This is a genomic window from Ruegeria sp. AD5 (assembly GCF_056542345.1).
On record NZ_JBQFZR010000002.1, the window covers coordinates 846,066 to 900,306 of the forward strand.

Annotated in this window: 64 protein-coding genes (2 of these 64 only partly in view); 25 read left to right on the forward strand and 39 right to left on the reverse strand. The window is 58.4% G+C overall.

From position 1 onward, the window contains the following. From ACR0JG_RS12755 to ACR0JG_RS12780, 6 genes are all read left to right on the forward strand, one after another. Positions 1 to 1,014: the 3' portion of a phosphoglycerate kinase gene (locus ACR0JG_RS12755; protein ID WP_480570192.1), read on the forward strand. 177 nt of this gene lie to the left of the window's left edge; 1,014 of the gene's 1,191 nt are visible here — the last part of the coding sequence; the start codon falls outside the window, past its left edge; the stop codon is at positions 1,012 to 1,014. Positions 1,015 to 1,144: 130 nt separating this feature from the next. Continuing rightward, complete coding sequence (locus ACR0JG_RS12760) at positions 1,145 to 1,444, forward strand: FtsB family cell division protein (protein ID WP_170626672.1); 300 nt, start codon at positions 1,145 to 1,147, stop codon at positions 1,442 to 1,444. 172 nt (positions 1,445 to 1,616) lie between these two features. Beyond that, positions 1,617 to 2,606, forward strand: coding sequence for a pyruvate dehydrogenase (acetyl-transferring) E1 component subunit alpha (gene pdhA, locus ACR0JG_RS12765; protein ID WP_170396516.1), 990 nt, complete (start codon positions 1,617 to 1,619; stop codon positions 2,604 to 2,606). A gap of 15 nt (positions 2,607 to 2,621) precedes the next feature. Next, complete coding sequence (locus ACR0JG_RS12770) at positions 2,622 to 3,995, forward strand: pyruvate dehydrogenase complex E1 component subunit beta (protein WP_480570195.1); 1,374 nt, start codon at positions 2,622 to 2,624, stop codon at positions 3,993 to 3,995. Further along, positions 3,995 to 4,255 (forward strand): hypothetical protein, encoded by a 261-nt coding sequence (locus ACR0JG_RS12775; RefSeq protein WP_170403080.1) that lies wholly within the window; start codon positions 3,995 to 3,997, stop codon positions 4,253 to 4,255. The genes ACR0JG_RS12770 and ACR0JG_RS12775 overlap by 1 nt, the downstream gene beginning before the upstream one ends. A gap of 1 nt (position 4,256) precedes the next feature. Then, positions 4,257 to 5,558 (forward strand): pyruvate dehydrogenase complex dihydrolipoamide acetyltransferase, encoded by a 1,302-nt coding sequence (locus ACR0JG_RS12780; protein ID WP_170817908.1) that lies wholly within the window; start codon positions 4,257 to 4,259, stop codon positions 5,556 to 5,558. Between the two features lie 71 nt (positions 5,559 to 5,629). On the opposite strand, the gene cysE is transcribed toward ACR0JG_RS12780, so the two are convergent. Continuing rightward, positions 5,630 to 6,439, reverse strand: a complete 810-nt coding sequence (cysE, locus tag ACR0JG_RS12785) for a serine O-acetyltransferase (protein WP_170396508.1) — start codon at positions 6,437 to 6,439, stop codon at positions 5,630 to 5,632. A gap of 86 nt (positions 6,440 to 6,525) precedes the next feature. Here cysE and ACR0JG_RS12790 point away from each other — a divergent pair, with 86 nt between their 5' ends. Then, positions 6,526 to 6,864 (forward strand): TraR/DksA C4-type zinc finger protein, encoded by a 339-nt coding sequence (locus ACR0JG_RS12790; RefSeq protein WP_170626669.1) that lies wholly within the window; start codon positions 6,526 to 6,528, stop codon positions 6,862 to 6,864. Here ACR0JG_RS12790 and ACR0JG_RS12795 read toward each other — a convergent pair. The 16 genes from ACR0JG_RS12795 to ACR0JG_RS12870 all read right to left on the reverse strand — a co-directional run bounded on the left by ACR0JG_RS12795 (position 6,845) and on the right by ACR0JG_RS12870 (position 19,369). Continuing rightward, positions 6,845 to 7,141, reverse strand: a complete 297-nt coding sequence (locus ACR0JG_RS12795) for a DUF7742 family protein (protein WP_480570199.1) — start codon at positions 7,139 to 7,141, stop codon at positions 6,845 to 6,847. The genes ACR0JG_RS12790 and ACR0JG_RS12795 overlap by 20 nt on opposite strands. A gap of 2 nt (positions 7,142 to 7,143) precedes the next feature. Beyond that, positions 7,144 to 11,124, reverse strand: coding sequence for a baseplate multidomain protein megatron (locus ACR0JG_RS12800; protein WP_480570202.1), 3,981 nt, complete (start codon positions 11,122 to 11,124; stop codon positions 7,144 to 7,146). After that, positions 11,124 to 11,564 (reverse strand): NlpC/P60 family protein, encoded by a 441-nt coding sequence (locus ACR0JG_RS12805; RefSeq protein WP_480570205.1) that lies wholly within the window; start codon positions 11,562 to 11,564, stop codon positions 11,124 to 11,126. The genes ACR0JG_RS12800 and ACR0JG_RS12805 overlap by 1 nt, the downstream gene beginning before the upstream one ends. Further along, positions 11,564 to 12,448 (reverse strand): DUF2163 domain-containing protein, encoded by an 885-nt coding sequence (locus tag ACR0JG_RS12810; RefSeq protein ID WP_480570208.1) that lies wholly within the window; start codon positions 12,446 to 12,448, stop codon positions 11,564 to 11,566. The genes ACR0JG_RS12805 and ACR0JG_RS12810 overlap by 1 nt, the downstream gene beginning before the upstream one ends. Further along, positions 12,448 to 13,080: a DUF2460 domain-containing protein gene (locus tag ACR0JG_RS12815; RefSeq protein ID WP_170686152.1), complete on the reverse strand. Its 633-nt coding sequence runs from the start codon at positions 13,078 to 13,080 to the stop codon at positions 12,448 to 12,450. The genes ACR0JG_RS12810 and ACR0JG_RS12815 overlap by 1 nt, the downstream gene beginning before the upstream one ends. 12 nt (positions 13,081 to 13,092) lie before the next feature. Then, positions 13,093 to 13,755: a phage tail tape measure protein gene (locus ACR0JG_RS12820; RefSeq protein WP_480570211.1), complete on the reverse strand. Its 663-nt coding sequence runs from the start codon at positions 13,753 to 13,755 to the stop codon at positions 13,093 to 13,095. Continuing rightward, positions 13,742 to 13,951, reverse strand: coding sequence for a rcc01693 family protein (locus tag ACR0JG_RS12825; RefSeq protein ID WP_480570214.1), 210 nt, complete (start codon positions 13,949 to 13,951; stop codon positions 13,742 to 13,744). The genes ACR0JG_RS12820 and ACR0JG_RS12825 overlap by 14 nt, the downstream gene beginning before the upstream one ends. Next, positions 13,948 to 14,262 carry a gene transfer agent family protein gene (locus tag ACR0JG_RS12830; protein ID WP_480570217.1) on the reverse strand — a complete coding sequence of 105 codons (315 nt, stop codon included), beginning with the start codon at positions 14,260 to 14,262 and terminating at the stop codon, positions 13,948 to 13,950. Before ACR0JG_RS12830 ends, ACR0JG_RS12825 begins: the two co-directional genes overlap by 4 nt. Further along, positions 14,262 to 14,675, reverse strand: a complete 414-nt coding sequence (locus tag ACR0JG_RS12835; RefSeq protein WP_170396490.1) for a phage major tail protein, TP901-1 family — start codon at positions 14,673 to 14,675, stop codon at positions 14,262 to 14,264. The genes ACR0JG_RS12830 and ACR0JG_RS12835 overlap by 1 nt, the downstream gene beginning before the upstream one ends. Before the next feature lie 20 nt (positions 14,676 to 14,695). After that, the gene (locus ACR0JG_RS12840) at positions 14,696 to 15,109 is read right to left on the reverse strand and encodes a DUF3168 domain-containing protein (protein WP_480570220.1); all 414 of its coding nucleotides are present in this window, start codon (positions 15,107 to 15,109) and stop codon (positions 14,696 to 14,698) included. Beyond that, entirely contained in the window at positions 15,106 to 15,444 is a 339-nt protein-coding gene (locus tag ACR0JG_RS12845) for a head-tail adaptor protein (protein WP_480570223.1), read from the reverse strand. The genes ACR0JG_RS12840 and ACR0JG_RS12845 overlap by 4 nt, the downstream gene beginning before the upstream one ends. Further along, entirely contained in the window at positions 15,441 to 16,040 is a 600-nt protein-coding gene (locus tag ACR0JG_RS12850) for a head-tail connector protein (RefSeq protein WP_170800421.1), read from the reverse strand. Before ACR0JG_RS12850 ends, ACR0JG_RS12845 begins: the two co-directional genes overlap by 4 nt. A 172-nt stretch (positions 16,041 to 16,212) precedes the next feature. Further along, positions 16,213 to 17,391: a phage major capsid protein gene (locus ACR0JG_RS12855; protein WP_480570226.1), complete on the reverse strand. Its 1,179-nt coding sequence runs from the start codon at positions 17,389 to 17,391 to the stop codon at positions 16,213 to 16,215. A 34-nt stretch (positions 17,392 to 17,425) separates the two neighbouring features. After that, positions 17,426 to 17,971, reverse strand: coding sequence for an HK97 family phage prohead protease (locus ACR0JG_RS12860; protein ID WP_480570228.1), 546 nt, complete (start codon positions 17,969 to 17,971; stop codon positions 17,426 to 17,428). Positions 17,972 to 17,997: 26 nt separating this feature from the next. After that, entirely contained in the window at positions 17,998 to 18,216 is a 219-nt protein-coding gene (locus ACR0JG_RS12865; protein ID WP_010442100.1) for a GTA head formation protein, RCAP_rcc01685 family, read from the reverse strand. Beyond that, complete coding sequence (locus ACR0JG_RS12870) at positions 18,209 to 19,369, reverse strand: phage portal protein (RefSeq protein ID WP_480570231.1); 1,161 nt, start codon at positions 19,367 to 19,369, stop codon at positions 18,209 to 18,211. The genes ACR0JG_RS12865 and ACR0JG_RS12870 overlap by 8 nt, the downstream gene beginning before the upstream one ends. A 247-nt stretch (positions 19,370 to 19,616) precedes the next feature. On the opposite strand from ACR0JG_RS12870, the gene ACR0JG_RS12875 reads away from it, so the two are divergent. Together ACR0JG_RS12875 and ACR0JG_RS12880 are read left to right on the forward strand one after the other, a co-directional pair. Beyond that, positions 19,617 to 19,949, forward strand: coding sequence for a hypothetical protein (locus tag ACR0JG_RS12875; RefSeq protein WP_480561349.1), 333 nt, complete (start codon positions 19,617 to 19,619; stop codon positions 19,947 to 19,949). A 308-nt stretch (positions 19,950 to 20,257) separates the two neighbouring features. Further along, on the forward strand, positions 20,258 to 20,512 hold the full coding sequence (locus ACR0JG_RS12880) for a hypothetical protein (RefSeq protein ID WP_170598023.1): 255 nt from the start codon (positions 20,258 to 20,260) through the stop codon (positions 20,510 to 20,512). A 73-nt stretch (positions 20,513 to 20,585) separates the two neighbouring features. Here ACR0JG_RS12880 and ACR0JG_RS12885 read toward each other — a convergent pair whose 3' ends face one another. From ACR0JG_RS12885 to ACR0JG_RS12895, 3 genes are all read right to left on the reverse strand, one after another. Next, positions 20,586 to 21,956 carry a DNA-packaging protein gene (locus ACR0JG_RS12885; protein WP_480570234.1) on the reverse strand — a complete coding sequence of 457 codons (1,371 nt, stop codon included), beginning with the start codon at positions 21,954 to 21,956 and terminating at the stop codon, positions 20,586 to 20,588. Next, positions 21,865 to 22,305, reverse strand: a complete 441-nt coding sequence (locus tag ACR0JG_RS12890; protein WP_480570237.1) for a hypothetical protein — start codon at positions 22,303 to 22,305, stop codon at positions 21,865 to 21,867. Before ACR0JG_RS12890 ends, ACR0JG_RS12885 begins: the two co-directional genes overlap by 92 nt. A gap of 84 nt (positions 22,306 to 22,389) precedes the next feature. Then, on the reverse strand, positions 22,390 to 23,277 hold the full coding sequence (locus ACR0JG_RS12895; RefSeq protein WP_170663694.1) for a DMT family transporter: 888 nt from the start codon (positions 23,275 to 23,277) through the stop codon (positions 22,390 to 22,392). Between the two features lie 325 nt (positions 23,278 to 23,602). Here ACR0JG_RS12895 and ACR0JG_RS12900 point away from each other — a divergent pair, with 325 nt between their 5' ends. Then, positions 23,603 to 24,862: a DEAD/DEAH box helicase gene (locus ACR0JG_RS12900; RefSeq protein ID WP_170512921.1), complete on the forward strand. Its 1,260-nt coding sequence runs from the start codon at positions 23,603 to 23,605 to the stop codon at positions 24,860 to 24,862. Positions 24,863 to 24,975: 113 nt separating this feature from the next. Here ACR0JG_RS12900 and mltG read toward each other — a convergent pair whose 3' ends face one another. The 7 genes from mltG to fabD all read right to left on the reverse strand — a co-directional run bounded on the left by mltG (position 24,976) and on the right by fabD (position 31,315). Beyond that, positions 24,976 to 26,133, reverse strand: coding sequence for an endolytic transglycosylase MltG (gene mltG, locus ACR0JG_RS12905; protein ID WP_170512919.1), 1,158 nt, complete (start codon positions 26,131 to 26,133; stop codon positions 24,976 to 24,978). After that, on the reverse strand, positions 26,134 to 27,399 hold the full coding sequence (fabF, locus tag ACR0JG_RS12910) for a beta-ketoacyl-ACP synthase II (RefSeq protein WP_170403139.1): 1,266 nt from the start codon (positions 27,397 to 27,399) through the stop codon (positions 26,134 to 26,136). Between the two features lie 203 nt (positions 27,400 to 27,602). Continuing rightward, on the reverse strand, positions 27,603 to 28,346 hold the full coding sequence (locus tag ACR0JG_RS12915; RefSeq protein WP_480570240.1) for a 1-(5-phosphoribosyl)-5-[(5-phosphoribosylamino)methylideneamino]imidazole-4-carboxamide isomerase: 744 nt from the start codon (positions 28,344 to 28,346) through the stop codon (positions 27,603 to 27,605). 123 nt (positions 28,347 to 28,469) lie between these two features. Beyond that, complete coding sequence (locus ACR0JG_RS12920) at positions 28,470 to 29,009, reverse strand: GNAT family N-acetyltransferase (RefSeq protein WP_170403143.1); 540 nt, start codon at positions 29,007 to 29,009, stop codon at positions 28,470 to 28,472. Between the two features lie 141 nt (positions 29,010 to 29,150). Next, a complete protein-coding gene (locus ACR0JG_RS12925) occupies positions 29,151 to 29,384 on the reverse strand; it encodes an acyl carrier protein (RefSeq protein WP_008756330.1) in 234 nt (77 codons plus the stop codon). A 210-nt stretch (positions 29,385 to 29,594) separates the two neighbouring features. After that, entirely contained in the window at positions 29,595 to 30,332 is a 738-nt protein-coding gene (gene fabG / locus ACR0JG_RS12930) for a 3-oxoacyl-[acyl-carrier-protein] reductase (protein ID WP_170396459.1), read from the reverse strand. 44 nt (positions 30,333 to 30,376) lie between these two features. After that, positions 30,377 to 31,315 carry an ACP S-malonyltransferase gene (fabD, locus tag ACR0JG_RS12935; protein ID WP_170734832.1) on the reverse strand — a complete coding sequence of 313 codons (939 nt, stop codon included), beginning with the start codon at positions 31,313 to 31,315 and terminating at the stop codon, positions 30,377 to 30,379. 172 nt (positions 31,316 to 31,487) lie between these two features. Here fabD and ACR0JG_RS12940 point away from each other — a divergent pair, with 172 nt between their 5' ends. Further along, a complete protein-coding gene (locus ACR0JG_RS12940; RefSeq protein ID WP_480570245.1) occupies positions 31,488 to 32,717 on the forward strand; it encodes a cytochrome b/b6 domain-containing protein in 1,230 nt (409 codons plus the stop codon). Positions 32,718 to 32,771: 54 nt separating this feature from the next. Here the strand turns inward: ACR0JG_RS12940 and ACR0JG_RS12945 are convergent, their stop codons facing one another. After that, positions 32,772 to 33,344, reverse strand: a complete 573-nt coding sequence (locus ACR0JG_RS12945; protein ID WP_480570248.1) for a YceI family protein — start codon at positions 33,342 to 33,344, stop codon at positions 32,772 to 32,774. A gap of 126 nt (positions 33,345 to 33,470) precedes the next feature. Next, a complete protein-coding gene (locus tag ACR0JG_RS12950; protein ID WP_255612061.1) occupies positions 33,471 to 33,980 on the reverse strand; it encodes a hypothetical protein in 510 nt (169 codons plus the stop codon). A 278-nt stretch (positions 33,981 to 34,258) separates the two neighbouring features. Here ACR0JG_RS12950 and rpsF point away from each other — a divergent pair, with 278 nt between their 5' ends. The 6 genes from rpsF (at position 34,259) to ACR0JG_RS12980 (ending at position 38,093) form a co-directional block, all read left to right on the forward strand. After that, entirely contained in the window at positions 34,259 to 34,612 is a 354-nt protein-coding gene (rpsF, locus tag ACR0JG_RS12955) for a 30S ribosomal protein S6 (protein WP_068332653.1), read from the forward strand. 27 nt (positions 34,613 to 34,639) lie between these two features. After that, positions 34,640 to 34,867 (forward strand): 30S ribosomal protein S18, encoded by a 228-nt coding sequence (rpsR, locus tag ACR0JG_RS12960; RefSeq protein WP_005608650.1) that lies wholly within the window; start codon positions 34,640 to 34,642, stop codon positions 34,865 to 34,867. 12 nt (positions 34,868 to 34,879) lie between these two features. Beyond that, a complete protein-coding gene (gene rplI, locus ACR0JG_RS12965) occupies positions 34,880 to 35,500 on the forward strand; it encodes a 50S ribosomal protein L9 (protein ID WP_170396450.1) in 621 nt (206 codons plus the stop codon). Between the two features lie 153 nt (positions 35,501 to 35,653). Then, complete coding sequence (locus ACR0JG_RS12970) at positions 35,654 to 36,139, forward strand: lytic transglycosylase domain-containing protein (RefSeq protein WP_170511990.1); 486 nt, start codon at positions 35,654 to 35,656, stop codon at positions 36,137 to 36,139. A 278-nt stretch (positions 36,140 to 36,417) separates the two neighbouring features. After that, positions 36,418 to 37,119, forward strand: a complete 702-nt coding sequence (locus ACR0JG_RS12975) for an autoinducer binding domain-containing protein (protein WP_170396446.1) — start codon at positions 36,418 to 36,420, stop codon at positions 37,117 to 37,119. Positions 37,120 to 37,238: 119 nt separating this feature from the next. After that, the gene (locus ACR0JG_RS12980) at positions 37,239 to 38,093 is read left to right on the forward strand and encodes an acyl-homoserine-lactone synthase (RefSeq protein ID WP_170396444.1); all 855 of its coding nucleotides are present in this window, start codon (positions 37,239 to 37,241) and stop codon (positions 38,091 to 38,093) included. Positions 38,094 to 38,187: 94 nt separating this feature from the next. Here ACR0JG_RS12980 and tig read toward each other — a convergent pair whose 3' ends face one another. The 3 genes from tig to ACR0JG_RS12995 form a co-directional block, all read right to left on the reverse strand. Next, positions 38,188 to 39,519 carry a trigger factor gene (gene tig / locus ACR0JG_RS12985; RefSeq protein WP_480571119.1) on the reverse strand — a complete coding sequence of 444 codons (1,332 nt, stop codon included), beginning with the start codon at positions 39,517 to 39,519 and terminating at the stop codon, positions 38,188 to 38,190. Positions 39,520 to 39,703: 184 nt separating this feature from the next. Continuing rightward, positions 39,704 to 40,828 (reverse strand): porin, encoded by a 1,125-nt coding sequence (locus tag ACR0JG_RS12990; RefSeq protein ID WP_170422244.1) that lies wholly within the window; start codon positions 40,826 to 40,828, stop codon positions 39,704 to 39,706. Positions 40,829 to 41,128: 300 nt separating this feature from the next. Then, positions 41,129 to 42,712 (reverse strand): NAD(P)H-hydrate dehydratase, encoded by a 1,584-nt coding sequence (locus tag ACR0JG_RS12995; RefSeq protein WP_480570252.1) that lies wholly within the window; start codon positions 42,710 to 42,712, stop codon positions 41,129 to 41,131. 169 nt (positions 42,713 to 42,881) lie between these two features. On the opposite strand from ACR0JG_RS12995, the gene ACR0JG_RS13000 reads away from it, so the two are divergent. From ACR0JG_RS13000 to ACR0JG_RS13020, 5 genes are all read left to right on the forward strand, one after another. Next, a complete protein-coding gene (locus ACR0JG_RS13000; RefSeq protein WP_170396438.1) occupies positions 42,882 to 43,220 on the forward strand; it encodes a P-II family nitrogen regulator in 339 nt (112 codons plus the stop codon). A gap of 33 nt (positions 43,221 to 43,253) precedes the next feature. Next, a complete protein-coding gene (gene glnA, locus ACR0JG_RS13005; protein WP_170396436.1) occupies positions 43,254 to 44,660 on the forward strand; it encodes a type I glutamate--ammonia ligase in 1,407 nt (468 codons plus the stop codon). Between the two features lie 128 nt (positions 44,661 to 44,788). After that, positions 44,789 to 45,436 (forward strand): MSMEG_1061 family FMN-dependent PPOX-type flavoprotein, encoded by a 648-nt coding sequence (locus ACR0JG_RS13010; RefSeq protein WP_480570255.1) that lies wholly within the window; start codon positions 44,789 to 44,791, stop codon positions 45,434 to 45,436. 67 nt (positions 45,437 to 45,503) lie between these two features. Beyond that, a complete protein-coding gene (locus tag ACR0JG_RS13015; protein WP_480570258.1) occupies positions 45,504 to 46,298 on the forward strand; it encodes a lytic murein transglycosylase in 795 nt (264 codons plus the stop codon). A 176-nt stretch (positions 46,299 to 46,474) separates the two neighbouring features. Continuing rightward, the gene (locus tag ACR0JG_RS13020; protein WP_480444140.1) at positions 46,475 to 47,404 is read left to right on the forward strand and encodes a hypothetical protein; all 930 of its coding nucleotides are present in this window, start codon (positions 46,475 to 46,477) and stop codon (positions 47,402 to 47,404) included. A gap of 36 nt (positions 47,405 to 47,440) precedes the next feature. On the opposite strand, the gene ACR0JG_RS13025 is transcribed toward ACR0JG_RS13020, so the two are convergent. After that, on the reverse strand, positions 47,441 to 48,184 hold the full coding sequence (locus ACR0JG_RS13025) for a heme-dependent oxidative N-demethylase family protein (RefSeq protein WP_170598002.1): 744 nt from the start codon (positions 48,182 to 48,184) through the stop codon (positions 47,441 to 47,443). Between the two features lie 124 nt (positions 48,185 to 48,308). Here ACR0JG_RS13025 and dddP point away from each other — a divergent pair, with 124 nt between their 5' ends. Further along, the gene (dddP, locus tag ACR0JG_RS13030; RefSeq protein ID WP_480570261.1) at positions 48,309 to 49,652 is read left to right on the forward strand and encodes a dimethylsulfonioproprionate lyase DddP; all 1,344 of its coding nucleotides are present in this window, start codon (positions 48,309 to 48,311) and stop codon (positions 49,650 to 49,652) included. Between the two features lie 10 nt (positions 49,653 to 49,662). On the opposite strand, the gene ACR0JG_RS13035 is transcribed toward dddP, so the two are convergent. After that, positions 49,663 to 49,857, reverse strand: a complete 195-nt coding sequence (locus ACR0JG_RS13035) for a hypothetical protein (RefSeq protein WP_170396424.1) — start codon at positions 49,855 to 49,857, stop codon at positions 49,663 to 49,665. A 255-nt stretch (positions 49,858 to 50,112) separates the two neighbouring features. Here ACR0JG_RS13035 and ACR0JG_RS13040 point away from each other — a divergent pair, with 255 nt between their 5' ends. Further along, positions 50,113 to 51,327, forward strand: a complete 1,215-nt coding sequence (locus tag ACR0JG_RS13040) for a bifunctional alpha/beta hydrolase/OsmC family protein (RefSeq protein ID WP_480570264.1) — start codon at positions 50,113 to 50,115, stop codon at positions 51,325 to 51,327. A gap of 55 nt (positions 51,328 to 51,382) precedes the next feature. Here ACR0JG_RS13040 and ACR0JG_RS13045 read toward each other — a convergent pair whose 3' ends face one another. The 5 genes from ACR0JG_RS13045 to ACR0JG_RS13065 form a co-directional block, all read right to left on the reverse strand. Further along, positions 51,383 to 51,733 carry a hypothetical protein gene (locus ACR0JG_RS13045; RefSeq protein ID WP_170403183.1) on the reverse strand — a complete coding sequence of 117 codons (351 nt, stop codon included), beginning with the start codon at positions 51,731 to 51,733 and terminating at the stop codon, positions 51,383 to 51,385. Between the two features lie 10 nt (positions 51,734 to 51,743). Beyond that, entirely contained in the window at positions 51,744 to 52,301 is a 558-nt protein-coding gene (locus ACR0JG_RS13050; protein ID WP_480570267.1) for a hypothetical protein, read from the reverse strand. A gap of 139 nt (positions 52,302 to 52,440) precedes the next feature. Next, positions 52,441 to 53,028 carry a biotin transporter BioY gene (locus ACR0JG_RS13055; RefSeq protein WP_480570270.1) on the reverse strand — a complete coding sequence of 196 codons (588 nt, stop codon included), beginning with the start codon at positions 53,026 to 53,028 and terminating at the stop codon, positions 52,441 to 52,443. 75 nt (positions 53,029 to 53,103) lie between these two features. Continuing rightward, positions 53,104 to 53,526: a DUF6314 family protein gene (locus ACR0JG_RS13060; protein WP_170422260.1), complete on the reverse strand. Its 423-nt coding sequence runs from the start codon at positions 53,524 to 53,526 to the stop codon at positions 53,104 to 53,106. Then, entirely contained in the window at positions 53,523 to 53,855 is a 333-nt protein-coding gene (locus ACR0JG_RS13065; protein ID WP_170396412.1) for a hypothetical protein, read from the reverse strand. The genes ACR0JG_RS13060 and ACR0JG_RS13065 overlap by 4 nt, the downstream gene beginning before the upstream one ends. Positions 53,856 to 53,943: 88 nt before the next feature. Here ACR0JG_RS13065 and purB point away from each other — a divergent pair, with 88 nt between their 5' ends. Continuing rightward, a protein-coding gene (gene purB, locus ACR0JG_RS13070) for an adenylosuccinate lyase (protein WP_480570273.1) crosses the window boundary here: on the forward strand, positions 53,944 to 54,241 show its beginning. The gene runs 1,007 nt beyond the window's last position; only the first 298 of its 1,305 coding nucleotides appear in the window; the start codon lies at positions 53,944 to 53,946; its stop codon lies beyond the right edge, outside the window.

Consider the following 54,241-nt stretch of genomic DNA (forward strand, 5'->3'; position numbering starts at 1 on the left):
TTCGGACGCCCCGGTGGTCAGCATGTACCCGAGCTGTCATTGAAGCAGCTTGTGCCAGCACTTGAATACGCTTTCGGGGTTCCCGTGCGCTTTGCCGATGATTGCGTAGGCTATGAGGCTGAAACCGCAGCCTCCGCCCTGGTGGAAGGTGAGGTTCTGCTGCTGGAAAACACCCGCTTCCATGCCGAGGAGACCAAGAACAGCGTCCCACTTGCCCAAGGCATGGCAAAGCTGGGCGACATCTATTGCAACGATGCCTTCTCGGCCGCGCACCGCGCCCACAGCTCGACCGAGGCGCTGGCCCGTCTGCTGCCCGCCTGTGCCGGACGCCTGATGCAGCAGGAACTGAGCGCACTTGAGGCCGCCCTGGGCGCGCCCAAGCGGCCTGTGACAGCGGTTGTCGGGGGCGCCAAAGTGTCGACCAAGCTGGACCTGCTGGGCAACCTGATCGAGAAGGTTGACTATCTGGTCATCGGTGGCGGCATGGCGAATACATTCCTACTGGCGCAGGGGATCGATGTCGGCAAATCACTGGCCGAGCACGCCATGACCGGTACCGCCGCCGAAATCCTCGGCAAGGCCGAAGCCGCTGGCTGTACGATCGTCCTGCCGCGCGACATCGTCGTGGCCGAAGTGTTCGAGGCCAACGCGCCGCATCAGGTGCTGCCCGCTGATCAGTGCCCTTCTGACTCGATGATCCTAGACGCCGGTCCCGAAAGCGTCGCAGCCGTGTCCGAAGTGCTGGAAAAAAGCCAGACCCTGATTTGGAACGGCCCACTGGGGGCGTTTGAGCTGACCCCGTTCGATGCCGCAACCAATGCGGCGGCGCTGAAGGCCGCAGCACTAACCCGCGATGGCAAGCTGACCTCGGTCGCGGGCGGGGGCGACACGGTGGCCGCACTGAACGCCTCGGGCGCGGCAACGGATTTCGCATATATCTCTACTGCTGGTGGTGCCTTCCTTGAATGGATGGAAGGCAAGACCTTGCCGGGTGTGGCTGCGCTGGAACTATAAGCGCTCAAACCTCAGGTCTCAGCTTTTTCTACTCAGGGGATTCACAACCCGAATCACCTGTGACATAGTGCGTCGAGACATCCAAAAAGGGTGCGTTTCTGAGGCAGTATTTCACACGGCGGTTAACACAGTGTCCCGTTCCAATCGGCCCGGTTTAGGGGCTTTCATTTTCTTCACGATCGCCTTCATGCTGGGGGTGTATTTCACCTTTGCCGCCGTTCAAGGGGATTACGGTCTGTTTCGCCGGGTCGAGATTGCCGCCGAACGCGATGTTTTGTCTCGCGATCTGGCGCAGCTGAACGCCGAAATCGAGCAGATGGAGAACCTGACCCGCCGACTGTCAGACACCTATCTGGATCTCGATCTGCTGGATCAACAGGCCCGCTCAGTGCTCGGCATGATCCGCGCGGATGAGATCGTCATCCGCTGACGAAATTTTTGACTAAGAATCTCTGTACCTTAACGCACGGAAGATAAGCTGTGGCAGGCCGCAACTCGCGTATCCTGCCCTCACGTAACATTAGTACTCGCCAGAACGTGTGAAATGCTCTATGAGATAGTTTAACGCTAAACTATCTTGCCGAAAGGGGGAGATCGCCACTATGGCTGCGCGAAAAACCACAAAGAAACCAAATGTTTCTGCGGAAGAACTGACCACATATTACCGCGAGATGCTGCTGATCCGCCGATTCGAGGAAAAGGCAGGTCAACTCTACGGCATGGGTCTGATCGGGGGTTTCTGCCACCTCTACATCGGTCAGGAAGCGGTTGTTGTCGGCCTTGAGGCCGCGGCCAAAGAAGGCGACAAGCGCATCACGTCCTATCGCGATCACGGCCACATGCTGGCCTGTGGAATGGACCCGGGCGGCGTAATGGCCGAATTGACCGGTCGCGAAGGCGGGCTGTCCAAAGGCAAAGGCGGCTCGATGCACATGTTCTCGAAAGAGAAGAATTTCTATGGCGGCCATGGCATCGTCGGCGCACAGGTTCCGCTGGGTGCGGGTTTGGCCTTTGCTGACAAGTATAAAGAGAACGGCGGCGTCACCTTCACCTATTTCGGTGACGGCGCGGCCAACCAGGGTCAGGTCTATGAGACCTTCAATATGGCTGCTCTTTGGGAACTGCCGGTGGTATTCGTGATCGAGAACAACCAGTATGCCATGGGCACCGCGCAAGCACGCTCGACCTCTTCGGCCGACATATACCACCGCGGCCAAGCCTTTGGAATACCGGGCGAAATGGTGAACGGCATGGATGTGCTGGCCGTCAAAGCCGCAGGTGAAAAAGCGGTCGCCCACTGCCGTGCGGGCAAAGGTCCCTACATCCTCGAGGTGAAAACCTACCGCTATCGCGGCCACTCGATGTCTGACCCGGCCAAGTACCGTACACGCGAAGAGGTTCAGAAGGTCCGCGAACAAAGCGATCCGATCGAACATGTACGCGAGCTGCTGCTAACCGGCAAACACGCGACCGAGGATGACCTGAAGGCGATCGACAAAGAGATCAAAGAGGTCGTCAATCAGGCCGCCGAATTCTCGAAAGAAAGCCCCGAGCCGTCGCTGGACGAGCTCTGGACTGATATCTACGCCTGAGAGGACGAATAAGACATGGCAACCGAAATTCTCATGCCCGCCCTTTCGCCCACGATGGAAGAGGGCACATTGGCCAAGTGGCTGGTCAAGGAAGGCGACACCGTATCCTCGGGCGACATCATGGCCGAGATCGAAACCGACAAGGCTACGATGGAGTTCGAAGCCGTCGATGAAGGCATCGTCGGTAAGATTCTGATCAGCGAGGGCACCGAAGGGGTCAAAGTAAACACCCCTATCGCGATCCTGGTCGAAGATGGTGAAGACGCCTCCGCCCTGCCCGTGGCTGCGCCCGCAGCCGCAGCGGAGGCCGAAGCCGCCCCTGCGGCGGTTGAGGCCCCCGCTCCTGCCGCAGCAGCCCCCGCTGCTCCGGTTGTGGACCTGTCGCCCGATTGGCCTGCCGACGCCGAGATGGCGCAGCAAACCGTCCGCGAAGCCTTGCGCGACGCGATGGCCGAAGAAATGCGCGGCGACGAAGATGTCTATCTGATGGGCGAAGAAGTCGCTGAATATCAGGGCGCCTATAAAATCTCTCAAGGCCTGCTCGATGAATTCGGTGCCAAACGTGTCATCGACACCCCGATCACTGAACACGGCTTCACCGGCATCGCCGTCGGCTCGGCCTTTGGCGGGCTGAAACCGATTGTCGAGTTCATGACCTTCAACTTCGCCATGCAGGCGATTGATCAGATCATCAACTCTGCCGCCAAAACGCTTTATATGTCTGGCGGTCAGATGGGCTGTCCGATCGTATTCCGTGGCCCTAACGGTGCCGCTGCCCGCGTGGCCGCGCAACACTCGCAGGACTACGCCGCATGGTACATGCAGGTGCCCGGTCTCAAAGTGGTGATGCCCTATTCCGCAGCCGATGCTAAAGGTCTGCTGAAATCAGCCATCCGCGACCCGAACCCGGTGGTCTTCCTGGAAAACGAAATCCTCTACGGCCGGTCCTTCGACGTGCCGCAAGTGGATGACCTGACCATCCCGCTGGGCAAGGCCCGCATCTGGCGCGAAGGCTCGGATGTGACCATCGTCAGCTTCGGCATCGGCATGCAATATGCGCTGGAAGCCGCAGACAAACTGGCCGAAGACGGCATCAGCGCCGAAGTGATCGACCTGCGCACCATCCGCCCGATGGACACCGGTGCGATCATCAACTCGGTGATGAAAACCAACCGTCTTGTGACCGTCGAAGAAGGCTGGCCGCAAGGTTCCGTTGGTTGCTACATCAGCTCGGTCGTCATGCAGGAAGCGTTCGATTATCTCGACGCCCCGGTCATCACCCTCACCGGCAAAGATGTTCCGATGCCATATGCGGCGAACCTCGAAAAGCTGGCGCTGATCACCACTGATGAGGTGATCGCTGCGGTGAAACAGGTGACCTACCGGTAATGGAGATCAGGGGCCGCGATCCAGCAACCGAATGCTACCGTGTCGAGATTGACATCGACAACCGCATCGTGCGGGCGCTTGTACCCGAGCGACTGGCGGCGGATATGCGGTTGATCGGCGCGCGCCCCTCACACCAGACCGCCTATGTCTGGATGGCGGAGAACAAAGACAAAATCGAGGCTGCGATTGCGACACTCGCACGCGGCACCGGGCGCCCCAAGGCGCCCTTTGACCAAATTACTCTGATTGAGGAGCGCTGAAATGCCCACCGAAATCCTGATGCCTGCCCTGTCCCCGACGATGGAGGAAGGCACACTTGCAAAATGGCTCGTCAAGGAAGGCGACACCGTCTCCTCGGGCGATCTGCTGGCCGAAATTGAAACCGACAAGGCAACAATGGAGTTCGAGGCCGTTGACGAAGGCACCGTCGGCAAGATCCTTATTCCTGAGGGAACCGAAGGCGTTAAAGTCAACACCGCCATCGCAGTCCTGCTGGAAGATGGGGAAAGCGCTGATGATATCGGTGCAACGCCAACCGCTGCTCCCGCGGCTGCGCCAGCTGCCGCAGCGGGCAACGAGGCTGCCGCACCGGCGGCACCCGAGGCGCCCGCCCCTGCCCCAGCGGCACCGGCCAAAGCGGATGGCGGTCGTATTTTTGCCTCCCCCCTTGCTCGTCGGATTGCCGCGCAAAAGGGTCTAGATCTGGCTCAAATCTCAGGTTCTGGCCCTCATGGCCGTATCGTCAAAGCCGATGTGGAAAGCGCCACAGCCGCACCTGCAGCGGCACCTGCGCCTGCTGCTGCAGCCGCCCCAACCGCCGCCGCTCCCGCAGGTCCATCGGCGGACGCCGTGGCCAAGATGTACGAAGGCCGCGAATACGATGAGATCAAACTCGATGGCATGCGCAAGACCATCGCCGCGCGTCTGTCTGAGGCCAAACAGACCATCCCGCATTTCTACCTGCGTCGCGACATTAAGCTGGATGCGCTACTCAAGTTCCGCAGCCAGTTGAACAAGCAGCTCGAAGGCCGGGGTGTGAAGCTCAGCGTCAACGACTTCATCATCAAGGCCGTCGCCAACGCGCTGCAACAGGTGCCCGAGTGCAATGCTGTCTGGGCGGGTGACCGGGTTCTGCAACTGAAACCTTCGGATGTGGCTGTTGCCGTCGCCATCGAGGGCGGTCTGTTCACTCCGGTCCTGCAAGATGCCGACACCAAATCGCTGTCGGCGCTGTCGACCGAGATGAAAGACCTCGCTGGACGCGCCCGCGAGCGCAAGCTGGCCCCGCACGAGTACCAAGGCGGTACTTTCGCAGTCTCGAACCTCGGCATGTTCGGCATCGACAATTTCGATGCCATCGTGAACCCGCCGCATGCAGGTATCCTCGCAGTTGGTACCGGCCTCAAGAAACCCATCGTGGGCGATGACGGAGAACTGACGGTCGCAACCGTCATGTCCGTCACCATGTCGGTCGATCACCGGGTCATCGACGGCGCGCTTGGCGCTCAGCTGCTGCAAGCCATCGTCGACAACCTGGAAAATCCGATGGTCATGTTGGCCTAAGCCCAGAAGATCATGCACAAAAAAGGCCGCCTCGAACCCCGAGGCGGCCTTTTTCGTCTATTCACTCCGAATTACTGGTCTTTCCCCAGCATATGATCCATCGAGATTGACGGCTGATCGCACCCGGCCTCGCCCACGATCTTGGCGGGAATGCCAGCGACCGTCGTGCACGGTGGCACTTCCTGCAGCACCACTGATCCGGCGGCGATACGGCTGCAATGGCCAACCTCAATATTGCCCAGAACCTTAGCACCCGCGCCGATCAGAACGCCGTCACCAATGGTTGGATGGCGCTGTTCTTCTTCCTTGCCGGTTCCGCCCAGCGTCACCGAATGCAACATCGAAACATTGTCCCCGACCACAGCGGTTTCACCGATCACGATAGAATGGGCATGGTCGATCATGATGCCTTTACCGATGCGGGCAGCTGGATGGATATCAATGCCGAATATCTCGGAAGATCGCATCTGGAAGAAATACGCCAGATCATGGCGCCCCTTGTTCCAAAGCCAGTGGGCTACGCGATAAGCCTGCATCGCCTGATACCCCTTGAAATAAAGGATCGGTTGCAGCAGGCGGTGGCAGGCCGGATCGCGTTCATAAACGGCCATCAGGTCCGCGCGCGCGGCTTCAATCAACGCTTTGTCGTCAGCATAGGCCTCATCCACGATCTCACGCAGTACCATCATCGACATCTCATTCGAGCATAGCTTGGCCGAGATGCGATAGGACAATGCCCTCTCAAGACTGCGGTGATGCAAGATACAGGCGTGTACCAACCCGCCCATCAGCGGCTCTTTCTCGACGGCTGCATGGGCTTCCGAGGTGATGCGGTCCCAAACCGGGTCCACAGGTGTCACTTGGCTGCGCGTTTCGAACATGGCTTTTCATCCTTTGCTGCGCTTAGAATAGCCATCTAGTCGTAAAATTACCAAACGCAAACCCTTGATATGCACTACAACAAAAAATGAACTCAGCCGATCTGGACCATTTTCGGAAGCTTATTCACCAGCGCCTTCGCGATCTGGCCGCGCAATCCGCCGCCGGTCAGGATGCGCAATCAGTTGTGGAGCTGGATCAACAGGCAGTGGGTCGGCTCAGCCGGATGGATGCGTTGCAAAATCAAGCAATGGCCAAGGCGCAACAGGCCCGGCGCGACACCGAAACGCATCGGCTTCGGGCCGCTCTAAACCGGATGGACGAAGACGATTTCGGCTATTGCGAAGATTGCGGCGAGGAAATAGCGCACGGAAGGCTAGAGCTGGACCTAGCCGCCTCAAAATGTGTCAGTTGCGCATCTGGCTGATTTGAAACCGGATCAGTTTGCGCAGAACCATCTCGAAACATTGGCAATATTGCAGATCGTCGAAATTTGGTTCGTCTGCCAAGGGCCGGCAGCACGCGGCTGCCATCAACGAGCCATTTCCATAAACAGGATGCAACCGCCCAGTTCTGGCGACATGTCGATCCGCCAGTTCGGCCTCAGCAATCATGAGGGTAATTATCCTATCGCGGTCGGTTCGCGGCGCGGCCAGCAAAGCCCGCGCCGCCGCGCTGAGATCTCCGTGCAGGACTGGCCGCACGGCTAGCCGACCGAAAGGCGCGCAAACGCCCCGGGTCCGTAGGTAGCCGAAACCTGCGCGACTGCGATATCGTAGGGTCCGGCCAGCCCGTCATCGGCTTTCATCGCGGCAGAATACTGCCAAACCGGATCACTGGTGACAGTTTCGCGCAACAAAGCACCCTCAGTGAAGACGCGGATCAGATAGGATTCGCTTTCTTCGCCCAGAGGCACATCCAATGCGCTCCAGTCATCGCCATCAATCCGGGTGCGGCGCACCCACGAGATCTTGTCCCCGGTAGCCGACGCAGAAGCCTGCAAATGCACTGGCGCATAAGGTCTCAGCCCATTGCCATCGAACGCTTCAACCAGATGCACATATGCCGGGTCCTCGTACCCGCGCGTTGCAGGGCCGATACGGTAATGCTTGGCCACGCGGCGTTCGGTGCGCAGCAATCCGGTCTGATAAACACGTTCATCCAGTAGGACAAAGGTAGACGCTTCAGGCCATACATTCGGCATCAGGGCATCCGTACCCAGCTGACCACGCAAGCGGCCTGACAAATTGTAAACGCCAGTCTCCTGCAAGACCGCATCCGAGAACTGGAACACTTCCCAATTGCCCGGTGTTCCGTCACCGATGGCAGCCAGATTGGCACCACTCAGCAACGCCGAGCGGGGACGAGACTCCAACACGCCATCGATCAGGTTGACACGCAACGCGGCCCCTTCGTCCCAGATCCCAGCGCCTGCGCGTCGCAGGGGTGTTTCGGTGAAGCCAATCACCGCCTGCCCCGCGATCACTTGATGCAAGGTATAGTCCTCATCCTGTGCAGCCGAATAAACAGCCACGTTACCGGGCCAGGGCTCGGCCGATATCGCCAGATACGGCGCATGGGGCGCTTCGGATCCAGTGATCAGCGGCAGATCCATGAACACCGGCAGAACTGGCACCGGAGCAATGAATGGCTTGGCTGTCGCTACATCATCCAAAACATCGGACGGGGTATAAACTCCGGGTTCAATCCGCACTGCATCCGCCAATTGCATCTCGGCCTGTTCCAGCCGGTCGATCCGATATAGCGTTCCGTCCCCGCCATCCGGCAAACGCACCACATCGCCGGCTCCGACATGCAGCAGCGAGGGCGGCAGAGCAAATCGTACAGTCTCGCGCGAGATGCGGGATTCGCTTAGCCAGCGCTCGACCGTCTGACGCCCTTCGGCGCGAGTCATCGACAATGGCATTTCGTTGACGGCGACCGAATGGGTTCTGTCATCAGGCAAGACGGCCTCTTCCGCGACAACATCATGGTCCGCATCCGATTGGACAAACCGCAGACGCACACGCCCGGTCATCTCGGCCTCAGCCTCGCGGCGATGTTCCACTGGCCCGTCGATATCCGCGCTGATGGCGATCTGCTCGGGGTCAATGTCAACGGCCCGACGCCCGTCGCGGGTTCTGAACTTCAGCACCCCGTCCCGCTCGATCGCGTCGAACCCATAGCGCAGCATCAGCGGCTGCAAGGCCTGCCGAGCATTCATTACGTCCTCAACCGCGTAACCGCGTACCACGCCGTAGAGCTCGGACACATCAATCGCCGTCACCCCTGCCTCGTGGCAGATTTCTGTCACGACCGAGGCCAGAGTCCGCGACCCGGATCGCCCGTTCAGCCAATGCCCACGTGCATAGTTATCGCCGTCCGACCACTGCGACCGCAGGTTCGGGAAAGTCGGGAACGGACGCGCATCCCAAGCCCAGACAAAGGCGTTCGACAGGTCCAGCATCGGGCCGTCATAGATATCTGAAACCGGATTGATCTCAGTATCACCCCAATAGCCAAGGACGGCCCGAAGGTACTGAACCATGATAAAATCATCCCGTACTCCGTTGGAATAGCGCGGCAAATTCGATTCAGACGACTTTGGGTCCAAGAATTTGTTCGGCTGGTTCGTGCCCTTGTCGATGGCCGCGCAGCCCAGTTCGGTGAACCAGATTGGCTTGGACCCCGGCACCCAACCCGTTGGCGTTTCCTGCCGCACACCCCCGATCCGCTCATGATGTCGGTTTGCCCACCAGTTGCGCAGGTCCTTGTACCGCCAGACCCACGGCTCGCCATGATCGTCATCAGTGATCGGGCTTCGGATCTGCGCCTCAGCTTCCTCCGGTGAGGCATAGTACCAATCATACCCCTCGCCACCTTCGATATTGCCGCGCAGATAGTCCAGATCGTAGATCGACCCATTCGACACCTCAGCGTCCAGATGCGAGCCCCCATCCCGCCAGTCGGACAGCGGCATATAGTTGTCGATGCCGACAAAATCTATGTTCTCATCGGCCCAAAGCGGGTCGAGGTGGAAATACCGGTCTCCGGTGCCGTCTTGCGGCTGATACCCGAAATACTCGGTCCAGTCTGCGGCATAGCCGATCTTAGTTTCCGGCCCCAATATCGCGCGCACTTCCGCGGCCAGAGACCGCAGCCCCGCAACTGCAGCGAAGCCAGACGCGCCGCGGATTTGCGTTAGCCCGCGCATCTCGGACCCGATGCAGAAGGACTCCACGCCGCCCGCCGCCTTGCACAGGGCCGCATAGTGCAGAATGAACCGCCGTAATCCCCATTCACTTGGGCCGCGATAGGTCACTTTGCTGCCGCTGGTCGAGAAATGTGACGCGCGCGCCGTACCAAAGAACGCCGCCACCTGCGCATCCGCATCGGCAGTTTGATCCGGCGAGCCTGGCCGCCCCGGAGCAACATCCAAAGTGATCCGCCCACGCCAGGGTAAATGAGGTTGATCCGGCGCATCGGACCACGGATCAGGCAGGCCGTTGCCCTCTGATTGCTCCATCAAAATAAACGGATAAAACATAACCCGTTTGCCCGAGCTCTTCAGGTGCCGGATCGCCTGCACTACGGCCGCATCAGCCGGTGTGCCGCCATAAACCGGACGCCCATCCTGCCATTTCACCTGCCCCGCCGCAGTTCGGGACAGACCTGAAACACTCCAGGGCATGTTTGCGCCCTCGATATTCTTGCGTTCAACCTTGGGGCGGATCTGGCATTCTCCGCAGCGCAAATCATCGCCGAACCACGACACGATCAACGAAGCCGCCTCGCAGCACGGCAATTCCTGGCCGAGCGCCCGCATCGAGGTCACCAGATCGGACTTGCCCGATGGTGAATTGACATTCGCCGCCCAACTGCGCCCCCGGCCCTTGGTGTAATTAACCTGAGATGAAGCCAGTGCGTATTCACCCGTACCTGGCATCAAGGCCACCCCCTTGATGATCCGAGACAGCGCGTCCTCGGCATCCGGCATCTCGTCTTGTTCCTGCCGCACCACCTCGAACGAGAATTGCGGCACGCGGTTGCCAAAGGGGCCCAGCGCCAGATCTTCGATCACCACATAAGCCGTGCCGCGATAGGCGGGCACTGTGCCTGCCCCTTCCACCGCTTCAATCAGCGGGTCGGGCAATTGCTCGTGATCGCCGCGATATATCCGCATGTTCAGCGTTCGGCGCTCGACCTCTTCACCATCGGCCCAGACACGCGTGATATCCGCAACCTGTCCCGCGCCCACCGCAATCGCCAGAGACACCGAATAGCTGTAGCTATGCGTGGTTGTCGTTGTCGTCACTTCAACGGGCTTGGGTTTCCCCTTGCCTCCACCGCCACCGCCTGATGTTTGCGTCGTCGTCGAGGTCGATCGGGTTTCCAGAAAGTCCGAGGCCCAGATGACCTGTCCTCCAACTCGCATCCGGCCGTAGACCGTCGCGACGGTCGCACCCTCACCGGTTTCGGTGAGACGGAAACGATCCAGACGCCCGGTCTCGACCACCTCGCTGCCGCCGCCCATTACGGATTGGCTGGCCATCAACCGGTTGTCGATCACCCGCCCCAGCGTCGCTCCGACCGCGCGGCCAATCACCGCCGTGGACAGGCCCGCAACCGAGCCCCCGATCGAACCACCTATTGCCGCACCTGCAGCAGACAGAACTATTGTGGCCATCAGAAATCCTCCAGCGGGAACTCGAAACAAGCGACCACGCGGCGACGCCAAGGCTCGCTCAGCGTGTTTTCAACAACCCCATGCCCGGTATAGGCGTGGATGAATCGCATCGGGTCTTGGGCGCTGACGATGCCCAGATGCTTTGCCACTGCCGCATCCCGCATCCGAAACAGCAATACATCCCCGGGGGCCAAATCATCGGGCGATTTCTCGACTAGATGGCGACGGGCTGCGGCCCACATGCGTTCCTCACCCTGCGGCTCGGACCAATCCATGCTGTAGACCGGCACCGCCTCAGGCTCATGCCCCATCACCGCGCGCCAAACGCCCCGCAGCAAGCCCAGACAATCAGCGCCTGCACCCCGAACAGAGGCCTGATGAACATAAGGTGTGCCCAGCCATCCGCGCGCTTCGGCCACGATATCTTGTTTTGTCCGCATCACCGCCTGCTTCCCCCTTTGTGTTGACTACTGCGCTTGGGTACGGCCATGACCCAATCCTCGTGCGGCAGGTCAGGGAAGCCCTGAAAATTCAGCATGTTGTTGAACTTCAGTTGGCAAGTGGTCATGCGCTTGTCACACCCGGCGATCAGCTGGACCCGGTCCCCAACCGCCAGCCCGCCGCCAATCGCCGACCACAGCGTGACATCGCGGCCATCTCTGACCTGTTCATCCAGCTTGATCGAGGCCCACAGGCCCTGCGCAGCCCCGTCCAGCACATCCAGCCTGCCGCGTTCAAACCAACCCGCATCAGAACTCTCCGCGCCCTGCAAACGCAAAGCCGCGCCGTCCAGCGCGACAATTTCAGCCTCAGCGCGATAACCCGGCGTCTCCAGGGCAAAGCGGCACGCCTTATCCCCCAACACAGCCGTACAGGGCTTCTGATAAATCCGCCCTAAAGGCCGGTTCAGCAGATCGGTCAACCCGCGCAATTCCGCATAAAACGCCCCGCCAGCGCGACGCAACTCGCCAATCGAACCACGAAACTGCAGCATCCGCTGCTCAGGATCGGCCCAATTGACCAGCCAAGCCCGCACCTCGGCCCCATCAAAGCGCCCCGCCTCGATATCCTCTTCCCGGACCGAGGCATCAGACAGCGCGCCCATCGCCTCGGTATTATCGATCGACAGGCCGGTTGCCTGCTCGATCGCCGCAGCGGTCAGACCGGTGCTGGCTTTGAACACCAGCCCGTCAAAGCGCAACTCCATATCGTGATCCGTGAAACCATAGACCTGTGCGTCGCTGCGCGTGATCGCCCAGCAACGACAGGTGGTGGTCAGCCCGCTTTGCAAATGCGCCTGCAGCGCCTGTTTGTCCCCGCTCATCAGACCCGCACCTCGACCACCGGTACGTTCGGGACGTCACCGGCCTGAAAGCTGGCGACGCTGGTCTGGATCTTGTCGGTGTCGAACCGTACCGGAACGTCGAACTCAAACCCGGCTGTAATCTCGACCTGCTCAGGCGGCGGGGCCGAGAACATCACGCGTCCGGTCGCCAAATCGACCTCAAAGTCCACGCCTTCGCGTTGCGCGTCCTGGTCCAGCCCAAGTGTCACGGTCCCCAGTACCGGCTTCAGAATCGGCCTCACATAGCTGAATCCGCCCGAGCTGTAGGTCTTGATCAGCTGAAAATCGGTCGTCTCGCCATCCCCGCGCGCAATCACCTGATCGCCCTTGTCGACCTCTGCCGTTGCTGCGCCCGACTTGAAATCCGACCAGTCTTTCCAGCGGAACCCGAACATCTGGCCCTGCCGCGCCTCAAAAAACGAGATCAGCGTCTCGACATCGTCCAGCGACCGCATCCCCAGACCGGCATCATAGCGCCTGCGCGAATGCGCCCAGGGCGTGTTGCGTTCTTCGAACCCGTTGGCCAGCGTCACGATATCCGTGCGCCGTTCCGGCCCACCGACCGAGCCAAAGCTCAGGCTGGCGGGAAATCTCACCTCGTGGAAATTCATCGCCTGCTCCCCTTATCTGTTGCGATTGCCGCGGCCCAATGCGCGGCTCATCTGCGCCGCGATCTGGCCTTGAGAGCGGCGGAACCCCTGCACATCCGGTGTTGAGATATTCATCACCACGTTGACCGCTCGCGCGCCGCCCTGTGACCGCACACCCAGCTTGCCATCGGCGCCGCGCGCCAGTGGCATGATCGCCTCGGGACCCGCCTCACCCATCAACCCGGTGCCGCCTCGCATCGGGAACATGGTTGGACTGCTAACGACCCCACCATTGGCAAACGGCATCACACGGCCCTGAGAAAAACTGCCTCCGTCCGCGAAGGGCAGAATCCCCTGAACCAACCCACCAACCCCGTTGGCCAGCATGCCGCCAAAATGATCCGTCACAGGTTTGATCGCCGCCGAATACGCCGTGCGGATCATCGAGTTCTTCAGCACATCCAGCGCGCCTGAAAGGCTCATTCCGTCCAGCACCACGCCATCAAACGCCTTGCGCAACCCGCCGGACATGCCACGCTCGAGCGTGGCCACATCCTTGCCGGTCTCTTCAAACGCGGCCTTGATCCGCCGCATCTGGCCATCAAATGCCGAGGCCATGGTCGCCGCATCGCCCAGCGCATCACCCAGCGCCTCTCCCCGCTCCTGCAGGTCGTCAAAACCATCACGATCCGTCATTACGCTCTCCTTGTGTCTTGTCCGGATAGGCCGCCAGCAGCGCATCCAGCCCTGCCCGGTTCATCGCGGGCATCCCGGCGCCCTGCCCCAGCATCAGCCGCAGCTCAACCGGGGTCAGACGCCAGAACTGATCCGGCGTCAGGCGAAGGCCGAGGAACCCGGCCCGCATCAGTACGGCCCAGTCGAAACCGCTCACTCGGGCACCATGAAGGCCCGCGCCAGCAACTCGGCTGCCGCCTTGGCCCCCGCCATCGGCCCGCCCGCAATCTCGGCATGCAGCAGATCATCGCAGGTCACCTGAGACCCGCCGCCGCGCAGCCCGGCAACAAGCAACGCCAGCACATCGCCGCTGGAATACGCGCCACCCTCGAACCGCTGCACCAGCTCGACCAGAGACCCGGCCTGCAGCTCTTGTTCCAATTCCGCCAAAGCACCCAATGTCAGCTTGAGCACCCGCTGCTCCCCATCGATTGTCAGCGCCACCTCGCCCGTCCACGGATTGGCCATCAGAGCGCCGTAAAGCTCAGCGCGCCGGCGCTTGCCATGCTCATCTCGTAGGTCGCCTCACCGTTATGCGAGCCCGCATATTCGATGCTGCTGACCTGAAACGGGCCTTCGACAATACCGAAATCGGGGATGATCACCTGAAAGCCGGGCGTCTCACCGTCAAAAAACAGCTGGCGCGCACGCTCATCTGTGCCCGCATCCTTGAACACGCCCGAGCCCGAAATCGCGGCCGATTTGACCCCGGCCCCCGACAGCAGCTCGCGCCACCCGCCCTGACTTTCCAAGCTGGTCACATCCACACTTTCCGCGTTGAAACTGATCCGCGTGGCGCGCAGCCCCGCGATGGTCTCGAACAGGCCGGTGCCGTTCATATCCACTTTGACCAATAGGTCTTTTCCGTTCTGGGCAGCCATATGCTCTCTCCGTTGATTGCTTAGTCGTCTTCCACACGGGCGCGGAATCTCAGATCGATCTGGCGGATCGCGCCGCCGGTTCCCGTGCGCCGTGCGCTGGCGCGTTCGAACCACAAGCCCACCAGATGGCCCCGGTCCAAAGTCAGAGCCGCCCCTTCCAGCGCATCGCAGACCGCACCGGCCAGTGTCTTGGCCGCACTGAAGCCCGCCGCCTCGGACACCACCGACACCGTGAAGCGATGCACCGCACCCGAACCGGATCGGTCCGACGCCTCGCGCACCTCTTCCGGCCCTAGGGTCACATAGGTCTGCGGCAACACTCCCGAAGGCACCGCGTCATAGATTGCAGCGCCCGACAGGGTGCTGACCTGCGCATCGCCCGCCAATTGTTGAAACACCGCCGCCTGCAAAGCGGCTGCAACGCCATAGCTCATGCCGCCACCTCTTCATCTGCGAAACAGGTCAGGTACTGGCCGCGCGGGTCACGCTCGGCCACGGCGCGGATCACAAACCGGCGCGTCCCTTCGGCAAACCGCTGATCCGGCGCAGGCCGCATTTGGGACCCCTCGGGCGCGCCGCGCACCACGATCCGATAGCCAACCCGCGACACCGAGGCGCCACCGACCGCGCGTTCCGCCCCGCTACGTGCCGTCACCTCGGCCCAAAGCGCGCCCAGCGCAGCCCATGTCTCGGTATAGCCGCCCGCACCATCGGCACTACGGATCGGAGCCTCCAGCACCAGCTTGCGGTTCAATCGCGGCGCGTTCATTGCGTCACCCCTGCCCCGAAGCGCACAGTTCGATAACGCTGGATCAGACTTGTCACGCCAAAGGGCATGCACCCCGCGCCCAGCGCCGTCTCATCGCGATATTCGTAATAATGCGCCGCCAGCAGCAGCACCGCCTGCCCAAGGTCAGCGGGCAGCCCGCCCCAATCCGTGGCCATCCCGACAGTGAAGGCAATCTTCACCGAGCCGCCAGTCTGCACCCTTGGCAAACAAGCGCCAACCGGACGCAACCGAGGGCGCTGCATGTCGCGCTCCAAACGGTAAGCTTCGGCATCCACAAGCGTGTCGGTCCCCGCCGCATCCGTCAGCGTGATCGCAGCAACCGAGACCAACGGGGCCACCGGCAGCACTTCACCTGCTGGATCGCGCCAACCGTTCAGGCTCCACGAGAAATCCCGTTCGATCAGCACCTTACCGGTGCGCGCCTCAATCGCCGCAATGGCCGCACGCAGAAAGCCGGTCAACACCTCGTCCTGCACATTGCCCTCGGCAAACCCCGTGCCCAGCCGCAGATGCGCCTTGAACTGATCCACCGGCAGCGCCGCATCCGCGATGGCGGTTTCTTCGATCAACATCATCCATTCACTCCGCAATCTCGGACCCCTCCGGGGCCGTATCCTTGGAAAATGACGGGCACGCGCCGCCCCACGTTGCTCGGACGGAGGGGAGCAGCTAGACAACGCGGGGGATCTCACCCCGGCCCGCGCCCGCCGCCCGAGGGGCCTTGCAACCCCCCGGATCCGCCACCGCTTAGGCGATGCCGAATTTCAGCAGTTTGATTGCAGCAAAATCGCTCACATCACCGCCCACGCGCTTGGTCGCGTAGAACAGGACATGCGGCTTGGCGCTGAACGGATCGCGCAGCACCCGCAGATCGGGACGTTCGGCTATGGTGTAGCCCGACTGGAAATCACCGAAGGCAATCGAATAGCTGTCGGTTGCCGCATCCGGCATGTCCTCGGCAATCAGCACCGGATAGCCCATCAGACGCGCAGGCTCACCAGCGGCCAAGCCATCCGACCAAAGGAAGCGGCCATCGCTGTCCTTCAGCTTGCGGATCAGACCCGCGGTTTTCGAGTTCATCACGAAAGTGCCGTTCACCCGGTACTGCGCGCCCAGCGCGTAGACCACGTCCACAATCGCATCGGCATCGACGCCACCATCAATGCCCGACGCGACATAACCCAGGCTATCCCAGCCCCAGTTGCCGTTTTCCATCGTACGGTGGGTCAGGATACCCTTGGGCTTGTCCACACCATCACCATTGATGAACGCCGCCGCCTCGGCCCGTGCGAACTTGTCGGCGATGCGACCGGCCAACCAGCCTTCGACATCAAACGCACTGTCATCCAACAGACGCTGCGACGCCTTGGGCAGCGCGCTCAGCTCGTGCAGCGGGATCGAGATACGGTCAATCGACGGCGTACCAGTTTCCGCTGTGGCGGAGTTTTCATCAGCCCAGCCCGCACCCACATCCGTGTGGTCGATCAGAACGTCAAATGAGTTCGCCTCGACATTTACCACCGACGCAATCGAACGGATCGAAGCGGTCGAATTCAGTACCGATTTGATCGCCTCAGCGGTCTGCGGATCAACCAGAAATCCGCCATCACCGTTCACCGCCGTCGACAAAGATTTCGATTCCATCTCAAGCCCGCGCAGCCCGTCTTCCTCGCCCGAACGCACATAGGCATCAAACGCCTTCTGATGCGGGGCGCCTTCTTCGATCGATGCCGCAAGGTGCGGACGCGCCGCGATGGTTGATTTACGATCCAGCATGGTCAGTCGCTCTTCTGTCTGTTGCAGTTGGTTTTTAACTTCGGCTTTGAGACCCTTGAATTCATTCACGAAGCCAGCCATCGCCTGCTTCACCTCCTGAACCAGGGGCGCACCCTCTCCGGTCAAGGCCGGGGTCTCGGTCTTGCTCATCAGCACTTCCTTTTTGGGTGGGTATTGAGGCGCGCTAGGTCCGCGCCAGCTCCTGCCGGGCGTCGTTGAACACCTCGGCAATACTGCGCCAGGTGTTTTCGGTTTCAGGCTCAAATCCCTTCGCCGCCACCCGCGCACTGGGCAGCATCGGGAAAGTCACCAGCGACACCTCCCACAGCTCCAGTTCGGTCAGGACCCGCTGGCCCTTGTCATTCTTCACGGCCCGCTTGGTGCGATAGCCAATCGACAGACCATCCATCGCACCCGCCCGGATCAACTCGGCCGCCTCACGGCCCTTTTGCGTGGCCTCCAGCAGACGGCCTTTGACCCACAGGCCCTTGTCGTCCTCGCGCACCTCATCCCAGACGCCGATTGGCTGCGCCGGATCGTGCTGCCACAGCATCTTGACCCGCTGGCCCGCCTTGGACAGCCCGTCAAGCGAGCCCCTATACGCCCCGCGCTGCACCACATCGCTGCCCTGATCGACCTGCCCAAACAGGCTGGCATAGCCCTCGATCACCGCATCGTCGGTCACCGACAAGCTGTCTCCGAACTGTGCGAATTTATGTTCCAAATCCATGAACTTCTCCATGTAACCCACTGACATTATGGCGTTACCACAAGGAATGACTGAAACGCCTGCGCCAAAATCACCGCCGCCACGCCGTAAACCGTCAGCCACAACCGCTTCTCCAGCCGCTCCATCATCTCTTCGATCTGATCCAACCGCCGACACAGGTGGGCGTGCTGGATCTCGGCCACCCGCTCATGCGCGGCCAGACGCAAGCCCGGCGCGCAGTCGAACGGAGGATACCCGTCACCCATCGCCACGCTCCGGCAGCCCCAGCAACGCGCGCTTTTCCGCATCCGTCAGAAAATCGGCACCGTTGACCCGCGCCCATTGCGCATCCCGCTCCGCCGACAGCGCGGGCACCTGATCCAGGTCGGGCTTCAGCACCAAATCCTCACCCGAGAACCCTGCCAGCCATTCTGACACCGCCGCCGCCACCCGCGTCACCAGGGGCAGCACGGTCAGGCGATAAAACGCCCGGTTGGCCTCCTGATAGTTCGAATAGGTCGCGTCGCCTTGGATCCCCAGCAGCATTGGCGGGACTCCAAAGGCCAGTGCGATCTCGCGGGCGGCGGCTTCCTTGGTCTTTTGAAACTCCATATCGGACGGAGAGAACCCCATCGGCTTCCAATCCAAGCCCCCTTCCAGAACCATCGGACGGCCCGCATTCCGCGCCCCGCGATAGTTCTGCTCGATCTCATCGGACAGACGCCGGAACTGATCTTCGGCCATCACCCCATGGCCATCACCCTTCCACACCAGCGCCCCCGAAGGTCGCGCCGCATTGTCCAATAACGATTTTGACCACCGCGACGCGCTGTTATGCACATCAATCGCCATTGCAGCCGCCTGCATGGGCGAAAAGCCATAGTGATCGTCCTGCGGATGGAACGATTTGATATGACAGATATTTTCCGCCGCAAACCGATGCTTCTTGCCGCCTACAGCGTAATCATACGCCTTGGGCCAGCCATCGGTCCCCGGCACCACGCTCATCCGGTCGGATCGCAACACATGCAGTTCAACCGGCAGGCCCTCATCAGCCTGCACCGCTTCGACATAGGCATTGCCCGACAGCAGCAACTGCCCAAACAAGGCTTCCATCAATTCCGCCCGCCCCTGTGCCGCATTCGGGCGGCGCATCAGCGACAGGATCGGATGGGTATCAAACCGCTGCGCCTGATCCTGCAACACCAAAGGCAACGCAGCCGCCGCCTCGGCAATCAGTTTTACCGAGCGAAACCCCACCGGGTTCCCCGAAAATCCCGTCCGCGTCAGCGACACCGCATCCCGAGGGCTCCACGCCACTCGCCCGCCCGTCTGCCACGCCACCACAGGCCCCGCCGCGCTCGCCTTCGCCTCGGGCGCTGCCTCAGCCGATCCACGACGCAAGAAATCGAATACCATCTGTGCTCCTTTCTGCCGCCGCTCTGCCCGGCTTGTTGAAAGGAGTTATGAGGGAAAGAAGTTTAAGCCTCGGGAATGGGGCGTACGGGGGTTGGGCAACGGATACATGACGTGAAATCGAACTAGAGCGAATTCAGAGAGTTCACCGTAAAACCACTGCTCGCACGCATTCTATCTAGACGCGAAGATTCTGTTCGAATACTCCTGAAATATAACTTTATGGATTTCAAGAATGTAGTGAGGTTTCATGAATTTAACCAAAGCAATCGTACCGGTCTTGCTTTTAGCAGTGTCGGGATGTTTCGGACCAAATTTGGATTACGGCGCAGAACCAACGACCTTCAAGTATACCGAAGCCGGAACCTCAGGCTTAAATCCAGTCAGACCCTACCCGACACCCGAAGACGTTTGCCAAATCATCAGTGAAAATCGAGAGATCCGCGAACCCGTCAACGATGGATCTTTTTTGATTGCTTGCCCAAAGCACGAACGCGGCGCAATCAGCGACAGGCAAAGCGAAGGCGCGCAAGTGATAGCTCACGCGCGACACTGGACAATACTGTCTGTACCTGCTCGCTAGTGCCACATTTTGCTACTTAACAGCACTTAAACTGGGCAGTGAAACTGCTATAGCGCCCGCACCCAAGGCCGCCGATAGACCCCCGCAGGCTCCACAACCAACTCATGCAACGCAGAGACTAACGGGTCGACCGGGTCGGGCGAGCCCTGACCCAGACTCTAGCTTGGCTGATTGCAAGATTCAGAAGTTTGTTCAACCGATAGCCTAAATCCTTTGCAATCACCGCCAAGTTCTTGTGATTTCGTGCCACGGCAATTGTCTGCGTTTCACATGCCCCCACGTGTGCTTCAAATTGAAGAGGCCACCCGATGAATGAAAACGAACCTGTGCCGTCCGGACACTCCGATACAAACAATAACTGGACCAAGGAACCGACCGCTGCCGACAAACACGTCTATGAGGTGTTTGCCTCCAACGTAGTCGTTCTTGTGCAGCTGCTTGATGACTACAAAACAATGATGTCGCCGGATGTCCACGCAAGGCTGTTTTCTTCGCTGCTGACGTTGTCCCGGTTGCTCGGCGAATACGAGGACAGTTGGAATCAAGAGTACCCAACGTCCTGAACCTGAATTCGCCCAGCGAAAGAGCAGCCCTTAAGGCGAAATATGATTGTTTGTAGAGCAACCCTCAAAGTGCTCACAAACTCCGCACCCTGGGCCGCCGATAAACCCCCGCAGGCCCCACAACCAACTCATGCAGTGCCCAGACCAGCGCATCGACCCGGTCGGGCGAACCCTGCCCTTCGAACCCCCGCGCGGTCATCTGGCACATCTGCTCCTCTAGCGCATCCAGCCCGGCCACATGGGTCACGCGCCCCTGCTCGTACAGTGCCGCCACAGGCTCGGCCCGCGCGACCTTGCCGCGGGACGCCCGCACCGCGCGGAACGGGACCAGAGGGTCCACCTGCCGCACCACCTCTTCCACCAGTTGCCCGCCCTGATTGACCTCGGCCACCAACCGTTCGGCCCCGAACTCATGCATCGCGTCAATCGCTGTCTGCGCCCAGCCCGCCGGGCCAACGCCCTGAACCGTCCGGTCGGCCAGCACATAGGCGCGCCACTCCTCGGGCGGCCCCTGTAGCTGGGCCCCCACGACCACGATCCCGCAAGCATCTGCATCCGCCCCCGCCGTTACTGCCGGGTCCAGTGCCACGACGATGCGGTCCAGCGTAGGCACCCGCATACAGCGCGCCGCCTCCAGCATCGAACCCGTCCACAACGCGCCTTCGGCATCCGACAGCAGTACCCCGTCCAACTCCTGCCGCCCCAGCCGCGTGCCCGCGTAACGCGCGCGCACCTCCCGCAAAAACGAGTCCGCCAGATTGGCCCGGTTCGCCTCGGTCGGCGCGTGGGTCTGCACGGTCGACGGCGACGCCAGCAAATCCTTCAAAACCATCACATTGCGCGGCGTCGTGGTCACACAGACCCGCGGCCGTTCCCCCAGCCGCAGCGCAAATTGCAACATATCCCAGGTCTCGCCCGCCTTCTTCCACTTGGCCAGCTCATCCACCCAGGCCGCATCAAACTGCGGCCCCCGCAGCCCCTCGGGATCATGCGCCGAAAACGCCTGCGCCTCGGACCCGTTAGGCCAAACCAGCTTGCGTTCAGACGCCTTCCAAACAGGCCGCCGATCCGGCGGTGAACACTGCAATATCCCGCTATCCCCAAAGATCATCACATCGCGCACCTGATCAAATGTCTCACCGACCAGAGCCACACGACACGCCTGCCCCCGATCCAGAGGCAATGACCCCTCGACCACCGACCGCACCCACTCGGCCCCCGCCCGCGTTTTACCGGCCCCGCGCCCGCCCATGATCACCCACGAGCGCCAGTCACCCTCGGGCGGCAACTGATGCGGTAGTGCCCAGAACTCGAACAGGAAAGGGAGGGCACACAGCCCCCCCTCCCCGATCTCACTCAGAAATCTGTTCTGAACCGCAGCAGGCGCGGAGGCGAGCCAGCCTGCACCCGATCTCAGATCGTGCTCGATCAAGGTCGAGCGCATAGCCCCCTTGGGCAATTCCGGCTTGTCTGTGATGTTGTTCGACAAAGCTTGTCTCCACTTTCTGGCAACTGCGGATCAGCCCCTCTAGCTGACCCAGTTGCTTGCCTGTTCCGGCAAGGTCTGCATCCTCCCCGGCACCGATCTGTTTTCGCAGTTCTTCCGCCGCTTGGCGCAGATCGCGAATGGATCTTTCGAGCGACTGCAATAAATCAGCCGTCTGAGAAATCCGCTCTTCCGGGGTAATCAAAGTCATGTTTGCCTGTGACCTCATGCGTGAGTTTTTCCGCACGAGAGAAACGAAAAACGGCCGCCGGGTCGCCCCGGGGCCGTTGCCCACCTCTTCTAGCATGACACAATTCATACCAAGAAAAGCGCGCAAAGTCAATGCGTTACGCAACGCGGACGCAACACCCGGCGTCCGATCCGTTAACGATCAGCCCCGCATGACCTCAAGAAACGCAGCGCTTACGATCAAAGCCGCACCCAATGCTTCTCTCATCCCAAACGGCTCGCCCGAGAAGACCGCCGCCGAGATCAGGCCCACCACAACTTCGCTCATCAGCAGTAGACCAACGCGTGCCGGGGTCAGCTTGGTTGCGGGCCAAATCGTCAGAAAAAACATCGGCAAGGTGTACAGGACCGACAGCAACGCGACCGGGCCGATACGTATAACCATCTCGCCGACTGCCTCTGATGACGCCAAACCGCCGCCGAATGGAAGGCTCAGCAGAGACAACACCAAAGCGCCTGAAACAAAGGCAAAAACCTGCCCCGGAACAGAAATACCGGACGTCCGATAAAGCCCCAGCGATCCCATCGCCCAAGTGATACCCGAGATCAGGGCCAGCCAGTCTCCAGCATTGCGCGGCCAGGGAAACCCCTGTTCTCCGCCAAGCACGATGAACATGCCACCCAGACCGCAGAGTAAGCCCAGCACGCGCGCCGGGCCAAGACGCTCACCCAGAAACACCATTCCAAGGATCGTTCCCCAGACCGGTGTCAGATAGAACAGCAGGATTGACCGGACGACATCTGTGTAAACCAGACTGATGGTAAACAAGCTGAACGCAGCACCGGTGAACATCCCGCTCAAGATCAGCCCGCGCCAGTCTTTCAAAAGCGCTTGCCGTTCGCGCATCAGGAAAGGCGTCAGTACGATCAACGCCGAGGTGTACATCACAATACCGGGCCATGGGCCATCCAGTCCTTGGTCGACAAAGTAGCGAACCGGAATCCAGTACAGCCCCCACATCATCCCGCCGATGACAAGGGCGACGCTGGCGGTCCTCAAATCCGCTCCGTGTAAAGCTCTGAATGTCATGACCCGACTCATAAAACCTTCCGAACCGTATCTGGCAAACGCGCAACCCGCGCAAGCTTATCGCCGACACGGCGCTTGACAATCGCGACCGCAAGGCGCATGTGCCCCTCAAACAGCGCTACCGCGTGAGCACGTGGGCGACACCGCCCCCAACAGCGCCCGATTCACCCATAGTTCCCCATCACGCAGGGTTCTTGACGCGACAACCAGATGCTGCAGGGAACGCCTGCACGTCCTGAGGTTTCGCACAACCCCTGCCGGTCGCGGATGCGGCCCATCACGACTTGCCCGTGGGCCATTGCCTTGGGCTGTAAAGGATAGATATTTGTTCGACTTCGATATGCTGGGCCTTGCGCCCGCTCTAAATGATGCGCTCAAACGCGCCAACTTCACTCAACCGACCCCGATCCAGAACCAGGCGATCCCGCTGGCCCTGAATGGTCACGATATCCTTGGCCTCGCCCAGACCGGTACAGGTAAGACATTGGCCTTTGGCCTGCCGCTGATCGACCATCTGCTGGCCCAGCCCGGCAAGCCCGATCCCAAAACCGCCAAGGCGCTGATCCTTGCGCCCACCCGCGAGTTGGTCAACCAGATCGCCGACAGCCTTCGCAACTTGACCAAGAAAACCAAGATCCGCGTCGCGACCGTGGTTGGCGGTCAGTCGATCAACAAGCAGATCATGTTTCTGGCGCGCGGCACCGACATTCTTGTCGCCACCCCCGGTCGCCTGATCGACCTGATGGATCGCGGTGCGGTTAATCTGGGTTCAGTCAAGCACCTTGTGCTGGACGAGGCTGACCAGATGCTCGATATGGGCTTCATCCATGCCCTGCGTCGGATCGCGCCGGAACTGGGCACGCCGCGCCAAACCATGCTGTTCTCAGCCACCATGCCGAAGCAAATGGAAGAGCTCAGCCGTGCCTATTTGACCAACCCGCAACGGGTGCAGGTCTCGCCCCCCGGCAAAGCAGCCGACAAGATCACGCAGTCGATCCACTTTGTTGAAAAGCCTGCAAAACCCGCCAAACTGCGCGAGATCCTCTCGGCTGACATGGACGCGCTGACGTTGGTCTTCTCCCGCACAAAACACGGGGCCGAAAAGCTGATGAAGGGGCTTGTCGCCGATGGCTACAATGCAGCCTCGATCCACGGCAACAAAAGTCAGGGCCAACGCGACCGCGCCATCAAGGCGTTCCGCGCCGGTGAGGTCAATGTTCTGGTCGCTACCGACGTCGCCGCGCGCGGCATCGATATTCCGGGCGTGGCCTATGTGATCAACTACGACCTGCCCGAGGTACCGGACAACTATGTCCACCGCATCGGCCGCACCGCTCGTGCAGGCCGCGAGGGCGAGGCCATTGCCTTCTGCTCGGCGGAAGAGGTCGACCTGCTGCGTCAGATTCAGAAGCTAATGAAGATCGAAATCCCGGTCGCCAGCGGTGAGATGCCTGAAGCAATCTCACCAAAGAAAACCCCGCGCCGCCCAAGCAACCGCCGTCGCGGCCCGAAACCTCAGCACTCTGGTGCGCCCAAACCGGGCGGTCAGAAACGCCGCCGACCGCGTCGCGCGAAAGCGGCCTGAATAAGCAACGGCCCGGTCGATTGACCGGGCCGTTGCTTTATCGGGGTCAAAGCTTCGTGTTGTACAAGTCGGACAAAGTGCCGTTTCAAACCTGCACAACACGGACGATTGAATCAGTTCCCGGAATTCCGCTCAGCCTCGATCTCACGCCACTTTGCGACGTTGCGATTGTGCTCTTGCAGGGTCTCGGCAAAGGCATGACCACCGGTTCCGTCCGCAACAAAGAAGATGAAATCCGTGTTGTCAGGTGCCACCGCAGCCTCAAGGCTCGCGAGACCCGGATTGGCAATCGGGGTGGGTGGCAGCCCTTCGATGACATAGGTGTTCCAAGGCGTCGCACGGCGCAGTTCGCTTTGCCGCAAACCGCGACCCAAAGTACCCTGCCCTTTGGTTACACCATAGATCACCGTCGGGTCTGTCTGCAGCCTCATACCTTGGTTCAGACGGTTAACGAAAACGCTGGCTACCTGGCCACGCTCTTCCGGCTGACCTGTTTCTTTTTCGATGATCGAAGCCAAGATCAGCATCTCTTCGGGGCTGTTCAGAGGTAAACCATCCTGACGCCCCTCCCACGCCGCGTTGATTCTAAGCTGCTGCTTTTCCTGCATTTCAGCAAGAATTGCATTCCGATCTTCACCGGGTCTGACCTCATAACTGTCAGGGGCCAACATCCCTTCAGCTGGCAATTCGGCTACTTCGCCGGTTAGCAAATCCATCGCCTTTAGCGACTCGACAATCTGCCAACTGGTGACGCCTTCAGCTAACGAGATGCGATAACGCGTATCCGCCTCACCGCGTTTTTCTGCATAAACTTCCGGGGCGTCCTCTTCGCCGATCACAAAGGAAGCCACCTCATCAAAATCCAGAGTCGCCGGGTTCAGCTCCCGCACGCGGGTCTGCATACGGGTCACGCCAATGCGGTATTCGATCTCGGTCCCGCAAGTGCTGGCGCCGCTATGAGTTATGTCGTCGACGATTTGCTCCATCGACGCGCCTTCGCGAACCAGAAAGCTACCCGCTTTCAGCTGCTGAGATTTGTCTGTGTAATCAGCAGCTAAGCGGAAAATCAACCCACTGCTGATCGCACCTTGATCCTCGAGGTCGCGGCTGACCCGTGTCATGTTGGAGCCTGGCTTTACCTGCAGGCAGATCGCGGTTTCCAGCGGTCCTTCGGACTTGTATTGCGACTGCCCCCACAGGACGACACCGCCCATCAGGAACAGCCCAACGATCAGTATTGTCAACGCGTTCGAAGCGAGCGCTCGCCACATTTAGTTGACCTTTCCGAAGATCACACTTGCATTGGTGCCGCCGAAGCCGAACGAATTTGACAAGGCCACGTTGATCTCACGCTCGCGCTTGGCATTCGGGGCCAAATCGATCGGAGTTTCAACTGCTGGATTGTCCAGATTGATCGTCGGTGGTGCAACCTGATCGCGGATCGCAAGGATAGAGAAGATCGCCTCAATCGCGCCAGCGGCGCCCAGCAGGTGACCAGTGGCCGATTTGGTCGAAGTCATCGTCGCGTTGCTGGCGTGATCCCCCAGCAGGCGTTCTACCGCGCCCAGCTCAATCGTATCCGCCATGGTCGAGGTCCCATGCGCGTTAATATAATCCAGATCCTTCGGCTCAAGCCCCGCACTACGCAGCGCTGCTTTCATCGAGCGTTCGGCCCCGTCGCCATCCTCGGACGGCGCGGTGATGTGATAAGCGTCACCCGACATGCCATAGCCCAGAACCTCGGCGTAAATCTTGGCACCGCGCGCTTTGGCGTGTTCGTAATCCTCAAGAACTACAATGCCTGCACCTTCGCCCATGACGAAACCGTCGCGGTCGATGTCATAGGGGCGGCTCGCTTTCTTTGGATCATCGGCGTATTTGGTCGACAGCGCCTTGCAGGCGTTGAAGCCGGCGATACCGATTTCGCAAATACAGCCCTCGCCTCCACCTGCGATCATCACGTCTGCATCCCCGGCGCGGATGATGCGGCTGGCATCACCGATCGCATGAGCACCGGTCGAGCAAGCAGTCACGACCGAGTGGTTCGGCCCCTTGAACCCATGACGGATCGAAACCTGCCCCGAGGCCAGATTGATCAGCGCGCCCGGGATAAAGAACGGAGAAACCCTGCGCGGACCTTTGTCGCGGATCAGGTTGGCCGTGTTGGCAATTGATCCCAGCCCACCGATACCGGACCCAATCAGAACGCCCGTGCGCAGGCGGTCTTCTTCGTCTTCGGGCAGCCAATTGGCATCCTTGCAAGCCATCTCGGCTGCAGCGATGGAATATAGGATGAAATCCTCGATCTTGCGCTGTTCTTTCGGCGGCATCCAGTCGTCGGGGTTGAATGTCCCATTGGTGCCATCTCCGCGCGGCACTTCGCAGGCATAGGTCGTGGTGACCCCGCTTGCCTCGGCATCAAACTGCGTGATTGGTCCTGCGCCGGATTCGCCATCCAGCAGCCGTGACCATGTTTCCTCAACCCCACTGGCCAAAGGAGTGACCAATCCAAGACCGGTTACAACGACTCTGCGCATGAAGTGCCTCTTGCCTGCTTCCTGTTATGAGAACCGCTCATACCCCGGCCCGGGGTGCGGGGGCAAGAGCAACGGCATATTCTGAACCGGCATCCTTGTGCCGTAACCTGTTCAAATCCTCTGTCAATTGAGTTGAACGATGCCTGAAAGGCAAAAACCCGCCCTTCCTTCAACGGGAAAGGCGGGTCGTCTGGTACTGAAGTTTACTGGAACTCGGCGACTGGCTCGTGTGCCGATTGGGCGACCTCCAATGCTTCGGACAGATCGACGGACTTGCGGAACAGTGCCCGGCCAACGATCGCACCCGAAATATTCGAGATATAGGCGAGACGAGAGATATCGTCGCTGGTACGCACGATACCGCTGGCTATGATCGGTGTACGCGATTTTTCGGCCAGTCCTGAAATCAGACCCAGCTGCGCCTCGACATCTTCCATATCACTATCGATATCGGTCACCAAAATTGCTGCAAGAGGCGTATCCGCGAAAGCTTCGATGAAGGCTTCCGGGGTAAACGCACTTTGGCTGCGCCAACCTTCGGTCATCACTTGCCCTTGCCAAACATCGACCGCCAACACGATCTGGTCGGGATAAAGCTTGGCCAGTTCCTTAACTAACTGCGGGTCCCAGGCCGCAAGTGTGCCAATCACGATTCGACCGGCCCCTTTGTTGATCCAATGTTCAACATGCTCGCGGGTCCGCATCCCCCCTGCCAACTGCACTGACATTTCAGAGGAGCGAATGATTTCTTCGATCAGTTCGGAATTGGTATCCCGGCCTTCGATCGCATCAAAATCCGTAAGCTGCATCCATTCTGCTCCAGCCGCAGACCAGCCGCGCGCGGTCTCGACTGGATCTACATGCCAGATCATCGCTTCATCCAGACGCCCCTTGTCCAGCGTAACGCACCGACCGTTCTGCAACTCCATCGTGGGGTAAATCATCATGATTCATATCCTCCGCTGAATCATTCCGTAATTCCACGATAGCATAGAGTCTCAGTTTGCCGCTTTATTTCACAAGATCGGCAAAGCTAGTCCATTTTGCGGCATCGCACTGCCTAATGCGTTTCACACCCGTGTCGGAGGTCCGTCACGGCGAAACAGATGAACGGGGGTGTCGCGGTATTCAGCTTCGCGCAACAGCTTGTAGCCCAGCTTTTCAGCCAATCGCTGTGAGGCTGCATGGTCCGCGTCGATCAGCGCAACCAACGGGCCCGGAATGATCCGGTCGAACCAGTCGTGCGCCGCCTGCGCGGCCTCACACCCGTATCCTTGCCCCTGCATGTCCGGGGCCAGAACCCACCCGGCTTCGGGAAAACCATCGAAATCATCGCCCAGGGACCGGTTGCCATAGAAGAACCCGGCTTGCCCGATCAGAGTACGATTCGACTGCAGCATCACACCCCATTGACCGAACCCGGTCATCTGCCAATGTCCAGCGTTGCGCAGGAAAGAATCCCACGCCTCGCCGCGCGTTTTCGGGGTGCCTCCGATATGGCGTACAACTTCGGGGTCGCGCCAGATTTCGGCGAACCGGTTGAAATCCTCGGGGCGCATTGCACACAAGGTCAGACGCGCCGTATTGATCATCGGGGTGGATCTTATCATGCCCTTGCCCGCTCAGAAACTTGCCTCAGGTGTCAGAGTGCGGAGCCTCAACGCCTCAAAGCAAGCGCGAAATGTGGCAGAGCATAAAAAAACGGCGCTTCCGTTGCCCGGAAGCGCCGTTTTTGTCTCAGTCAGGTCAGCTTAGGAAGCTTCGCTGATGAATTTGACCGCGTCGCCAAAGGTCTGGATGGTCTCGGCTGCGTCGTCCGGAATCTCGATGCCGAACTCTTCTTCGAACGCCATTACCAGCTCAACGGTGTCCAGGCTGTCTGCGCCCAGATCGTCGATGAACGAGGCGTTTTCGGCAACCTTGTCCTCTTCAACACCCAGGTGCTCAACAACGATCTTCTTTACGCGATCTGCGACGTCGCTCATGTCTATTCCTCATTTCAATTTCAGGGCTGTCCGCCCGGTTCTGCCCTTGCCCGTTCGGGGTGGACTTGTTTTGCCCTTTCCGGGCGGTTTGGGTCCCGGGTCCCCGGGAAATCAGAGAACCGGCCCTTGGACCGGTTCCTGCGCATATGCGCCGCCTATAGCACAGACAACGCACAAGGCAAACGCTTTCGCGCCCACCCTGAATTGCGATTACAACATGGCCATACCGCCATTCACATGCAAGGTGCTTCCGGTAACATAACCTGCTTCAGGGCTTGCCAGATACAGCACAGCGGCTGCGATTTCCTGCGGATCACCCATACGACCGGCCGGAACCTTGAGCAGCAGCCCCTTCTTTTGCTCATCCGTCAGCTTCTCGGTCATCGCGGTTGTGATAAAGCCCGGCGCAACCGCATTAACGGTAATGCCACGGGTCGCAACCTCATGCGCCAGCGCCTTGGAAAAGCCGATCATACCCGCTTTGGAAGCAGCATAGTTCGCCTGCCCTGGGTTTCCGATCGCAGCCACAACGGACGAGACATTGACGATCCGACCCCAGCGCGCCTTCATCATGCCCCGGATCACGCCTTTGCACAGCTTCATCGTTGCGGTCATGTTCACGTCGATCACGCTCTGCCATTCTTCATCCGACATGCGCATGAACAGGTTGTCGCGTGTGATGCCTGCGTTGTTCACCAGAATATCAACCGAGCCCATCGCCTCAGCCGCTTGTTTCGGCAGGGCCTCGACGGCTTCGGGATCGCTCAGGTTACACGGCAAGACATGCGCACGATCGCCAAGGCTGTCGGCCAGAGCTTGCAGAGGCTCCACGCGCGTTCCGGAAAGGCCAACAGTTGCACCAGCGTCGTAAAGCGCGCGGGCGATATCGCCGCCAATACCACCCGAAGCACCGGTGATTAGCGCATTCTTACCTGTCAAATCAAACATCTATGTTTCCTCTCTGGCCGCCGAATCCGGCGGCTGTCCCTTGTTCATGCGCCGGGGTTAACGGCTTTTTGTATATCTTCAGGCGTCCCGACCGCTGTGCACGCCAATGCTCGATCGATCTTGCGGATCATGCCCGACAGAGCTTTGCCCGCGCCGATCTCCCACGCTTCGGTCACACCCTGCGCGACCATGTACTGTACGCTCTCACGCCACCGAACCGAGCCGGTGACCTGTTCCACCAGCAACTGACGGATCATATCTGGATCAGCCACAGCTTCGGCGCGAACATTCGCAACCAAAGGCACGGCAGGCGCTTTGATTTCGACCGAAGCCAATGCCTCTGCCATTACATCTGCCGCAGGCTGCATCAGCGCACAGTGAAATGGAGCACTTACCGGCAACATAATTGCACGCTTGGCACCTTTTTCCTTGGCGATCTCGGCTGCGCGCTCGACGGCGGCTTTTGAACCAGAAACGACTACCTGGGTTGGGTCATTGTCATTGGCAGCCTGACAGACCTCATCTTGCGCGGCCTCTTCCGCAACGGCGCGCACCGCTTCAAGATCGAGCCCCAGAATGGCGGCCATTGCGCCCTCGCCCACCGGCACTGCACTTTGCATCGCCTGCCCGCGCGTCCGCAGCAGGCGGGCAGTATCGGCAACCGTCAAGGCTCCGGCCGCAGCCAGCGCCGAGTATTCACCCAGCGAGTGACCCGCCACATAAGATGCCATTGAAATCGAAACGCCTTCGGCCTCAAGTGCGCGCATTGCGGCCATCGAGGTTGCCATCAGCGCGGGCTGTGCATTCTGAGTCAGGGTCAGCTCTGCGATATCGCCGTCCCAGATCAGATCGCTCAGTTTTTCGCCCAAGGCCTCATCGACCTCATCGAAAACGGCGCGGGCGGCTGGATATGCCTCAGCCAAGGCCTTGCCCATTCCGATGGTCTGGGCGCCCTGCCCGGGGAAAACAAACGCGCGTGTCATTGGTGCCTCTTGCGTGACGTCAGATTTCGGCGGGGTTTAAACTGACAATCGGCGCGGCACAAGCATTGCCTGCGTTCTGCATCAGGACACCTTTACTGTGCATTTCTCTGTCTTGTGTCCACACGGCATCCATTTAACTTACCCTCAATTCAGAAACTCGGAGAGCCAATCGATGCCCCTTACCAACACCCGGTCCAGCTATGGTGGTGTAACCAAAGCATTTCACTGGCTGACCGCGCTACTGATCCTGACGGCTCTGCCGCTGGGCTGGTTCGCGAACCAATTGGCCCATGCGATTTACGATCCGAGCATTCCCACGACCGAGGATGACATCGCCCGCGCCGCCCAGCTGTTTTCACTGCACAAAACCATTGGTGTTACCGTGTTCTTCGTCGCACTGGCCCGAATCCTTTGGGCTGTTACCCAGACGAAGCCGGGCTTGCTGAACGCTGAAAACAAACCCGAGGCCTTCGCCGCCGAAACTGTGCACTGGCTGCTGTACGGCTCGCTTGTTCTGGCTCCGCTCAGCGGCTGGATCCACCACGCCGCCACCGACGGCTTCGCGCCGATCCTATGGCCCCTTGGTCAGAACCTGCCGCTTATTCCGAAGTCAGCTTTCCTTGCAGACATCAGCGCCAGCCTGCATTGGCTTTTCGTCTGGGCCCTGGGTGTGGCGCTCGTGCTGCACATAGCGGGCGCGCTGAAACACCATGTCGTGGACAAAGACAGTACCCTGCGCCGTATGCTGCCCGGCCAATCGGACGCGCCGGAACCCCCGGCACAGCACCATTCCATTGTTCCCGCCTTCGCCGCCTTGGCAATCTGGGGCGCGGTGCTGGTCGGAGGTTGGTCCACCGGTGTCTTTGACGACCAGTCCAAAGCAACCGAAGACACGGCCGAACTTGCGCAAGTTCAATCGGAATGGGAGGTCGAAGACGGATCCCTGTCGATTACTATCTCGCAATTGGGCAGTCCCGTAAGCGGCGAGTTTGCTGACTGGACTGCAGCGATAGCGTTTGAGGATCCCGCCGAGCCGGGATTGGCCGGTTCCGTCGATGTAACGATTGCCATTGGCTCACTCAGCCTCGGCACAGTCACCGACCAAGCGATGGGTGCGGATTTCTTTGACAGTGCGCAGTTTCCTACGGCTCAATTTAAGGCCGACCTGTTCAAAACGGATGCGGGTTATGAGGCGCGAGGACCTCTGACAATCCGGGACAAATCTATCGATGTCGTCCTGCCATTTACACTGGAACTGGCCGACGATGCAGCGACGATGTCGGGGAATCTGGAACTCAACCGAATGGATTTCGACGTTGGAAAATCGCAACCCACCGAAGATTCGTTGGGGTTCACGGTTATCGTCGCAGTTGAATTGACGGCAGGCCGCGACGACAAATGAAAAACCGCAGGGGCGCATAACCCCGGCGGTTCCTTTTTTGGGATCATGAAGGGATTAGTCGGCCTTCTGCGCCTCGATCGAAATCTTGACCTCGACCTCGTCACCCACGAACGGAGCGAATTGGCCCAGATCAAAATCGCTGCGCACCAGCGTTGTGGTGGCGTCAAATCCGGCCCATGGCTTGCCCGCCATCGGGTGCTCACCCACCTGGTTCAGCTTGGCATCCAAAACCACGGATTTGGTGATGCCATTCATGGTCAGATCACCGGTGATGTTGGCTGTGTTCTCGCCAGTGACCTCAATACCGGTTGAAGTGAAGGTCACCAGATCACCTTCGGCTGCGCCAAAGAAATCTTCGGTCATGAAGTGATCTTCGCGAGGTTTCCAACCGGTGAACATCTCGACGACCGGCATCGACACGGTCACGCTGGAAGCGCCGGGATCTTCCTGATCGAACATGATCTCGCCCTCAAAACCCGAGAACATGCCGTAGGTGGTTGAAAAACCCAGGTGGTTATAGCTGAAAAGAACCTGGCTGTGGCTAGGGTCCAGCGTGTATTTTTCTGCGCTGGCAAAAGCAGTCGTGGCCGAAACGGCCAAAGCAGCAGCAATAAGGGTGGATTTCATAACAATCTCCGCAATGGTGTTGTTGCAAACCGGGTGGGTTGCTCACCTACGAAAATGTGCCGCCCAAGGGCGGCACACAAGTTTTTTTGATTCACAACTTCTGTTCCTTTTTGAACAGAATAAAAATCAGGCGAAAATTGTTACGTTTTGGCTGAGTTGACCTTTGAGCGCTGAGCCAACATCCGCCGATTCCAGTGGCAGCTTCATCAGCAGGCTTCCGTCTACATCGTACAGTTCGACCTGGTCGTCAGCAAAACGCGCGCCACCCAGCGAGTCGTAGCTGCGGCGCAATACCGTTTGCGGCCGACCATTTTCGTTTTTCTGGAGAATGCGAACCTCGCGGCGGATTGGGTCAAAATAAGCGTCTGGGCGCGCATCCATCACCTCGATGGTCAGCAGGCTGACACCAACAATCAGGAACATCAGCGAAGCGACCAACTTGATAGGCCAAACCTCGGCTCCCATAACCGAACCCGGCATCAACCACATCGAAAAGGCCGACACGATCAGAAAGACACCAACGGCACGCAGAAGAAACATCCGAGCCCGCCAATTCGGTGCAAACGTAATCAGAACGGGGACGGATTTATCAAATACCGCGGCAGGCGCCGATTGTTCAAAAGTGTTTGTGTTCATGACGGCCATTGTCTTGCCCTGTCTATGTTTTCCAATCTACCGGGTTCTCCCGGCTTCATGAACAACCTCGAGGCGAAAAGCGTCAGGAATTGGGCGCACCAGTGGAAATAGGGCGACTTCACAAAGGCATATGTGGCAGGGCTTGCCCCGCCCGCTCAAACGTGTATACGGGGCCATCCTTCGCAGGAGTTATGAATCGCGCAGCCTCTCGTGGCAGGGTCGCGAAGGATCATCTGGCCCCGCCTTTGAAATGCGCCTTGATATAAACAGGAGTGCACATGCCACTGTATGAGCATGTAATGATCGCGCGTCAGGATTTGTCCAACGCGCAGGCAGAAAGCCTTGTCGAACATTTCGGCACCGTTCTGGCTGACAACGGCGGCAACGTCGTCGAAAGCGAGTACTGGGGCGTCAAGACGATGGCTTACAAGATCAACAAGAACCGCAAAGGCCACTATGCCTTCCTGAAAACCGATGCCCCTTCGGGTGCGGTTCAGGAAATGGAACGCCTGATGCGCCTGCATGATGACGTGATGCGCGTTCTGACCATCAAGGTCGACGAGCATGCCGAGGGCCCCTCGGTCCAGATGCAGAAGCGCGATGAGCGCGAAGGCCGCCGCGAGCGCCGCTGATCAACGCCTGACGAAAGGACATAAACCATGGCCGCAAAACCATTTTTCCGCCGCCGCAAGGTCTGCCCGTTCTCGGGTGAGAACGCGCCGAAAATCGACTACAAAGACACTCGTCTGCTGCAGCGCTACATCTCTGAGCGTGGCAAGATCGTACCTTCGCGCATTACCGCCGTTTCGGCGAAAAAGCAGCGTGAACTGGCCCGTGCTATCAAGCGCGCCCGCTTCCTCGCCCTGCTGCCCTACGCCGTGAAGTAAGGAGAGACTGACATGCAAGTTATCCTTCTGGAACGCGTTGCGAAACTGGGTCAGATGGGCGACGTCGTTGACGTCAAGCCCGGCTACGCCCGCAACTTCCTGCTGCCCCAAGGCAAAGCGCTGAGCGCATCGAACGCCAACATCGCGTCGTTCGAAGCCCAGAAAGCCCAACTTGAGGCACGCAACCTGGAAACCAAGAAAGAAGCTGAAGCGCTGGCTGAAAAGCTGGACGGTCAGCAGTTCATCGTGATTCGCTCGGCATCGGATGCCGGCGCTCTGTACGGTTCGGTCACCCCGCGTGACGCCGCAGACGCTGCAACCGAAGCTGGTTTCACCGTCGACAAGAAACAGATTGCCCTGATCGCTCCGATTAAGGAACTGGGTCTGCACTCGGTCGCAGTCAACCTGCACCCCGAGGTAGAAGTCGAGATCAAGATGAACGTCGCACGTTCGGAAGAAGAAGCCGAACTGCAGGCATCGGGCAAATCGATCCAGGAATTGGCTGCTGAAGAAGAAGCCGCTGCCGAATTCGAAATCGCCGAACTGTTCGACGACATAGGCTCTGCCGCTTCGGAAGACGAAGATCTGGTTGCCGAAGAAGCTCCGGTCGAAGAAGACGAAGCAAAAGCCTGATCTGGCTGCATATCCAATATCAAAGGGCCGCGCTTTTACGCGGCCCTTTTTCTTTTTGTTACATCGCAAGCAAAATTCGGCCCGATTGTTCGCCTGGCCTTGCAGACCGGCGAGGGTTTCATATCATCGCCATTCGCAATCAGGAGTATTTTGATGACCCCCCTCCTTCGTCGCCGCGTCTTAACCTTGTTGCTTATGGCACCGCTTGCAGCTTGTGGCAGTCCTGGCAGCTCAGGTTCCGGCGATACGTTCGATCCCCCCCTCTACCCCAATGAAACACCCGAGCTTCGCGCCTCGATCAACAAATGGGCTGACCACTACGAGCTCCCGCGGGAGTTGGTGCACAAGCTGGCCATCCGTGAAAGTACACATCGACCGTGGGCGGTGAACCGGCCCTATTATGGGCTTCTGCAAATCCTCCCGGCCACTGCGCGATCAATGGGTTATACTGGAAATGCCGAAGGCCTGCTGGACGCCGATACCAATCTGGAGTTCGCCGGAAAATACCTGCGAGGCGCCTGGCTTTTGTCTGATGGAGATCAACAACGTGCCATCTTTCTTTATGCCAAAGGATATTGGCCCGAAGCAAAGGCCAGAGGCATGCTCGTCGAGACGGGTCTGGTTTCTGCCACAGAATAGGCATGTTTAATTCGCATTTCGATTGTAATGCACATACATAACCTTCGAAATGCCACGGCGAATCCCATGACCTACTGCACAACTCTGACGTTAAATCTTTTAAAGGTGCATAATTGTGTGCCCGAAAGGCACATTTACCTATAAAAGGCAGACATTTCCCACATCTTCTTGTCTTGACAAGCGAAATGTGGTGTCCTGCTTGACGTCAGGGAAGACAGTATCATTTTCCTGGCCAAGGGGATCCGCCCGCTCACTCGGGTCTAACTGGTCGTTACCGTATGGATATTGTTGATCTCAGCACTCTTCCCGAACAGGATACTCGGTATGACGAGTTCCTGCGTCAGGTCTGTGACAAATATGAAATGGACCACGCAGCCTATGCGGGTATGAATCCTGCTGCAGGTACGATTCACGGCCATGTGACCTATGGGGACGACTGGAAAACCCACTATCAAGAGCAAGGCCTGCACCTGATCGATCCGACGCTGCACATGAGCCAGCGCAGTATCGCTCCGGTCGACTGGAGCCGTCTGGAACGCGGTAAAGATTTCCAGCGCGTTTTTCGCGATGCACATGATTTTGGCATTCCAGATCAAGGCATTACGATTCCGGTTCGCGGGCCGTACGGAGATATCGGCTTGCTTAGCGCAGTGCGCGAGTGCAGCCGGGATGAGTGGAAGAAACTGGTGCCCAACGTGATAAGTGACCTGCAATCATTGGCCGTACACATCCATGACAATGTCATGACATCGGATACGATCAGCCGGATGCTGTACCACCCGACCCTCTCCAGCCGAGAATTGGAGATTTTGCAATGGGCCGCAGCGGGTAAATCGCAACAAGATATCGGCGATATCCTGTCGATTTCGCACCGCACGGTTGAGGTGCACTTGCGCTCTTCTCGCGAAAAGCTTAATGCACTGACGACTCCGCAGGCTGTCGGTCGGGCCATCGGAATCGGCTTAATCTACCCAGGATAAAGCCAAATTTTGCCGAAATTGGGCTAAAAAAAGCCAATATTACGGGAAACCCCCAATAGATTCGCTGTGGAAACCGGGTAACGTCTTATCCACAGACAGATCACTCGAAGGGGGTTAACATGATTTTGGTAGTTGATGGGCTGAACAGACATCTGTTCACCGAAGTTCTTGACGATATGTTCGAACTGCGCGCTCGGGTTTTTGGTGGACGACTTGGATGGGATGTCCACATCGAAGACGGCAAAGAAATCGATCAGTTCGATCACCTGGATCCTGCATACGTAATTGGTCTCGACGATGAGGGGAACGTCGTAGCCGCAGTACGTGCACTCCAGACAACCGGCCCGCACATGCTTTCAGATGTGTTCTCGGATATCTTATGCGGCGAAGCGCCAATGCGCAGCGCGACCATGTGGGAATCCACCCGCTTCTGCGTCGACACGCAGCGACTGACCCGAGGAAAAGAGAAGAACTCGGTTTCTTACGCGACCTGTGAGCTGATGATCGGATCTCTGGAATACTGCCGTAGTGCGGGTATCCAGGACATCATCACCGTGATTGACCCGGTTATGAACCGCGTTCTCAAACGCTCGAACTGTGCGCCTTACGACTATGTGGGCGAAACCGTTCCGATGGGCAAGGTACCGGCCATGGCGGCGTTGCTGGATTGCACAGAAGAGAGGATTTCGGGTCTTCGCGAATTCGCAGACATTCACCACGATGTCTTTATCGAAGAAGAAAAGGCGTTGGAGTTCTTCGAGGCCAAAAAGGCCGCCAAACTCAGCCCGGCAAATCGCGACCACAAGCCGCTCACCGATCTTGAGAAGTACTTTGTCGAACAGATGAGTGCGGCCAAGACGGAAGAAGAAAGGCAGGCAGTGCTGAAACTGATCGAAGCGCTGTCCGACACATTCACCCCAGAGCAGAAGACCGCTCTGTTACAGACCCCCCGTGCTTTTGCTCATGAGGCCTGACCCCCTCACCTCATAGTACAAAGCCACCCATGCGGAGCCGTCTAATTCGAGACGGCTCCGCTTTTTTTGACCCCTAAAGGGGGAAGGAAGAGGATTATTCCTCTTCCAGTGCCTCAACGGCTTTTTGCAGATCGTCCTTGCTGACTTCTTTGTCCGCAACCTGAGCCAGTTCGAAGACGTAGTCGACAACCTTGTCTTCAAAAATAGGCGCACGCAGCTGCTGCTGCATTTGGGCGTTCTGCTGCACAAATTCAAAGAACTGGCGCTCCTGGCCCGGGTACTGACGCGCCTGGTTCATGATCGCCTGTGTCATTTCCGAGTCGGTCACTTCAACCTCGGCCTTCTGGCCCAGTTCGGCAAGCAGCAGGCCCAGACGCACGCGGCGTTCGGCAAGCTTGTTATGCTCGTCGGCTGGTTCGATCGGATCGTGATCGTGACCTTCAACGTCAGGATTTTCCTCGTGCCACAGCTGATGCGCGATCTGCTTGGCTTCGGCTTCTACCAGTGACGGCGGCAGGTCGAACGAGACTTTCTCGTCCAGCACGTCCAACAAAGCGCGCTTCATAACTGCACGGGACGCACCAGCATATTCGGCTTCCAGACGCTCGGCGATCTGTGCTTTCAGAGCAGCCAGATCCTCAGCACCAAATTTCTTGGCCAACTCGTCGTCGACCTCAGCTGCGACCGGCTCTTTCACCTCTTTGATGGTGCAGGTGAAAACGGCGTCTTTGCCGGCCAGATGCTCGGCACCGTATTCCTCGGGGAAGGTGACGTTAACGTCTTTTTCTTCCTCGGCCTTCACACCGACCAACTGCTCTTCAAAGCCGGGGATGAAGCTGTTCGAGCCCAGAACCAGCGGGTAATCTTCAGCCGAACCGCCTTCGAACTCTTCGCCGTCAACTTTACCAACAAAGTCGAACACGATCTGGTCACCATCCTTGGCTTTCGAACCCTTACGACGCGCTTTGAAGTTCTGCGCGGTCTCGGCCAGGTTGTTCAGCGCTTCTTCCACGGCTGCGTCGTCCGCTTTGACAACCAGCTTCTCCAGTTCAACCGATTTCAGGTCAACTTCTGGAATCTCGGGCAGCGCTTCGTAGGACATCGCAACTTCTACGTCGTCGCCTTCTTTCCAGTCCTCGTTGGTCATCTTGACCTCGGGCTGCAAAGCAGGACGTTCGCCGCTGTCCTCAAAGTGCTTGTTCATCGCACCGTCGATGGTTTCTTGCATCGCTTCGCCAAGCAAGCGCTGGCCGAACTGCTTTTTCAGCAGAGCCATCGGCACCTTGCCTTTGCGGAAACCCTTCATTTCAACCTCGGGCTGCGCTTCGGTCAGTTTCTCGTTGACCTTGTCGTCCAGCTCGGCTGCGGTCACAACGATGTTGTAGCCGCGCTTCAGACCTTCGTTCAGCGTCTCGGTAACCTGCATTTTGGTAGTCCCCATAGGATTCGGGGCGCGCAAAACGGGCGCGCCGGGCAAATTTGACGCCTTCTATTTGCACAGCCGCCTGCGTGCAAGAGGCAAAGGCCCTTTCAGGCTGGTTTTACCCCTATTACAGACGAAAAAACGCCCCGGCACAGGCCGGAGCGTTCGATCATCGAAAGCTGAGAAATCAGAACCTCCAGCGGGCCCCCAGCACCCACGCCTCGTTGTTGTCGAACGAAGCGCCATCTTCGAAATCGTGATTGCGGTATTTCAGATATGCATCTGTATTGATGCTGTCGATACGCTGAACAACTGCGATGCCCCAAGCATCGGTGCTGGAACCGTCATTTACGAAGTCCGAGCCCGAGTAATAGTCGATCCCGATACCGGTTTTACCCCAGGATACCCACTGATCCTCATAGGCAATCTTGCCGTAGAAGTAGTTCGGGTCAGACGCACCATCCGCGTCATTGTCCCGCGTACCGGCGGCTACGGTGAAGCTCAGGCCGTTTTGCAGCATAACCGAGGCCGACCCGATCGTATCCTTGCGGTCCCCCGATCCATCGTCAGCCGAACGCACCGAGTATGCAACCGCCGCTGCAAATTCAACCCCGCCGCCGAAGGTGTTGTTATAGCGAAGGCCGATATCGTAATAGTCATCGTCATCGCTGCTGGACAGAATGTTCTGACCATAGGCGATGCCGGCCTTAAAACCGCTGAACTCCGGCGTGTCATACCGAACGCGGCCACGGCGCGCACCGTCAAAGTTGCTGCTGGAATCGCCAACGGTGATGTCGCTCAGCAAACCGTCAGTACCGCGATAGAAGAACCCGCCATTTTCATCGTTGGTAAAGGAATACAGCGCAGTTCCAACGTAAGACAGATCCACTTCGGCAGCGCCATCGGCCACCATGCTGCCCTGACCGGCCGAGAATTTACCCCAGTCACCGGCAAGTGCGAAATCCACGTGACGGATATCTTCACGGGTCCAGCCGCTGAAATCTGTGCCCAGCTGGTTCCACTCGCTCGAGCTCGGCAGACCAAGCCCGGTTTCAAAACGGAAGGTGAAATCGTTGTTGCCGAAGGGCTGCAACAGTTCCAAACCGACGCGGCTGTTTGACAGGTCATTGTCCAGAACGCGCGTTTCGGTCTCTTCACCGTCGTCAACCGAGATTAAGGCCGGGTGCAACTGACCATAAAGCAGGACATAACCGCCCGTGTTGTTTTCGTATTTCAGTTCGGCGGCGGCGGGGATTGCCGTTGTTGCGACAAGCGCCGCGGCTATCGAAGTCAGCTTAAAATTCACTGTCATGTCATTCACCATAGATGGGTCAGTTTTTTAGATATTGCCGATATGCGCACCTGGATTAACGGTTCCAATGATTGCTAAAGCTTATTAGCCCGGCATTGCATTTCTGCCACAGGCGGAAGCGGGGACCTTCAGGGAAAGCGTTTTATAATCAATATTTTGACCTAGTTCGAAAGCAGCACCCAGCTAACCTGCAAGACAATTCTTGCGCTGCGTGTTGCAGCTTGCAAACACCCGTTATGCGCACAGGTAAATCATAAGGCGAAACATTGCCGCTTTGACCCGCGATCGGCCAATATTTGCCTATGACCCATTGATTTCAAGCCGTGCGAATACCGCTGGCAATTGTTCCGGCAGATCTTCAGCAATCAACCCCGGCCCAAATTGCCTGGCGCATTCCACATGTAACCAAGCTGCGGTCTTGGCTGCAGCCATCGGGTTGAAGCTCCGCGCCAGTAGTCCCGTTATGAACCCGGCAAGCACATCGCCCGACCCTGCTGTCGCCAGCCAGGGCGCCGCCCGGTCAAACAGCGCCGCATTGATCGCACATTGCCCATCCGGTGCAGCAATCACCGTGTCAGGGCCCTTGTATAGTACCACACAGCCAGCCTGCTTGGCCGCCTCACGCACGGCATCCACTTTGGAATAAGCAGGCCCTCTGCCCGGCTTGATCGAGAGCTTTTCGGAGATCTCCGGGAACAATCGCGCAAACTCGCCCCCGTGCGGTGTCAGAACACATCTGTCATGGAGCATGTCCAACAGCACCTCTGGCGCATCAGCAAACGCCGTCAAAGCATCCGCGTCCAGCACTGCTGGACGCCCCGAGGCCAGCGCCGCAGGAACCAGCTCCTGCGCACGCGCCAGCCCCAAACCAGGACCGAGGCACAGTGCATTCAACCGCGCATCCATCAGGACTTCCAACAGATCATCGCCGCCCTGGACCCGCTGCAGCATCAGCGCAGTGATATGGCTTGCAACCTCCATCTGAGCCGAGGGTGGAACACCCAGCGTCACTAATCCGGCCCCGATGCGTAATGCACCACGTGCCGCCAGCCTTGCTGCGCCGGTTGCCCCCGCACCTCCGCTAATAATCAAGGCATGCCCATGCGCATATTTGTGTAAGGCAGTTGCCTTCGAAAAATCAGCATCCGGGGCGGTCACCAGTTTGACCGCACCCTGAACTCCCTCCTCCAAACCAATGTCCTTGACGACCAATCGGCCACTTCTGACCGGCCCCAGCCCCAGATAATGCCCCAGCTTTGCAGTATGAAACGATACCGTGAGCCTGGCCTGAACCGTCGCGGTCCCCGGGGCCAGCTCACGCCCACTATCGGAACACAGGCCAGACGGCATATCAACGGATACTGTCTTTTCGGCGATGGCTGGATCCGAGGCAGTCATTTCTGCCCATTTTAGAACGTCACCTTCAAGTGGTCGCTGTAAGCCCGTCCCGAATAACGCATCGACATAGAGGTCAGCCCCTTGATGCGCGGCAAACACTTCGGAAAATGGGTGAACCTCCCCCAATTCGCCCCACCTGTCATGATTCAAACGCGCATCTGGTGGTAGCTTCGCCGGATCACCAAGAAGAAATGCCGCCACCTCCCAGCCGCGCTCCCGCAGCAAGCGTGCAACAACAAATCCATCCCCCCCGTTATTTCCCGGCCCGCAAAGAATTACCGCACGCAGCGGATCCTCTTCATCTGGCCCCAAATACCTCGGGGGTGCGGGGGCTGGCCCCCGCTGCAGCTCTGGCCATTCTTCAAATATGGCTTGAAGAACACCGCGCCCGGCCCGCTCCATCAGCTCCAGTCCGCTCACGTCACCGGACTCAATCGCGGACTTTTCGATCGTCCGCATCTGTGCCGCTGTCAGCAACTCTGCCATATTGCGCCCTCACGCGATTCAATTCTGATTACATTTTGTGCACATCGATCAAAATTTAACCCGTTGCACGATTTCGCAGCACCACAAGGCGACCATATTCGCAGTTCCATTGCCGCCTGACCTTAGACGTGATCACTGCCTTCGAGACAACCATACAAGGTGAGCCGGAATGAAAAAGATCGAAGCGATCATCAAGCCGTTCAAACTGGACGAAGTGAAAGAGGCGCTGCAAGACGTGGGAGTCCAGGGCCTCAGCGTGGTCGAGGTGAAAGGCTTTGGTCGCCAGAAAGGTCACACCGAACTTTATCGCGGCGCAGAATATGTTGTCGACTTTCTACCCAAGGTAAAGGTCGAGGTCGTGCTGGATGATGATCAGGTTGACGCAGCGATCGAAGCCATCGTTAGCGCCGCAAAGACCGACAAGATCGGGGACGGAAAAATCTTTGTCTCACCTATCGAACAAGCCATTCGTATCCGCACCGGCGAAACCGGTTCGGAAGCCCTGTAACACAGCAATCTTCAAATCAGAGGAACAAATAGTATGAGCAAGGACGCAGTTCTTCAGCTGATCCGTGATGAAGACGCCGAATACGTCGACATCCGCTTTACCGACCCGCGTGGCAAACTTCAGCACGTCACCATCATGTCCGATCAGGTCGATGAGGACTTCCTGGAAGAGGGCTTTATGTTCGACGGTTCGTCCATCGCGGGCTGGAAGTCGATTGAAGCTTCCGACATGAAACTGATGCCCGACACCGACAGCGCCTATGTCGATCCGTTCTATGCGGAAAAGACCATCTGCCTGCACTGCTCGGTTGTGGAGCCTGACACTGGTGAAGCTTATGAACGTGACCCGCGAGGCACCGCTCAGAAAGCCGAAGCGTACCTGAAGGCTTCCGGTATTGGTGATGTGGCCTACATGGGTCCTGAGGCCGAATTTTTCCTCTTTGATGACGTTCGTTTCTCCAACAGTATCAACAAGGTATCCTACGAAGTTGATGCGACTGATGCATCGTGGAACACCGACACCGAATACGAGATGGGCAACATGGGCCATCGTCCGGGCGTCAAAGGTGGTTACTTCCCCGTAAACCCCGTTGACGAAGCGCAGGACCTGCGCTCGGAAATGCTGTCGACAATGAAGCGTCTGGGCATGAAGGTCGACAAGCACCACCACGAGGTTGCATCGTGTCAGCACGAACTGGGCCTGATCTTCGACAGCCTGACCAAGCAGGCCGATGAGCTGCAGAAATACAAGTATGTGATCCACAACGTTGCACATGCCTATGGTAAATCGGCGACCTTCATGCCGAAGCCAATCGCAGGTGACAACGGCACCGGCATGCACGTGAACATGTCGATCTGGAAAGACGGCAAGCCGCTGTTCGCGGGCGACAAATACGCCGACCTGTCTGATGAGGCGCTGTACTTCATCGGCGGCATCCTGAAACACGCCAAAACGCTGAACGCCTTCACCAACCCGGCAACCAACAGCTACAAGCGTCTGATCCCAGGGTTCGAAGCCCCCGTCTTGCGCGCCTATTCGGCCCGCAACCGTTCAGGCTGCGTGCGTATTCCATGGACCGAAAGCCCGAAAGCCAAGCGCGTCGAGGCCCGCTTCCCCGATCCGGCCGCAAACCCCTATCTGGCGTTCGCCGCGCTTCTGATGGCCGGTCTGGACGGCATCAAGAACAAGATCGATCCGGGCGAAGCCATGGACAAGAACCTGTACGATCTTCCTGCCGAAGAACTGGCCGACATCCCGACCGTATGCGGCTCGCTGCGCGAAGCTCTGGAAGCGCTGGCATCTGATCACGACTTCCTGCTGCAAGGCGACGTGTTCACCAAAGACCAGATCGACGGCTACATCGCGCTGAAGATGGAAGAGGTAGAAACCTACGAGCACACGCCTCACCCGGTTGAGTACGGCATGTACTACAGCTGCTGATTAAGAATTTTCGACGAAAATTCTCAGGGGGCGCCCATCGGGCGCCCCTTTTTCTGTATCTCCGCGAGATTTGACGGATCGATGATGATCTTTCAAAATTTGAGCTCAACATCAGGCGGAGAGAGCACATGCCCGCGAGCGACAATCCCTTTTCTGAGTATTCAGGACTTGTAACCTCGGAAAAAGATCTGGAACGCATTTGCGGGCAACCCTTGCCGCAGATCATTGCAAAGGAATTGCCTGCACTTGATGAGATGTGTCGAGACTTCATCGGCATGTCCTCGTTCTGCCTGATCGCTTCAGCCAATCCCGATGGGCATCTCGATATTTCGCCTCGTGGCGATCCTGCGGGGTTTGTGCAGGTGCTCTCGAACTCGATGATTGCGATCCCGGACCGGCCCGGGAACAAGCGCGTGGATACGTTTCATAATGTGCTGAAAGATCAGCGCGTCAGCGTGATATTCTTTGTCCCCGGAAAATTGGAAACTCTGCGCCTGCGGGGATCCGCGAGAATTAGCGCAGATCCCGGACTTCTTTCAAACATGGCCGTCGGTGGACGCGTGCCCAAGCTGGCCCTGTTGATCCATGTCGAAACCGTCTTTGCGCACTGTCCCAAATGCATCATTCGATCAAACCTGTGGCACCCCGATGAATGGCCGGACTCATCCAGTCTGCCAAATATGAACGCGATGATGGTCAAACATGCCAAGATCGACAAAACCCCGGATGAATGGTTCGAATCCCTGAAAGGCACAGACGAGCTTGATCTCTATTAAAGCACTTTGCGGTAGGTCGAACTCGGCTTAGGCTAAGCGTAGATTTTTTTGCACTCGGATTTCCTCTATGCCTCGTCTTCGCCTTTACGCTGCACTCGCGTTCCTTCTGCCCTCGGTGGCACTGTCCGCCCCTTGTGGGAATACCAGCAGCGGGTTTGAGGCCTGGAAAGCCGACTTTGCCAAAACCGCCAAACGAGCGGGTGTGAAAAAGAAGGGTCTGCAAGCGCTCGCACAAACGCAATATGCAACACGTACGATTGCCGCGGATCGCAATCAGAAGGGCTTTAAATACTCATTAGACAAATTCATGCAGGTGCGCGGGGCAAACACCATCGTTGCGCAAGGGCGCAAGCGCAAAGCTCGCAATCCGCAGTTTTACGCCGCGCTCGAGCGTCAATATGGCGTACCGGCGGGTGTGCTAATTGCCATTCACGGCATGGAAACCGGCTTTGGAGGTTTCATGGGAGATAGTCAGGTTGTTTCCGCAATCACGACATTAGCCTATGATTGTCGCCGATCCGAATTCTTCATCCCGCACGCTATCGGCGCCTTAAAACTGGTTGACCAAGGTACCCTTACGATGGCGACAAAAGGGGCAAAACATGGCGAGCTGGGGCATACACAGTTCCTGCCCGGCAACGCCCTGACCTATGGTGTGGACGCCACCGGTGACGGTCGGGTCGATTTTTATAACATGACCGACGCGCTCGCCTCGACCGCGAATTTTCTACGTAAGAAAGGGTGGAAGCCCGGTCGCGGCTATCAACCCGGAGAGCCGAATTTTGCGGTCATACAGCAATGGAATGCGGCCTCGGTCTACCAGCAATCCATTGCAATCATGGCGGCGCGAATCGACAACTAGGGCAGACATAGGCTTGACGTCAGAGCACCTGAATTCGGCCACATTGTTGCCACATAGATTTAAGGAAACCCCGATTTTCTTGGTTTCCAAAGCGTAATCAATCTTGGAATATTTCGACTTTTTTCCATTTTGGTCAAAATTTGCGCCATTTCGCCTGTTAATTTGTTGTGAAGATTATGACAGCAAAGGAACATGCTGTGACTGCAAAGCATAGTTACCACGGTGGCCTCCAGTTTGACGGGTCGGCAGATGGCGCGCTTGAGCGTCTGTGCGAGGTCGTCTCGACGACGCTGGGTGACTATGGCCATCTGGTCGAGCGCAAGACGCTTCTTAGCGCATCAGAGGCCAGTATCGTCAGCAGCCAATATCTCGTGCGTCTGACATTGGACTCGGAACCAACCCAAGTAGATCACAATCACCATGAGCGGATGGATCGAACCGCTGGTCTCAAAACTATGCCGCGTGCTGCGGTAACCCTGCCGGGAAACCGGCTGACGATCTCGATTTGTCCGGTGTCAAAACTGCTCGATGACAGTGAAATATCCGAGTTGATGCTTGTGGTGATCCTGTACCGAATGGTCGACATCTGCACGACTCGTCGTGTCGAATGGTTGTCGCCCAAAACGGTTCTGACCATCGAACAATTCATGAGTGCCTTTGATTCAATTGCGCCGCGCAACGCCCGGAACCGAAAGCAGATTTTCGAAGCAGTCAGCGGCCCATTTGCGGGGCTCGATCTGCCCGATCCTGATGCGGAAAATACACAGACCAAACACGCCAAGCCGCGTCCGATCAAGCTAAGTGACGACCAACTGCTCAGTATCGCCTTCCGGACCGAGGCTGATGCTCCCCTGCCCGCCGGCAACATTCACCAGTCCGAGGACGAAACGGAACGCCCAAGCGATATTCTGCGACTGACCAGCTGGGGCATGACTGGTGCTGTGGCAAGCATATCGACACCGATTGCCATATCCCTGGCAGCAGTCAATCTGATCCGGGGTGAGGATTTTCGCCTCAACACTCAAGTTCTGGCTTTTACCACAGCGATTTTTGGCCTGAACGCTACGAATGCTTTTGCCGAGGTCGCCAGCGCGATTGGCATGTAATCAAATTACCCAAGACCCTCCTTGGAGGCCCCGCCGTCAGGCGGGGTTTTCCATTTTAAGGACCTGATCAGCGGCCATTACATAAGTGTGGATCGCGAACACCACTGCGTTTGTCTCAGGTAAACGCAAGAGAGTCTGACGTTCACTACGCAGATATCGGGCCGAATTTTCGTCCCGCGGTGTGCGTCGCTGCATGAGACTGCGCGGTTGGAACAATTCGGCATCATTGTACCAAAGCGCATTGAACCGCCAGAGTGGTCGGTCGGGCTGAATGCCGTCAAACAAACGTTGAACTCTGCGGGCAATATTGGCGTCGTAGGCGTCAACCGGTTCATGGATCCCAATCAACGGGCGCATGAACTTTTCTGACAGCATCCAGCTTGCGGGAAAGCACAGGATCGCGCCAGTCAAAACATGCTCGTCATCGTGTTTCTGCAGAATGCAGAAATCCTCTTGCACCAAATGGCATAGCGTTTCCAACGGGCGTTCCCGGTCAACCTCAACCCGTACACCGTCGGGCCGCACAACGTGATCGGAGACATTCGGATAAACTTGCTGAATGACCAGTTCCAGCAACTCCTGCGCGGGTGCCAACGCCTCGGGGCTTTGCGCCAAGACATCCTGTTTTTGCTGCGCCAACAGCGCCGCGCGTCGTTGCATCTGGGCAGAAAATGCATCGTCGCGATGCAACCAGGCCCTGGGGTCCGCAGGCTTAATGCCAGGCAGCGGGTTTTGGGCGAGTGGATCATAGGGAATGGCTTGCTGTAATATCACGGTCATAGTCGAGGCATAGCACCCTGCTCTGGCGCTGTCGGTCAAAAAGCGACCAGAAGACGGTCGCAAACCTAGAAGACGCAGCGCATCTGGATTTGCAGGTTGGGCAGGCAAGCAGAAAGGTCCAACCGTGAACACACCATATCGTGACACCCGTAAGATTGACCCGACCCGGGGCGCCACCCTCGGGGACGGGACACCGAACGACAATGACAGGATCGAGATCGGACCGACACAGCTTGCCTTTGACGAATGGGCCGCTGCCGGGCTTAGCCTGCCCAATCTAGAACAGATGCGTAAATACCGCTGGAAACGCCTCACTCAGGCCATCGTGCAGCGCGATTGGGGCGGGATCCTGCTGTTTGACCCCCTGAATATCCGCTATGCGACTGACAGCACCAACATGCAGCTCTGGAATACCCATAACCCGTTCCGGGCCGTTCTGGTTTGCGCTGACGGATATATGGTGATCTGGGACTACAAGAACTCTCCGTTCTTGTCGAAATTCAACCCGCTGGTGCGCGAGCAGCGCTCGGGCGCGGATCTGTTCTATTTCGACCGGGGCGACAAGATTGACGTTGCCGCAGATGTGTTTTCAAACGAGGTGCGCGCCCTGATCGAAGAACATGGCGGCGGCAACATGCGGCTGGGTGTCGACAAGATCATGCTGCACGGCCTGCGCGCGCTTGAGGCTCAGGGGTTCGAGGTGATGGAGGGCGAAGAGCTTACCGAGAAAACCCGTGCCATCAAAGGCCCAGACGAAATCCTCGCCATGCGCTGCGCCAGCCACGCCTGCGAGACCGCTGTGGCCGAAATGGAGCGCTTCGCACGTATCAATGTCGGAGACGGGAAGACATCCGAGGATGACATTTGGGCAGTGCTACATGCTGAAAACATCCGGCGCGGTGGTGAATGGATCGAGACCCGCCTGCTTGCCTCGGGCCAGCGCACCAATCCCTGGTTTCAGGAATGCGGCCCGCGCATCACGCGGCAAAATGAAATCATCGCGTTCGATACCGACCTGATCGGGTCTTACGGCATTTGCGTCGACATCTCACGAACCTGGTGGATCGGCGATCAAAAACCGCGCCCCGACATGATCTATGCCATGCAGCACGCGCATGAGCATATCATGACCAATATGGAAATGCTGAAGCCCGGCGTCATGATCCCGGAACTAACTGCGAATGCCCATCGGCTGGATGACAAGTTTCAGGCACAGAAATACGGCTGCCTGATGCATGGAGTTGGATTGTGCGATGAATGGCCCTTGGTAGCCTATCCCGACAAGGCGGTCGAGGGATCCTATGATTATCCACTTGAACCCGGAATGGTGTTGTGCGTCGAAGCGGCAGTTGGCGAGGTTGGCGGCGATTTCTCGATCAAGCTGGAAGATCAGGTGCTGATCACCGAAGACGGCTATGAAAACCTCACGAAGTATCCGTTCGACGCACAGTTGATGGGGTCTGGCTAAGCGCTATCGCCTAGTTCGACCAGTGGGACCGTCTGACATTACCGTGCCAATCCTCAGGCGCTGTGAGAGTTGGCGTGTCCTCAGACGTATTCGTCAGCGGCCAGCTTTGTCCCAGTGCAAAACCAATTGCGCCAGTCACGAGAATTGCCAACAGAACTCCGGCGTGGAGTGTCGGGCTTAGCGGTGCAGATGTTGTATGTGCCATTTTGACCTCTGCTTTGGATAAGAAGGATGATTGCAAGTTGGGGTTCAAGTATAAATAAGTAAAATGAATGTTTATCCGAATTATCATCACATTTTTTGATTGCTCAAATACCAACCCCAACAATGCATTGATGCGACGCGCCAAGGGCTACGTGGTCCCACCCCCTCACCTTCCTGTTACGCCACTGACACAGGGGTTGAGAGAACCGCACACAGCACACAGTATTGTCGAAACCTGGACCACCAAGGATTCATCATGCCCACCGAACGCATTACTTTCGCCGGTCACGACGGCAGCCAATTGGCCGCGCGCCTTGATCTGCCGGACGGGCCGGTACTGGCAACGGCTTTGTTTGCGCATTGCTTTACCTGCTCTAAGGACATACCTGCCGCACGGCGCATTTCGGCGCGTTTGGCGGCGATGGGCATCGCCGTGCTCAGGTTTGATTTTACAGGCCTTGGCCACTCGGATGGAGAGTTTGCGAATACGACATTCACCTCAAATGTCGAAGATCTGATCGCTGCAGCGCACTACCTGTCCGGCCGCAACATGGCCCCCGCCCTGCTTATTGGCCATTCACTTGGCGGCGCTGCGGTACTGCGCGCACGCGCTGGCATACCGTCGGTCAAGGCGGTCGTCACATTGGGTGCGCCTGCTGACCCGGGCCACGTATCACACCATTTCGAGGCCGCCCTGCCCGAGATTCAGGCGCAAGGCAGCGCAGAGGTTTCGCTTGGCGGTCGCCCGTTCCGCATAGGCAAGGCTTTTGTCGATGACATCTCCGAGGCCGCGCTTAGCCCTGCCATCGCCGAACTCAAGGCGGCCCTGCTCATCCTACACGCGCCGCGCGACGAAACCGTAAGCATCGACAACGCCAGCACCATCTTTCTGGCCGCGAAACATCCCAAAAGTTTTGTCACGCTCGACGATGCCGACCATCTGATCACGCGTGCGTCAGATGCAGACTATGCGGCGGATGTCATTGCGGCTTGGGTTTCTCGATACGTCAAACTTTGCCCTCCCGCACCGCCACCCGGCGCCCCGGAGGGGGTGGTACGTGTGACCGAGGCAGACCCGGCAGGGTTCCTGCAAGACATCCAGTCCGGCCCACGCCACCATACGGTCGCTGACGAGCCCGCCTCATACGGAGGAACGGATCGAGGCATGTCGCCTTATGGATTTGTATCCTCCGGATTGGGGGCCTGTACCTCGATGACCATTCGCATGTATGCGCGGCGCAAGAAATGGCCGCTGACAGGTATCACCGTCGATGTCTGCCACGACAAGGTACACGCCCAGGACGCCGGACTGGCCAGCGATGGCAAGGTCGATCAGTTCCGTCGCAAGATACGGCTTCAAGGGCCGCTGGATGCCGCGCAACGTGCTAAGCTATTGGAGATCGCAGATAAATGTCCCGTGCACCGAACCCTTGAAGGCTCGGCCCATATCACGACTGAGCTGCTGGACTGAAAACCACCTTTGTCAGCTTATGATAATGATTGAAGGGGGCTTTTGCCCCCTTTTTCTAACGGCGCCTCGGTGAGGGTCGGTGAATTGGTGGCCGTGCCGTCGGAGGACGCGCCACCGGGGGATGCGGGCGCGACGGCGGTTTGGCGATCGGTGGCTTTGGCCGCGGTGGAGGGTTCGGACGAACCGGTCGATCGGGGCGGTCGGGCCGGTCTGGGCGGTTTATGTCAACATCTACATTCACGTTACGGTCGTGGTAGTAATCATTCCACAGCATCGAGTCGTAGAACGGGTCATACCCAACGCCATACCCTACCCCGACGGACACGCCATCGCAGGCGGACAGTGTAAACGTTGCAGTACCCAACCCCAGCGCCAGAACAGACCGTTTTAACAGTTTGCGAGTCATCCGAGCCTCCTTACTGCAAAGACCGGAACGACGCGAAAACGGCGTTCAAGGCATCAACATAAGACGGGTCGGCCCCGTCACGCAGGATCGCAACCCCTATCGCAACACGGTCACGCGGCAGGTCAATCACGGTGGCGGTAAAGTTTACGCCTCGCCCATCCCGATTGCCGGTGCCTCGAATAACGTGGGCTGGCCGCCCACCAATCCTTGTATTGCTGGTGCTGGTCACGGTCGGGTCTTTGACGAGGAATTTGTCGATATCCTCAAGATAGCTCAGCCCGCCCTGAATGCTGGAAACCCGTGATGGTGAGACGAAGCCCAACCAGACATTATCGTCGGTCACCGGTCTGATCCCCATGACGCGCGAAACCGCACGGGCATCGCCCAGATTGGTATCCTCGATTTCACGCGGGCCACCGGTACGCAATGCCCAAAAGTCGGGAACCTCAAAGCGGAACAGGGCGCGCCCTTCATCGGTGTAGGTCACCGGTGTGTCAGCTTGCACAGGCGTTACAGCCAACCAAGTCACGGCACTTGCAGCAAGCGCCAAGCTTAACAAAATACGCATATCTCAATAACCTGATCAGTTTTCTGATGTCAGGTTGCCCATGCAGTTTGACTTTGTCCAGTATCCTGTTCTGCAGACAATAAAAAACCCGCGTCCGGAAAGCTCCGAACGCGGGTGTGTCTTGCGCAAGAGCGCGCTATCAGGTGCGTGCGTCGCCCAGCAGCTTCCACAGGCCAGGGATCAGCAGAGCGGCCAGCGCCAGCTTGATTGCGTCACCCAGCAGGAACGGTGTCAGACCCCATTCCAGGATCGGCTTGTCCCAGCCATACAGCTGACCCAGCCACAGCAGGCCCGGCACATAGATCAGGACATTGGCCAGCACCAGCGCCAGCGCCAGCTTGCCGACCGAACGATCCCAGCCGCGCGCGGCCAGTGTGCCCAGCAGAATGGTCGCCATCAGGTAACCGACCAGATAGCCACCGGTGCCACCCATCATGTAGGTCAGGCCGAATTTTTCGGCCGAGGAACCCGCAAACACGTCAAAGCCCAGAGCACCAACCAGCAGGTAACCCAGCATCGTGATCAGGCCAAGGCGCGCGCCATAGGCGGTGCCGATGGTCAGAACGGCGAATGTGCCCATGGTGATCGGAACCGGCCACATCGGCACTTTGATTTTGGCTGCAACAGCCAGAGCAACGATACCCAGGGCAACCAGAGCCACCTGCTTGACGCGCAGCGCCGTCCCCTCACGCGGGCCAAAAGCATTGGCCAGTACGTTTGCGTTCATCTCATTTCTCCACATTCGGACTTATTTGCACATGCAGCAATGCCCGTTCCGGGCCGTTGCTGCAAGATGATTACGCTATCGCAGCGCGTATTTGGTCTCCATTTCATAGGATTTTCGCGGTCCTGATACAGTCCAGCGGACTGTCCAGCGCGGCCATCCCGAGAAATCATAGTCTGCATCATAGCTGTCCGGCGGGCAATCGTGATGATCCTTGACGCGGGTTTGGCCAAGTTTAAGTGCGTGAAAAAACCGATCATCATCAAAGTGAATGGCGATCCGATCACCGGCGTCGCGCCAAAGGTATCGACGCGTTCCCGTCATTGCAGGCTGCCCCGGAACACGCAGCGTGACCGTCTCATCATAGACCAACCCTTGGGTATCTTGCCGTAGCTCTGCCTTACCCTCGGCCTGAATGATCTGGCCTGCACGCTCGTCCCGGATGAGGCGGCTCAGGTCCCAAACCCCCTGGAAATCATAAATATTTCTGGGCAGGCTCACTTCAAATAGATTCCGTCAGTTGTATTACCTGAATCATCCACAAACCGGATGGTTTCACCGCTTTGCTCAACATCATAACAAGCCCAGAAATCCGAAGGCGGCCAGACCGAGCAATAGCGATCATCACGAACGGCCCATCGTCCCGAACTTGGGCGGCCTGAAAAGTACTGCGTTTGCATATTGCTATCGAAGGTCTGGGTGATCCCCTCGCCATAGTCGAGCTTCTTGCCAGCAAGCGCCATCAGAATCTCATCACCCGTCAGTTGCTGAAACTCGTCGGCGGCCACAAATCCGGGCCAAAGCAATAAAATCAGGGCAAACCGTCTCATCCCAGCACTCGCGCCTTGTTCCTTGGTCAATGCGCGGCTAAACCCCGCGCCAACGCCTCATCCCAATCATAAAAAGGTGCTGCCGCCAATGATTCCCCGCTATTCACGCCCCGACATGGTCGCCATCTGGTCACCCGAGAGCAAGTTCCGCATTTGGTACGAGATCGAGGCGCACGCCTGCGACGCCATGGCCGATCTAGGCGTGATCCCGCGTGAAAACGCCGAGGTCGTGTGGAAAGCCAAGGATGTGGAGTTTGATGTCGCCCGTATCGACGAGATCGAAGCCGTCACCAAACACGACGTCATCGCCTTCCTGACCCATCTGGCCGAACATGTGGGTAGCGAGGAAGCCCGCTTCGTGCATCAGGGCATGACCTCCTCGGACG

Excerpts from the sequence above, each read along its gene's own strand:
- pdhA (WP_170396516.1), top strand. The coding sequence starts at position 1,617 with ATGGCTGCGCGAAAAACCACAAAGAAACCAAATGTTTCTGCGGAAGAA.
- ACR0JG_RS12770 (WP_480570195.1), top strand. The coding sequence starts at position 2,622 with ATGGCAACCGAAATTCTCATGCCCGCCCTTTCGCCCACGATGGAAGAG.
- ACR0JG_RS12775 (WP_170403080.1), top strand. The coding sequence starts at position 3,995 with ATGGAGATCAGGGGCCGCGATCCAGCAACCGAATGCTACCGTGTCGAG.
- ACR0JG_RS12780 (WP_170817908.1), top strand. The coding sequence starts at position 4,257 with ATGCCCACCGAAATCCTGATGCCTGCCCTGTCCCCGACGATGGAGGAA.
- cysE (WP_170396508.1), bottom strand. The coding sequence starts at position 6,439 with ATGTTCGAAACGCGCAGCCAAGTGACACCTGTGGACCCGGTTTGGGAC.
- ACR0JG_RS12790 (WP_170626669.1), top strand. The coding sequence starts at position 6,526 with ATGAACTCAGCCGATCTGGACCATTTTCGGAAGCTTATTCACCAGCGC.
- ACR0JG_RS12800 (WP_480570202.1), bottom strand. The coding sequence starts at position 11,124 with ATGGCCACAATAGTTCTGTCTGCTGCAGGTGCGGCAATAGGTGGTTCG.
- ACR0JG_RS12805 (WP_480570205.1), bottom strand. The coding sequence starts at position 11,564 with ATGCGGACAAAACAAGATATCGTGGCCGAAGCGCGCGGATGGCTGGGC.
- ACR0JG_RS12810 (WP_480570208.1), bottom strand. The coding sequence starts at position 12,448 with ATGAGCGGGGACAAACAGGCGCTGCAGGCGCATTTGCAAAGCGGGCTG.
- ACR0JG_RS12815 (WP_170686152.1), bottom strand. The coding sequence starts at position 13,080 with ATGAATTTCCACGAGGTGAGATTTCCCGCCAGCCTGAGCTTTGGCTCG.
- ACR0JG_RS12820 (WP_480570211.1), bottom strand. The coding sequence starts at position 13,755 with ATGACGGATCGTGATGGTTTTGACGACCTGCAGGAGCGGGGAGAGGCG.
- ACR0JG_RS12830 (WP_480570217.1), bottom strand. The coding sequence starts at position 14,262 with ATGGCCAATCCGTGGACGGGCGAGGTGGCGCTGACAATCGATGGGGAG.
- ACR0JG_RS12835 (WP_170396490.1), bottom strand. The coding sequence starts at position 14,675 with ATGGCTGCCCAGAACGGAAAAGACCTATTGGTCAAAGTGGATATGAAC.
- ACR0JG_RS12840 (WP_480570220.1), bottom strand. The coding sequence starts at position 15,109 with ATGAGCTATGGCGTTGCAGCCGCTTTGCAGGCGGCGGTGTTTCAACAA.
- ACR0JG_RS12845 (WP_480570223.1), bottom strand. The coding sequence starts at position 15,444 with ATGAACGCGCCGCGATTGAACCGCAAGCTGGTGCTGGAGGCTCCGATC.
- ACR0JG_RS12850 (WP_170800421.1), bottom strand. The coding sequence starts at position 16,040 with ATGATGTTGATCGAAGAAACCGCCATCGCGGATGCGGCGCTGCCGGTG.
- ACR0JG_RS12855 (WP_480570226.1), bottom strand. The coding sequence starts at position 17,391 with ATGAGCAAGACCGAGACCCCGGCCTTGACCGGAGAGGGTGCGCCCCTG.
- ACR0JG_RS12860 (WP_480570228.1), bottom strand. The coding sequence starts at position 17,971 with ATGGATTTGGAACATAAATTCGCACAGTTCGGAGACAGCTTGTCGGTG.
- ACR0JG_RS12865 (WP_010442100.1), bottom strand. The coding sequence starts at position 18,216 with ATGGGTGACGGGTATCCTCCGTTCGACTGCGCGCCGGGCTTGCGTCTG.
- ACR0JG_RS12870 (WP_480570231.1), bottom strand. The coding sequence starts at position 19,369 with ATGGTATTCGATTTCTTGCGTCGTGGATCGGCTGAGGCAGCGCCCGAG.
- ACR0JG_RS12875 (WP_480561349.1), top strand. The coding sequence starts at position 19,617 with ATGAATTTAACCAAAGCAATCGTACCGGTCTTGCTTTTAGCAGTGTCG.
- ACR0JG_RS12880 (WP_170598023.1), top strand. The coding sequence starts at position 20,258 with ATGAATGAAAACGAACCTGTGCCGTCCGGACACTCCGATACAAACAAT.
- ACR0JG_RS12885 (WP_480570234.1), bottom strand. The coding sequence starts at position 21,956 with ATGCGCTCGACCTTGATCGAGCACGATCTGAGATCGGGTGCAGGCTGG.
- ACR0JG_RS12890 (WP_480570237.1), bottom strand. The coding sequence starts at position 22,305 with ATGCTAGAAGAGGTGGGCAACGGCCCCGGGGCGACCCGGCGGCCGTTT.
- ACR0JG_RS12895 (WP_170663694.1), bottom strand. The coding sequence starts at position 23,277 with ATGACATTCAGAGCTTTACACGGAGCGGATTTGAGGACCGCCAGCGTC.
- mltG (WP_170512919.1), bottom strand. The coding sequence starts at position 26,133 with ATGTGGCGAGCGCTCGCTTCGAACGCGTTGACAATACTGATCGTTGGG.
- fabF (WP_170403139.1), bottom strand. The coding sequence starts at position 27,399 with ATGCGCAGAGTCGTTGTAACCGGTCTTGGATTGGTCACTCCTTTGGCC.
- ACR0JG_RS12915 (WP_480570240.1), bottom strand. The coding sequence starts at position 28,346 with ATGATGATTTACCCCACGATGGAGTTGCAGAACGGTCGGTGCGTTACG.
- ACR0JG_RS12920 (WP_170403143.1), bottom strand. The coding sequence starts at position 29,009 with ATGATAAGATCCACCCCGATGATCAATACGGCGCGTCTGACCTTGTGT.
- ACR0JG_RS12925 (WP_008756330.1), bottom strand. The coding sequence starts at position 29,384 with ATGAGCGACGTCGCAGATCGCGTAAAGAAGATCGTTGTTGAGCACCTG.
- fabG (WP_170396459.1), bottom strand. The coding sequence starts at position 30,332 with ATGTTTGATTTGACAGGTAAGAATGCGCTAATCACCGGTGCTTCGGGT.
- fabD (WP_170734832.1), bottom strand. The coding sequence starts at position 31,315 with ATGACACGCGCGTTTGTTTTCCCCGGGCAGGGCGCCCAGACCATCGGA.
- ACR0JG_RS12940 (WP_480570245.1), top strand. The coding sequence starts at position 31,488 with ATGCCCCTTACCAACACCCGGTCCAGCTATGGTGGTGTAACCAAAGCA.
- ACR0JG_RS12945 (WP_480570248.1), bottom strand. The coding sequence starts at position 33,344 with ATGAAATCCACCCTTATTGCTGCTGCTTTGGCCGTTTCGGCCACGACT.
- ACR0JG_RS12950 (WP_255612061.1), bottom strand. The coding sequence starts at position 33,980 with ATGAACACAAACACTTTTGAACAATCGGCGCCTGCCGCGGTATTTGAT.
- rpsF (WP_068332653.1), top strand. The coding sequence starts at position 34,259 with ATGCCACTGTATGAGCATGTAATGATCGCGCGTCAGGATTTGTCCAAC.
- rpsR (WP_005608650.1), top strand. The coding sequence starts at position 34,640 with ATGGCCGCAAAACCATTTTTCCGCCGCCGCAAGGTCTGCCCGTTCTCG.
- rplI (WP_170396450.1), top strand. The coding sequence starts at position 34,880 with ATGCAAGTTATCCTTCTGGAACGCGTTGCGAAACTGGGTCAGATGGGC.
- ACR0JG_RS12970 (WP_170511990.1), top strand. The coding sequence starts at position 35,654 with ATGACCCCCCTCCTTCGTCGCCGCGTCTTAACCTTGTTGCTTATGGCA.
- ACR0JG_RS12975 (WP_170396446.1), top strand. The coding sequence starts at position 36,418 with ATGGATATTGTTGATCTCAGCACTCTTCCCGAACAGGATACTCGGTAT.
- ACR0JG_RS12980 (WP_170396444.1), top strand. The coding sequence starts at position 37,239 with ATGATTTTGGTAGTTGATGGGCTGAACAGACATCTGTTCACCGAAGTT.
- tig (WP_480571119.1), bottom strand. The coding sequence starts at position 39,519 with ATGCAGGTTACCGAGACGCTGAACGAAGGTCTGAAGCGCGGCTACAAC.
- ACR0JG_RS12990 (WP_170422244.1), bottom strand. The coding sequence starts at position 40,828 with ATGACAGTGAATTTTAAGCTGACTTCGATAGCCGCGGCGCTTGTCGCA.
- ACR0JG_RS12995 (WP_480570252.1), bottom strand. The coding sequence starts at position 42,712 with ATGGCAGAGTTGCTGACAGCGGCACAGATGCGGACGATCGAAAAGTCC.
- ACR0JG_RS13000 (WP_170396438.1), top strand. The coding sequence starts at position 42,882 with ATGAAAAAGATCGAAGCGATCATCAAGCCGTTCAAACTGGACGAAGTG.
- glnA (WP_170396436.1), top strand. The coding sequence starts at position 43,254 with ATGAGCAAGGACGCAGTTCTTCAGCTGATCCGTGATGAAGACGCCGAA.
- ACR0JG_RS13010 (WP_480570255.1), top strand. The coding sequence starts at position 44,789 with ATGCCCGCGAGCGACAATCCCTTTTCTGAGTATTCAGGACTTGTAACC.
- ACR0JG_RS13015 (WP_480570258.1), top strand. The coding sequence starts at position 45,504 with ATGCCTCGTCTTCGCCTTTACGCTGCACTCGCGTTCCTTCTGCCCTCG.
- ACR0JG_RS13020 (WP_480444140.1), top strand. The coding sequence starts at position 46,475 with ATGACAGCAAAGGAACATGCTGTGACTGCAAAGCATAGTTACCACGGT.
- ACR0JG_RS13025 (WP_170598002.1), bottom strand. The coding sequence starts at position 48,184 with ATGACCGTGATATTACAGCAAGCCATTCCCTATGATCCACTCGCCCAA.
- ACR0JG_RS13035 (WP_170396424.1), bottom strand. The coding sequence starts at position 49,857 with ATGGCACATACAACATCTGCACCGCTAAGCCCGACACTCCACGCCGGA.
- ACR0JG_RS13040 (WP_480570264.1), top strand. The coding sequence starts at position 50,113 with ATGCCCACCGAACGCATTACTTTCGCCGGTCACGACGGCAGCCAATTG.
- ACR0JG_RS13045 (WP_170403183.1), bottom strand. The coding sequence starts at position 51,733 with ATGACTCGCAAACTGTTAAAACGGTCTGTTCTGGCGCTGGGGTTGGGT.
- ACR0JG_RS13050 (WP_480570267.1), bottom strand. The coding sequence starts at position 52,301 with ATGCGTATTTTGTTAAGCTTGGCGCTTGCTGCAAGTGCCGTGACTTGG.
- ACR0JG_RS13055 (WP_480570270.1), bottom strand. The coding sequence starts at position 53,028 with ATGAACGCAAACGTACTGGCCAATGCTTTTGGCCCGCGTGAGGGGACG.
- ACR0JG_RS13065 (WP_170396412.1), bottom strand. The coding sequence starts at position 53,855 with ATGAGACGGTTTGCCCTGATTTTATTGCTTTGGCCCGGATTTGTGGCC.